40 protein-coding genes and 1 riboswitch (1 of these 41 cut by a window edge) are annotated in these 46,592 nt (G+C 71.7%); of the genes, 17 read left to right on the forward strand and 23 right to left on the reverse strand.

Annotated elements, in window-relative coordinates; genetic code table 11:
- A protein-coding gene (locus ACFYR0_RS32090; protein ID WP_389335978.1) for an N-acetylmuramoyl-L-alanine amidase crosses the window boundary here: on the forward strand, positions 1-530 show its 3' portion. It extends 184 nt beyond the left edge of the window; only the last 530 of its 714 coding nucleotides appear in the window; its start codon lies beyond the left edge, outside the window; its stop codon occupies positions 528-530.
- A gap of 61 nt (positions 531-591) precedes the next feature.
- Here the strand turns inward: ACFYR0_RS32090 and ACFYR0_RS32095 are convergent, their stop codons facing one another.
- The 3 genes from ACFYR0_RS32095 to ACFYR0_RS32105 all read right to left on the reverse strand — a co-directional run bounded on the left by ACFYR0_RS32095 (position 592) and on the right by ACFYR0_RS32105 (position 2,306).
- Positions 592-1,761 (reverse strand): cysteine desulfurase family protein, encoded by a 1,170-nt coding sequence (locus ACFYR0_RS32095; RefSeq protein WP_389335982.1) that lies wholly within the window; start codon positions 1,759-1,761, stop codon positions 592-594.
- 91 nt (positions 1,762-1,852) lie between these two features.
- Entirely contained in the window at positions 1,853-2,119 is a 267-nt protein-coding gene (locus ACFYR0_RS32100; protein ID WP_386383491.1) for a DUF4190 domain-containing protein, read from the reverse strand.
- Between the two features lie 19 nt (positions 2,120-2,138).
- Positions 2,139-2,306: a hypothetical protein gene (locus tag ACFYR0_RS32105; protein ID WP_356695219.1), complete on the reverse strand. Its 168-nt coding sequence runs from the start codon at positions 2,304-2,306 to the stop codon at positions 2,139-2,141.
- A 145-nt stretch (positions 2,307-2,451) separates the two neighbouring features.
- On the opposite strand from ACFYR0_RS32105, the gene ACFYR0_RS32110 reads away from it, so the two are divergent.
- Positions 2,452-3,072 (forward strand): TetR family transcriptional regulator, encoded by a 621-nt coding sequence (locus ACFYR0_RS32110; RefSeq protein WP_389335987.1) that lies wholly within the window; start codon positions 2,452-2,454, stop codon positions 3,070-3,072.
- A gap of 445 nt (positions 3,073-3,517) precedes the next feature.
- Here ACFYR0_RS32110 and ACFYR0_RS32115 read toward each other — a convergent pair whose 3' ends face one another.
- The 10 genes from ACFYR0_RS32115 to ACFYR0_RS32160 form a co-directional block, all read right to left on the reverse strand.
- Positions 3,518-4,363, reverse strand: a complete 846-nt coding sequence (locus ACFYR0_RS32115) for a thioesterase family protein (protein ID WP_389335990.1) — start codon at positions 4,361-4,363, stop codon at positions 3,518-3,520.
- 83 nt (positions 4,364-4,446) lie between these two features.
- Entirely contained in the window at positions 4,447-5,112 is a 666-nt protein-coding gene (locus ACFYR0_RS32120; protein WP_389335993.1) for a trimeric intracellular cation channel family protein, read from the reverse strand.
- A gap of 64 nt (positions 5,113-5,176) precedes the next feature.
- A complete protein-coding gene (locus ACFYR0_RS32125) occupies positions 5,177-6,430 on the reverse strand; it encodes an ABC transporter ATP-binding protein (RefSeq protein ID WP_389335996.1) in 1,254 nt (417 codons plus the stop codon).
- Positions 6,427-7,521 (reverse strand): ABC transporter ATP-binding protein, encoded by a 1,095-nt coding sequence (locus ACFYR0_RS32130; RefSeq protein ID WP_389335999.1) that lies wholly within the window; start codon positions 7,519-7,521, stop codon positions 6,427-6,429. Before ACFYR0_RS32130 ends, ACFYR0_RS32125 begins: the two co-directional genes overlap by 4 nt.
- The gene (locus ACFYR0_RS32135) at positions 7,518-8,516 is read right to left on the reverse strand and encodes an ABC transporter permease (protein WP_389336002.1); all 999 of its coding nucleotides are present in this window, start codon (positions 8,514-8,516) and stop codon (positions 7,518-7,520) included. Before ACFYR0_RS32135 ends, ACFYR0_RS32130 begins: the two co-directional genes overlap by 4 nt.
- 111 nt (positions 8,517-8,627) lie before the next feature.
- Positions 8,628-10,427, reverse strand: a complete 1,800-nt coding sequence (locus ACFYR0_RS32140; RefSeq protein ID WP_389336005.1) for an ABC transporter substrate-binding protein — start codon at positions 10,425-10,427, stop codon at positions 8,628-8,630.
- A 70-nt stretch (positions 10,428-10,497) separates the two neighbouring features.
- Positions 10,498-11,505, reverse strand: coding sequence for an ABC transporter permease (locus tag ACFYR0_RS32145; RefSeq protein WP_389336008.1), 1,008 nt, complete (start codon positions 11,503-11,505; stop codon positions 10,498-10,500).
- Between the two features lie 328 nt (positions 11,506-11,833).
- On the reverse strand, positions 11,834-12,625 hold the full coding sequence (locus tag ACFYR0_RS32150) for an enhanced serine sensitivity protein SseB C-terminal domain-containing protein (protein ID WP_389336011.1): 792 nt from the start codon (positions 12,623-12,625) through the stop codon (positions 11,834-11,836).
- A 96-nt stretch (positions 12,626-12,721) separates the two neighbouring features.
- A complete protein-coding gene (locus tag ACFYR0_RS32155) occupies positions 12,722-13,483 on the reverse strand; it encodes an enhanced serine sensitivity protein SseB (protein ID WP_389336015.1) in 762 nt (253 codons plus the stop codon).
- Positions 13,484-13,598: 115 nt separating this feature from the next.
- Positions 13,599-14,273, reverse strand: coding sequence for an AAA family ATPase (locus tag ACFYR0_RS32160; RefSeq protein WP_389336087.1), 675 nt, complete (start codon positions 14,271-14,273; stop codon positions 13,599-13,601).
- A gap of 172 nt (positions 14,274-14,445) precedes the next feature.
- Positions 14,446-14,539: riboswitch (glycine riboswitch) on the forward strand.
- A 175-nt stretch (positions 14,540-14,714) separates the two neighbouring features.
- On the opposite strand from ACFYR0_RS32160, the gene gcvT reads away from it, so the two are divergent.
- The 4 genes from gcvT (at position 14,715) to ACFYR0_RS32180 (ending at position 19,020) form a co-directional block, all read left to right on the forward strand.
- The gene (gene gcvT / locus ACFYR0_RS32165) at positions 14,715-15,833 is read left to right on the forward strand and encodes a glycine cleavage system aminomethyltransferase GcvT (RefSeq protein WP_389336018.1); all 1,119 of its coding nucleotides are present in this window, start codon (positions 14,715-14,717) and stop codon (positions 15,831-15,833) included.
- A gap of 109 nt (positions 15,834-15,942) precedes the next feature.
- Positions 15,943-16,320, forward strand: a complete 378-nt coding sequence (gcvH, locus tag ACFYR0_RS32170) for a glycine cleavage system protein GcvH (RefSeq protein WP_389336021.1) — start codon at positions 15,943-15,945, stop codon at positions 16,318-16,320.
- Positions 16,321-16,328: 8 nt separating this feature from the next.
- Positions 16,329-17,591 (forward strand): serine hydroxymethyltransferase, encoded by a 1,263-nt coding sequence (gene glyA / locus ACFYR0_RS32175; protein WP_389336024.1) that lies wholly within the window; start codon positions 16,329-16,331, stop codon positions 17,589-17,591.
- Between the two features lie 61 nt (positions 17,592-17,652).
- Positions 17,653-19,020 carry an L-serine ammonia-lyase gene (locus tag ACFYR0_RS32180; RefSeq protein ID WP_389336026.1) on the forward strand — a complete coding sequence of 456 codons (1,368 nt, stop codon included), beginning with the start codon at positions 17,653-17,655 and terminating at the stop codon, positions 19,018-19,020.
- A gap of 46 nt (positions 19,021-19,066) precedes the next feature.
- On the opposite strand, the gene ACFYR0_RS32185 is transcribed toward ACFYR0_RS32180, so the two are convergent.
- The 3 genes from ACFYR0_RS32185 to ACFYR0_RS32195 form a co-directional block, all read right to left on the reverse strand.
- Positions 19,067-19,729, reverse strand: coding sequence for an NADPH-dependent F420 reductase (locus ACFYR0_RS32185; protein ID WP_389336029.1), 663 nt, complete (start codon positions 19,727-19,729; stop codon positions 19,067-19,069).
- A gap of 161 nt (positions 19,730-19,890) precedes the next feature.
- Positions 19,891-20,331: a hypothetical protein gene (locus tag ACFYR0_RS32190; protein ID WP_389336032.1), complete on the reverse strand. Its 441-nt coding sequence runs from the start codon at positions 20,329-20,331 to the stop codon at positions 19,891-19,893.
- A 72-nt stretch (positions 20,332-20,403) separates the two neighbouring features.
- The gene (locus ACFYR0_RS32195) at positions 20,404-20,616 is read right to left on the reverse strand and encodes an EF-hand domain-containing protein (RefSeq protein ID WP_386383552.1); all 213 of its coding nucleotides are present in this window, start codon (positions 20,614-20,616) and stop codon (positions 20,404-20,406) included.
- Positions 20,617-20,784: 168 nt separating this feature from the next.
- Between ACFYR0_RS32195 and ACFYR0_RS32200 the strand changes: the two genes are divergently transcribed.
- The gene (locus ACFYR0_RS32200) at positions 20,785-21,417 is read left to right on the forward strand and encodes a GNAT family N-acetyltransferase (protein WP_389336035.1); all 633 of its coding nucleotides are present in this window, start codon (positions 20,785-20,787) and stop codon (positions 21,415-21,417) included.
- A gap of 28 nt (positions 21,418-21,445) precedes the next feature.
- Here ACFYR0_RS32200 and ACFYR0_RS32205 read toward each other — a convergent pair whose 3' ends face one another.
- The 6 genes from ACFYR0_RS32205 to ACFYR0_RS32230 form a co-directional block, all read right to left on the reverse strand.
- Positions 21,446-22,651 (reverse strand): hypothetical protein, encoded by a 1,206-nt coding sequence (locus tag ACFYR0_RS32205; RefSeq protein WP_389336038.1) that lies wholly within the window; start codon positions 22,649-22,651, stop codon positions 21,446-21,448.
- Positions 22,651-23,445, reverse strand: a complete 795-nt coding sequence (locus ACFYR0_RS32210; protein ID WP_389336041.1) for a polysaccharide deacetylase family protein — start codon at positions 23,443-23,445, stop codon at positions 22,651-22,653. The genes ACFYR0_RS32205 and ACFYR0_RS32210 overlap by 1 nt, the downstream gene beginning before the upstream one ends.
- A gap of 187 nt (positions 23,446-23,632) precedes the next feature.
- The gene (locus ACFYR0_RS32215) at positions 23,633-24,136 is read right to left on the reverse strand and encodes an ATP-binding protein (RefSeq protein WP_386383526.1); all 504 of its coding nucleotides are present in this window, start codon (positions 24,134-24,136) and stop codon (positions 23,633-23,635) included.
- Between the two features lie 285 nt (positions 24,137-24,421).
- On the reverse strand, positions 24,422-25,189 hold the full coding sequence (locus tag ACFYR0_RS32220) for an enoyl-CoA hydratase/isomerase family protein (protein WP_389336045.1): 768 nt from the start codon (positions 25,187-25,189) through the stop codon (positions 24,422-24,424).
- Positions 25,190-25,401: 212 nt separating this feature from the next.
- On the reverse strand, positions 25,402-26,646 hold the full coding sequence (locus ACFYR0_RS32225) for an Ig-like domain-containing protein (RefSeq protein WP_389336048.1): 1,245 nt from the start codon (positions 26,644-26,646) through the stop codon (positions 25,402-25,404).
- A 142-nt stretch (positions 26,647-26,788) separates the two neighbouring features.
- Positions 26,789-28,027, reverse strand: coding sequence for an Ig-like domain-containing protein (locus ACFYR0_RS32230; RefSeq protein WP_389336051.1), 1,239 nt, complete (start codon positions 28,025-28,027; stop codon positions 26,789-26,791).
- Positions 28,028-28,177: 150 nt separating this feature from the next.
- Between ACFYR0_RS32230 and glgX the strand changes: the two genes are divergently transcribed.
- The 8 genes from glgX (at position 28,178) to ACFYR0_RS32270 (ending at position 42,806) form a co-directional block, all read left to right on the forward strand.
- Positions 28,178-30,433 carry a glycogen debranching protein GlgX gene (glgX, locus tag ACFYR0_RS32235; RefSeq protein WP_389336054.1) on the forward strand — a complete coding sequence of 752 codons (2,256 nt, stop codon included), beginning with the start codon at positions 28,178-28,180 and terminating at the stop codon, positions 30,431-30,433.
- An 86-nt stretch (positions 30,434-30,519) separates the two neighbouring features.
- A complete protein-coding gene (locus ACFYR0_RS32240) occupies positions 30,520-32,298 on the forward strand; it encodes an ABC transporter ATP-binding protein (protein WP_389336057.1) in 1,779 nt (592 codons plus the stop codon).
- Positions 32,295-34,151: an ABC transporter ATP-binding protein gene (locus tag ACFYR0_RS32245; protein WP_389336060.1), complete on the forward strand. Its 1,857-nt coding sequence runs from the start codon at positions 32,295-32,297 to the stop codon at positions 34,149-34,151. Before ACFYR0_RS32240 ends, ACFYR0_RS32245 begins: the two co-directional genes overlap by 4 nt.
- Before the next feature lie 11 nt (positions 34,152-34,162).
- Positions 34,163-36,268, forward strand: coding sequence for an ABC transporter transmembrane domain-containing protein (locus tag ACFYR0_RS32250; RefSeq protein ID WP_389336090.1), 2,106 nt, complete (start codon positions 34,163-34,165; stop codon positions 36,266-36,268).
- Positions 36,265-38,052: an ABC transporter ATP-binding protein gene (locus tag ACFYR0_RS32255; RefSeq protein WP_389336063.1), complete on the forward strand. Its 1,788-nt coding sequence runs from the start codon at positions 36,265-36,267 to the stop codon at positions 38,050-38,052. Before ACFYR0_RS32250 ends, ACFYR0_RS32255 begins: the two co-directional genes overlap by 4 nt.
- Positions 38,053-38,315: 263 nt before the next feature.
- Positions 38,316-40,358 carry a M4 family metallopeptidase gene (locus ACFYR0_RS32260; RefSeq protein WP_389336066.1) on the forward strand — a complete coding sequence of 681 codons (2,043 nt, stop codon included), beginning with the start codon at positions 38,316-38,318 and terminating at the stop codon, positions 40,356-40,358.
- 222 nt (positions 40,359-40,580) lie between these two features.
- Entirely contained in the window at positions 40,581-42,242 is a 1,662-nt protein-coding gene (locus ACFYR0_RS32265; RefSeq protein ID WP_389336069.1) for a M4 family metallopeptidase, read from the forward strand.
- A 60-nt stretch (positions 42,243-42,302) separates the two neighbouring features.
- Entirely contained in the window at positions 42,303-42,806 is a 504-nt protein-coding gene (locus tag ACFYR0_RS32270; protein ID WP_389336072.1) for a DUF1990 family protein, read from the forward strand.
- 6 nt (positions 42,807-42,812) lie between these two features.
- Here the strand turns inward: ACFYR0_RS32270 and glgP are convergent, their stop codons facing one another.
- A complete protein-coding gene (glgP, locus tag ACFYR0_RS32275) occupies positions 42,813-45,431 on the reverse strand; it encodes an alpha-glucan family phosphorylase (RefSeq protein ID WP_389336075.1) in 2,619 nt (872 codons plus the stop codon).
- 104 nt (positions 45,432-45,535) lie between these two features.
- Between glgP and ACFYR0_RS32280 the strand changes: the two genes are divergently transcribed.
- Positions 45,536-45,853, forward strand: a complete 318-nt coding sequence (locus tag ACFYR0_RS32280; protein WP_389336078.1) for a S8 family serine peptidase — start codon at positions 45,536-45,538, stop codon at positions 45,851-45,853.
- Positions 45,854-46,078: 225 nt separating this feature from the next.
- Positions 46,079-46,592, forward strand: a 514-nt coding sequence (locus ACFYR0_RS32285; protein WP_389336081.1) for a maltotransferase domain-containing protein, incomplete at its 3' end; no start/stop codon positions are given.

The raw sequence follows: 46,592 nt of genomic DNA on the forward strand, positions 1-46,592 counted from the left end.
GCGCCCGCTGGACGCCCGCGTCCGAGGCCAACTTCCGCTGGGCGGACCGGCCGGAGGACTACGGCGTCGATCTGGTGGTCATCCATGTCACCCAGGGCAGCTTCGCGAGCGCGGTGCGGGTGTTCCAGGACCCGGGCCACGGCGCCGCCGCGCACTACATAGTCCGCGACGACGGCCACATCACGCAGATGATCCGCGAGCTGGACGTGGCGTACCACGCGGGCAACCGCGACTACAACGAACGCAGTGTGGGGATCGAGCACGCCGGTTTCGTCGAGGACCCCGCGTCCTTCACGGACGCGATGTACGCGGCCTCCGCCCGGCTGACGGCCCGTATATGCGCGCGCTACGACATCCCGGTCGACCGCGAGCACATCATCGGCCATGTGGAGGTGCCGGGCACCGACCACACCGATCCGGGGCCGCACTGGGACTGGGACCGGTATCTGAAGCTGGTCCGGCGGGCGCGTACGTCCGCCACCCACACGCCCGGCCCCCGGCCGTCGGGCACCGGGACGGGCAGGGCATAGGGCCAGAAGGGCCCCAGGGTGGGACGCGCCCTGCGGGCAGGGCCGCGTCGCCCGGGCCGGGTCAGCTCAGGCCGGCCGCGCGGGCCCGTTCCACCGCGGGGCCGATGGCCTTGGCTACGGCCTCGACGTCGGCCGCGGTGGAGGTGTGGCCGAGGGAGAAGCGCAGGGTGCCGCGGGCCAGGTCCGGGTCGGTGCCGGTGGCCAGCAGGACGTGGCTGGGCTGGGCGACGCCTGCCGTGCAGGCGGAGCCGGTGGAGCACTCGATGCCCTGGGCGTCGAGCAGCAGGAGCAGGGAGTCGCCCTCGCAGCCGGGGAAGGTGAAGTGGGCGTTGGCGGGCAGCCGGCCCGCCGGGTCCGGGTCGCCCCCGAGGACGGCGTCGGGGACGGCCGTGCGGACGGCGGTGACCAGGTCGTCGCGCAGGGCGCCGATCTCGCGGGCGAACCACTCCCGGTGCTCGGCGGCGAGCCGCCCGGCGACCGCGAAGGAGGCGACGGCGGGGACGTCGAGCGTGCCGGAGCGGACATGGCGCTCCTGGCCGCCGCCGTGCAGCACGGGCACGGGGCTGTACTCCCGGCCGAGGAGCAGCGCGCCGATGCCGTACGGCCCGCCGATCTTGTGGCCGGAGACGGTCATGGCGGCGAGGCCGGAGGCGTCGAAGTCGACCGGGACCTGTCCGAAGGCCTGCACCGCGTCGGCGTGCAGGGGCACGTCGAACTCGGCGGCCGCGTCGGCCAGTTCACGGACCGGCATCAGGGTGCCGATCTCGTTGTTGGCCCACATCACCGTGGCGAGCGCCACGTCGTCGGGGTTGGCGGCGACGGCCTCGCGCAGGGCGTCCGGGTGGACCCGGCCGTGCGCGTCGACGGGGAGGTACTCGATCACGGCGCCCTCGTGGTCGCCGAGCCAGTGCACGGCGTCGAGGACGGCGTGGTGCTCGACGGGGCTGGCCAGCACCCGGACGCGGGCCGGGTCGGCGTCGCGGCGGGCCCAGTACAGGCCCTTGACCGCGAGGTTGTCCGCCTCGGTGCCGCCCGAGGTGAGGACGACCTCGCTGGGCCGGGCGCCGAGCGCCTCCGCGAGGGTCTCGCGGGCTTCCTCGACCGTGCGGCGGGCCCGGCGGCCCGAGGCGTGGAGGGAAGAGGCGTTTCCGGTCACGCCCAGCTGGGCGGTCAGTGCCTCAGCCGCCTCCGGGAGCATCGGCGTCGTCGCGGCGTGGTCGAGGTATGCCATGGTGACGACGATTCTACGGGGCGCCGTTGAGGGCACCGCGTGCGGTGTCGGCCGCGCGCGGTGCCCTGGGGCCTCGGTGACTCCCGGAGCGCTAGAAGCTCCAGGAGATGGTGCTGTCGGCGTGCATGAACGCGGCGAGCACGACCAGGTCGGCCACGCCGAGGCCGAGGCCGAGCAGGGCCCGGCCGCGTCGCCGGGTCCCGCGCCACAGGGCAGCGGCCGCCAGGACGACGGCGATCGGGCCGAGGAAGAAGTTGAAGACGAGCAGGCCGAGAAGGCCGAGGACGAAGGACGCGACGGCCATGCCGTCGGCGTCACGGGCGGTGGTCCGGCCGACGGCCGGTGCGGTGAGATGCATGGCGTTGACTCCCGGCGGTTCAGCGGGTGGGCGTGTGCCGGCGGCGGGCGTGGCGCTCGCGCAGGGCGAAGACGCCGAGCCAGGCGGCGATGACGGCGGCCGCGACGACGGTGAAGGAGAGCGGTGCGTGGGCGACGGTGCCCAGGACGACACCGAGCAGCAGCAGCGCGGCGACGAGGAACAGCATGGGACGGAATCCCCCTCCGGAACGCCTCACGGGTCTGCCCCGTGAAGCTTCGGTGAACGGTTGTAGTAACAGTTGTTCACTGACTTTGCAGTCTAGCGCACCGGGCGACTTTCCAATTCCGGAGAACAGTTGTTAACTGCATGGCATGAGTCACACCCTCGGTGCCCGGCAGGCCCAGAAACTCAAGACCCGTCAGGCACTCCTGGACGCGGCGCTCCAACTGCTGGAGGAGCAGAGCCTGAGCAGTCTGGGGCTGCGCGAGGTCACCCGGGCGGTGGGCGTCGCACCGACGGCCTTCTACCGGCACTTCCGCTCCACGGCGGACCTCGGGGTGGCGCTGGTGGAGGAGGCGCTCGGCAGTCTGCATCCGATGATCCGGACCGTCGTGTCCACGACGGGGGACGGCGAGGAACGCATCGCGCGTGCGGTGGAGTTGATCGCCGGGCATGTGGCGGCGCATCCCGCGCACGTCCGGTTCATCGCTCGGGAGCGGCACGGGGGGGTGCAGTCGGTGAGGGCGGCCATCCGGGAGCAGCTCGATCGGTTCACCGAGGAGGTGAAGACCGAGCTGGCGAAGGATCCGCAGGCGGTGGGGTGGAGCGACGACGACGTCCGGATGCTGGCCGGGCTGTACGTCGATCAGATGCTGGGCACGGCTTCGTTGTTCCTGGAGGCGGGGTCGGAGGAGGAGCGGGGGTGGGTTGCGCGGGTGGCGTCCCGCCGGTTGCGGCTTATCAGTGTGGGGCGGGCGCACTGGCTGGACTGACGTCCGTGGGGTGCCTGCGGCGGGCTTTGCGGCTTCACGTCCGTCGGGGCTTGTCGCGCAGTTCCCCGCGCCCCTTCATGGGCGGTTTGCGGCTTCACGTCCGTCGTGGCTGGTCGCGCAGTTCCCCGCGCCCCTAGGGGTTGCGCTCGGCCGCGTCGAGTCCGGGAGGCGTCCTGCGGAGAGGTGTGCGGCTTTCCCGGCGTCGTGGCCGGGCGCGCCGTCCCCGCGCCCCTAGGGGTTGCGCTCGGCCCCGGCGAGGGCGGGAGGCGCACCTGCGGGAGCCGTGCGGCCTTCCCGGCCCCGTGGTTGATCGCGCAGTTCCCCGCGCCCCTTGAGGGGTCGCACTCCGCCCCGGCGAGGGCGGGAGGCGTCCTTGCGGAAAGCCGCGCGGCCTTCCCGGCGTTGGGGCTGGGCGCGCCGCGGCCCAAGGGGGTGATCGCAGGGGTCAGGGGAGGCGGACTCGGGCCAGTTGGCGGGACTGGGCTACCAGGCGGTCCCGGGCGTCCCAGACTTCCGCGTCCTCCTCCAGGAAGCCGCCCGCGAGGTTGCGGGTGGTGATGGAGACGCGGACCGGGCCCGGGGCCGGACGGCAGCGGATGTGGACGGTGAGTTCGACGGTGGGGACCCAGCCCTTGATGCCGAGTTCGAAGGCCGTCGGCGGGAGGGCGTCGACGGCGAGGAGGAGGGACAGCGGGTCCATGTCGCGGCCGTCGGCGAGGCCGAACCAGGAGCGCATCTCCCCGTTGCCGGAGGGCTGTCCGAGCGCCCAGCCCAGGGTCGACGGGTCCAGCTTGAGCATCAGCCGCTCCGTGATGGCCGAACTGCCGTCGACCGGGGCGGGACCGTCCTCGGGGCCGAAGCACTGGCTCATCGGCGGGATCGCCGGCGGCCGGGCCGTGGTGCGGACGTCGTCGGGCAGGGTGCCCAGATCGCCGTAGGAGGCGAGGACGCGGATCCGCTCGACCTCGGCACCCTGCTCGTCGTACTGGAACAGCGAGGCCTGGCCGGTCGACAGTGTGCGGCCGGTGCGGACGACCTCCGTGCGCACGACCGCCGGACCCGGCTGGGACGCCGTCAGATAGTGGGCGGAGACGGTGAACGGGTCCGGGTGGGGCAGGGCGTCGGCGAGCGCGCGGCCCAGTACGGCCAGCAGATAGCCGCCGTTGACCGCGTTGATGATGGTCCAGCCTGCCGAGAGGTCGATGTCGTAGACGCCCTCGGTGCGGCGGGTGAGCGCGGTGTCTCGGTCGAACTCGCTGTCGCCGATGAGCGCCTGGGATGCCTGAGCCATACAGGTACCGTACAACAGGAAACTACTAAGCGGTAGCTTTTCTCATTCTCACGCCAGACCGTCCCGCGCCAAACCGTCCCGCGCTAGACGTCGTCCGCCTCCCTGGCCGTCGACCTGCGGTTCCACGCCCTGGGCGCCCGCCAGTGGTACTTCATCGCCAGCAGCCGCAGCACGAAGGCCGTCACGACGGCCAGCCCCGAGGTGAAGGCGGTCAGCGCGTCGAAGCGGATGCACAGGACGACGATGCCCGCGCCGACCATCGCCGGCACCGCGTACAGGTCGCGGTCCCAGCGCAGCAGCGAGGGGATCTCGTTGGCGAGCACGTCCCGCAGGACACCGCCGCCGACGGCGGTGGCGAGGCCGAGCGCCGCGGAGGCGGTCAGGTTCAGCCCGTACTCGTACGCCTTTATCGTGCCGGAGACCGCGAACAGGCCGAGGCCGGCCGCGTCGAAGACGTTCACGCCGACCTGGATGCGCTCCACCTCCGGGTGCAGGAAGAACACCAGGAGCGCGGCGAGCAGCGGGGTGGAGAAGTACCCGAGGTCCGTGAACGCCGCCGGGGGCACCGCCCCGATGACCAGGTCGCGGATGAGTCCGCCGCCGAGCGCGGTGACCTCGGCGAGGACGGCGATACCGAAGACGTCGAAGTTCTTGCGGACGGCCAGCAGCGCGCCGGAGATGGCGAAGACGAAGATGCCGATCAGGTCGAGCGTGTGCTGGACGGACGGGCTGAAGAGTTGCTCAAGCACCCTACATTCTTACCTATGACAGAGCCCCTGCCTTGCATTGCAAGGCAGGGGCTGCGTCACAGGGTTACTTCTCGTCGGACTTCGCGGTCTCCGGCTTCGAGACCTCGGCCGGTTCCGGGTCGGCCGCGTCGGCCGAATCGGCGGTGGCCTCGGCCGGCTCCGGCTCGGCGGTCTCCGCCGCCTCCGGCTCGGCGGCCGCCGCGGGCTCCGCCGCCTCCGGCACCAGCTCCGCCGCCTCCTTCGCGACGCTCAGCAGCACCGTGTCCTGCGGCTGCTGGTCCTCGAAGTTCTCCGGGTGGTGGCAGGCGACCTGCTGACCGGGACGCAGCTGGAGCAGCGGCGGCTCGGTCGTCCTGCAGATCTCCGTGGCCTTCCAGCACCGGGTGTGGAAGCGGCAGCCGCTGGGCGGCGAGATCGGCGAGGGCACGTCGCCCTTGAGCAGGATGCGCTCGCTCCTGGCGCCGCGGCGGGCCGGGTCCGGGATCGGCACCGCCGACATCAGCGCCTTGGTGTACGGGTGCATCGGCGACTTGTAGAGCAGGTCGCGGTCGGCCAGCTCCACGATCTTGCCGAGGTACATCACCGCGATCCGGTCCGAGACGTGCCGGACGACCGAGAGGTCGTGCGCGATGATCACGTACGTCAGGCCCAGTTCCTCCTGGAGGTCGTCCAGCAGGTTCACGACCTGGGCCTGGATCGACACGTCCAGCGCGGACACCGGCTCGTCGGCGACGACGAGCTTCGGGTTCAGCGCGAGCGCGCGGGCGATGCCGATGCGCTGGCGCTGGCCGCCGGAGAACTCGTGCGGGTAGCGGTTGTAGTGCTCGGGGTTGAGACCCACGACCGACAGCAGCCGCTGCACCTCCTTCTTGATGCCGCCCTCGGGCGTGACGCCCTGGAGCTTGAAGGGGGCGCCGACGATCGTGCCGATGGTGTGGCGCGGGTTCAGCGAGGAGTACGGGTCCTGGAAGATCATCTGCACGTCGCGGCGCAGCGGGCGCATGCCCGACACCCCGAGGTGCGTGATGTCCTTGCCCTCGAACTCGACCGTGCCGCCGGTCGGCTCCAGCAGCCGGGTGATGAGCCGGCCCATCGTGGACTTGCCGCAGCCGGACTCGCCCACGACGCCGAGCGTTTCGCCCGAGCGCACCTCGAAGTCGATGCCGTCGACGGCGTGCACCGCGCCGACCTGCCGCTTGAGCAGGCCCTTGCGGATCGGGAAGTGCTTCTGCAGGCCGCTGACCTTGAGCAGCACCTCCCGCTCGGTGCGAGGGCCCTGGCTCTGCGCGGGAATCGTCACCGCTTTCTCGTCACTCACAGCTTCGGCGCAATCTCTTCGGTCCAGATCCGCTCCCGCTGCTCCTGGCCCATGTGGCAGGCGGCCCAGTGCTTGCTGCCGACCTCGGTCAGCTCGGGGCGGACCGTGCGGGTGACGTCGTCCTTGGGCACGTCCGCGTACGGGCAGCGCGGGTTGAAGGCGCAGCCGGACGGGACGTTGATGAGGGAGGGCGGCGAGCCCTTGACCGGGATCAGGCGTTCCTGCTGGTCGCGGTCGAGGCGCGGCATCGAGCCGAGCAGGCCCCAGGTGTAGGGGTGGCGGGGCTCGTAGAACACCTTCTCGGCGGGGCCGCGCTCGACGCACCGGCCGCCGTACATCACCAGCAGGTCGTCGGCGAGCTCGGCGACGACGCCCAGGTCGTGGGTGATGATGATGACCGCCGAGCCGAACTCCGTCTGCAGATCCCGGATCAGGTCGAGGATCTGCGCCTGGACGGTGACGTCCAGGGCGGTGGTCGGCTCGTCCGCGATGAGCAGTTCGGGGTTGTTGACCAGCGACATCGCGATCATCGCGCGCTGGCGCATACCGCCGGAGAACTCGTGCGGGTAGTTGTCGACGCGCTTGTCGGGCTGCGGGATGCCGACCCGGTCGAGCATCTCGACGGCCCGGCGGCGGGCGGTCTTCTTGTCGACGTCGTGGTGGATGCGGTACGCCTCCACGATCTGCTGGCCGATCGTGTAGTACGGGTGCAGCGCGGACAGCGGGTCCTGGAAGATCATCGCCATCTCGCGGCCGCGCATCCGGCGCACCTTGTCCGGGTCGGCCGACAGCAGCTCGGTGCCGTTCAGCCAGATCTCGCCGGAGATCCGCGCCTTGCGCTTGCCGTACTGGCCGGCCGTGTGCAGGCCCATGATGCCGAGGCTGGTCACGGACTTGCCGGAACCCGACTCGCCCACGATGCCGAGGGTCTTGCCCTTCTCCAGCGTGAAGCTCAGCCCGTCGACGGACTTGACCAGGCCGTCGTCGGTCGGGAAGTGCACCTTGAGGTCGCGCACTTCGAGGAAGGAAGAGGGGGTCGCGCCGGTGGTGGGCTCGCCGAGAGCGGCACCGGTCTTGCTCAGGTCGCTCATGCGAGCCTCACTCGGGGGTCGATCACGGCGTACATGACGTCCACCACGAGGTTGGCGATGAGCACCGCGAGGGAGGTGATCAGGGTGACGCCCAGGATGATGGGCAGGTCCTGCGTCTTGATGCCGTTGAGCACGGCCTGGCCGAGGCCGGGCAGGCTGAACGCCGTCTCGGTCAGGATCGCGCCGCCGATGAGGGCGCCGAGGTCCATGCCGAGCATGGTCAGGATGGGGGTCATCGTGGAGCGCATGGCGTGCTTGCTGATGACGACCTTCTCCGTGAGGCCCTTGGCGCGCGCGGTGCGGATGTAGTCCTCGCCCATGATCTCCAGCATGGTGGCGCGGGTGATACGGGCGTACATCGCGGCGTACAGGAAGGAGAGGGTGACCCAGGGCAGCAGCATGCTCTGGAACCAGCCGCCGAAGCCGTCCTCCAGTGGCACGTACTCGCCGTCGATCCAGTCGAGACCGAAGTCGAAGACGGCCAGCGAGAGCATGGCGGTGAAGTAGATCGGGAGCGAGACGCCGCCGAGGGCGACGATCATCGCGCCGCGGTCCCACAGGCTGCCCCGCTTGAGAGCGGAGAGCACGCCCGCGGAGACACCGAGCAGCAGCCACAGCACGGCGGCGCCGAGCGCGAGTCCCAGGGTCACCGGGAAGCGGTCGGTGATGACCGGCCAGATGGCCTGCTCGCTGCGGAAGGAGTAGCCGAAGCAGGGCGCGGCGCACTCGGTGACGTCGCCGCCGCCCGAGTAGGTGCGGCCCGCGAAGATGCCCTTGAAGAACTCCCAGACCTGGACGTAGACCGGCTCCGCCAGGCCCAGCTTCGCCCGTACGGCCTCGACGGCGGCAGGGTCGGCCTGCTTGCCCACGAAGCTCGTGGCGATGTCGACGCCCGCCCACTTCGGGACGAGGAAGAAGATGCCGAAGACCACCATGACGATGACCACGAGCATCACTGCGGCGGCGAACAACCGCCTGATGAGGTAAGTGAGCACAGCTCTTGGCCCGCGGCGGACCGCGGGGCACCGGAGGTCGTCCGGTGCCCCGCGGCTCGCGCCTTGCCGGCCTTCACCTGCCTTTCGTGCCGTGCGGCGGGTGTGCCGGGGTTACTTCGCGGACTTCAGGCCGAGGTTGACGAAGTCGTACATGCCGCTGTAGCCGTCGGTGGTGTAGACGTTCGCCAGGCGGTCACCGCGCCAGTTGATGAACTTCTCGAAGACGAAGGGCAGGTAGTAGCCGCCCTCCATGACCTTGTGGTTGATCTCAGTGGAGATCTTGGTCTTCTCGGCGTCGTCGAGGGTGTTGACGTAGTCGTCGAACAGGCCGTCGATCGCCTTGTCCTTGATGAGGGCGTAGTTGTTGTTGCCCGACTCGAGGATGTAGCTGCTGCTCCACAGCGGCAGACCGAAGCCCTGCACGGACGGGAAGTCCGGGCCCCAGCCCATGATGATGATGCCGAACTTCTTCTTGGCCACGTTGGACGGGCTGCCGATGATGCCGGAGGTCTGCGAGCCGTCGTACTGCTCGATGTCGGCGGTGATGCCGACCTTCTTCAGCGACGCCTGGAGCGACTCGGCGGTGGCCACCTCGACCGGCTTGTTGTTGCGGACCGCGATGGTGGTCTTGAAGCCGTTGGGCTGACCGCAGGCCTTCAGCTCTTCCTTGGCCTTGGCGACGTTGCCGCTCTTGTTGGCCGTGGCCAGCTCGAACGGGTCGTAGGACTGGCCCTCGGAGCCCGGGATGGACGGCGGGAGCATGTTGGTGCCGATGTCGCCACCGGCGATCGGGCCACCGCGGGCGTTCTGGAGCGACACGTGGTCGGCACCGTAGATCACGGCCTTGCGGCAGTGCTCGTTGTCGAACGGCTTCACGCTCTGCGGGAAGACCGCGTAACGGATGTAACCGGAGACCGGGTTGTCCAGGTTGGCCTTGTGCTTCTTCAGGGCGGTGGTGCGGCCCTGCGGCGACATGCCGGTCTGGTTGATGTCCAGGTCGTAGGTGCCGTCGATCAGGCGCTGGTCCATCTCGTTGGCGTTGGAGAAGATCTTCAGCGAGATCACGTCCGGGTACGCCTTGCGGACCGGGTCGGAGGACTGCTTCCAGTTCTCGTTGCGGACCAGCTTCAGGCCCTTGCCCGGGTCGTACGACTCGAACTTGTAGGGGCCGGAGGAGAACGGCTTCAGGCCGTACTTGGACTTGGTGTCCATGTCCTGGCGGACCGGGGAGGCGGAGATCAGCGCCAGCATCTCCTCGAAGTCCGAGTTGGCCTTCGGGAGCTTGAAGACGATGGTCTTGTCGTCCGGGGTCTCGATGGCCTTCAGGCCGAGCTTGTCCGCGGACTTGTCCTTGTACGGACCCTGGTAGGTGCCCTTGGGGTCAAGGACCTCCTTCAGGTACGTCGGGCCGCCGGCGAGGACGTCCTGCGCCCACACGCGCTCGATGCCGTACTTGACGTCCTTGGACGTGATCGGCTTGCCGTCCTCCCAGGTGACGTCGTCACGCAGGGTGTACGTGTAGGTCTTGCCGTCGTCCGTGACCTTGGCCAGACCCGTGGCGAGGTCCGGGGTGAGCTCGGCGCCCGCCTTGCCCGGCTCCGTCTTGTTCGTGACGAGCTGGCGGCTGTAGTAGCGGGCGAAGTTCCACATGAAGCCGTAGTAACCGCGGGTGGTGTCCCACGAGTCGGCGTCCTGGGCACCGGCGAACTTCAGCTCGCCGCCCTTCTTGGCCAGGTCGGCCTGGGCGACCTTGTTGTTGGCCGCGTCGAAGCCGGCCGCGCCGGTCTTGGACCCGCCCTTGCCTTCGCTGTCGTCGCCGCCGCCGCACGCCGCCGTGGTCAGCAGCGCGGCGACCACCGCGGCAGCGGCCATGGCCTGCTTGCGCCGCCCTGAGGTGCGTTGGGTAGTCACGATCTCGGATCCTCCGGTTGTGATGAGAGATCCCGTGAGCGGTGCCACGGGTCGCTTGGGGTACGGCAGTTCAGCGCGAGCCCTTCGGGTCGAGCGCGTCACGCACGCCGTCGCCGAAGAGGTTGAAGGCCAGAACCGTGATGAAGATCGCTACACCGGGGACGACCATGTACATGGGGTCCGACTCGTAGTAGTCGATCGCGTTGGAGAGCATCTGCCCCCAGGACGCCGTGGGCGGCTTGACGCCCACGCCGAGGAAGCTGAGTGCCGCTTCGGTGAGGATGTTGGTGGGGATCATCATCGTCGTGTACACGACGATCGGGGCGACCAGGTTGGGCAGCAGTTCCTTGAAGAGGATGTAGAACCGCCCGGCGCCCAGCGATCGGGCGGCCTCGACGTACTCCCGCTCACGCAGGGAGAGGGTCTGGCCGCGCACCACGCGTCCGATGTAGGGCCACCCGAAGAAGCCGATGACCAGGATCATGACGAACAGACGGACGTTCGTGCCTTCCAGGCCCAGCATCTCGCTCGGCATGACGGAGACGAGCGCGATGATGAACAGCAGCTGCGGGAAGGCCAGCAGACCGTCCATCACCCGGCTGATCAGGGAGTCGACCCAGCCGCCGAAGAACCCGGCGAGAATACCCAGGACGGTACCGAGGACGACGGCGACGACCGCGGACAGGAAGCCGACGAGCAGCGAGATCCGGGCGCCGTAGACGATGCGCGCGAAGATGTCGCGGCCGCTCACCGGCTCGACGCCGAGCAGATGGTCGCCGCTGATGCCGCCCAGCGAGCCAGTGGGGGTGCCGAACAGCGGGTCGATCAGGTCCTCGTGGTGGGACTCGGGGTCCTGGCCCACGAGGCTGGTGATCAGGGGCGCGAGAACGGCGACCAGGATGAGCAGCAGGACCAGGGCACCGCCCGCGAGGGCGAGCTTGTCGCGCTTGAGACGCTCCCAGGCGATCCGGCCGAGGGAGCGGCCCTGTACGGCCTTCGCTCCGCCGCCTACTGCCGCGGCCTCTTCGACCGCGCTCGGGGCCGCTTCGGCGGTCGGCTCGTGCAATGGTGCCGTCATCTGGCAGGGACCCCTCTCAACCGGCGGTAGCCGGCCCGCACTTGCCGCTGTAGCGGCGTTGTCAGTCCGTCGTACATACAGGGGCGAACACCCGGGCGAACGCCCCTGGAGCGGGAGTCTTCAACGCTTTGGCGATCTGTTGCCAGACTTGACGATGAATGGATGCCTAAACGTGATGCTGTCCTGGGGAATCCGTTATCCGGACAGACGGTAACGCCCCTCGGACGAGGACGAGTTGGATTCAAACGGACAGATCGGTCGATATCTCTTCCGTCTACGCGCGCAGATGACTCGATGAAGCTTCAACTGGCTTGCACGGTGAGACAGTTCAGAAGATGCCCTGCGCCGGCGGGTATCCGTAGCCCGCGGCGGGCGCCGGAGCCGCGTGTGCCTCGCGGTCGTAGAACGGGCGGGCGTTGGACCGCATCCACATCGCGACGGGGCAGTACTCGTCGGACATCGCCACCGTCGACACGGGCAGCCCGTCGGGCACGGCGCCGATGGACTGGTGCATCATGGCGCGCACCGAGTCCACGGCCGACGGCGAGGTCTCGTACACGTCCAGGCCGATGGCGAGGTACGGTGCGCCCAGCGCCGGCTGCACCCAGGCGCGGCGCAGGGTGCGCACGGCCGGGGTGCGATGCGCGTTCTGCGCGAGGAGGGCGTAGAACTGCGGGATCTCGATACCGGGTTCGGCCAGCCGCAGCGGGCCGGCCGGCTGGCGGTCCAGACCCGTCGCGATCCGGCGCAGATCGAGCCAGGGCACACCGACGCCGCCGCCATGGGCGTGCGGGTTGAGCCAGAGGCCGTAGTGGTCGGGGTACAGGGTGCGGGCCACGTCGAGGGCGTCGACGACCTCGTAGCTGCGGTTCCAGCCGCTGGCCGAAAGCTCCTGGGCGGAGGTCACACAGGGCGCGTAGGAGTGGCCGCCGACGTGCATCGTGCCGTACTGGGCGTCCGGGGAACCCGCCTGGCCGTGCCAGAGCAGCATCCAGACCTGGCCGGAGACGGGCGTCGCGAGGGCACGCAGGAGCGCCTCGTAGGCGTCGTAACGCCCCGGGGTGACCTGGCGCAGCGTGTGCTCGACCGTGCCGGTCGCGGCGGTGCCGCTCGCGCTCACTGTGTTACGCCCCTTCTTCTTCTGACCGGGTTATGAAACCAGGTTATGCCGTCCGGGGGGAGGACCGGGGGAGAGCTCGGTGGGTTCCGTGATCCCCTACTTCTGGAAGAACGGGCGCACCCTCTGCCGCATCCAGTCCCCCACCGGGTCCTGCGCCACGTCCAGCAGGACCAGGTTCACCGGCCACGGGACGGGGGCCTGGGCCAGGGCCCGGCCCAGGGCCGCGGTGGGCGCCGCGAGCGGGTCGCCGTCCAGCTGTGCGAGTTCGACACCGACGAACAGCGCCGGGTCGGCCGTCTCGATCGCGGCCAGACAGCGGCGGGCCGTGCGCACGACCCCGGTGGCGTCGAACTCGGCGGAGGCGGCGGAGAGGAAGGCGACGGGGTCTTCCTGCCAGTCGGGTTCGTACAGGCGGACGCGGCCGCCGCTCGCCGGGCCGTCCAGCGGGGTGCGGCCGGAGCGGCAGAGCTCGGCGACGGCGGCCGGCGGGAGGGGCACGCCGACCACGCCGCCGGGGTTGAGCGCGATGCCGGCCTGCGGGGGCAGACCGCGGGCGAACTCCACGGCGGGGGCGACGGCGTACGACATGTTCGGGCCCGCGCCGAGGCGGAACTGCTCCTCGGAGGTGAAGACCGGGACGTAGGCCTGGCCCTCGATCTCCAGGGTGGGCAGGTCGAGCTCGCCGCTGTCCGGGCCGCCGCCGGACGGCAGCGGCACCCAGACGAAGCTGCGGCCGAGGACCTCGACGAGGCGGGCGCCGGCCGACGGCACGCCGAGGGAGGCGGAGAGCACCTCCTCCAGTTCGTTGCCGGGCCATCCGCCGTGTGGATGGGGGTGCGCCTGCGCCGGGAAGTCCATCTGCTGCCTACCGCCTGCCGTGAACCTGCTGTGGCTGAAAGGCTAACCCGTACGTGCGGCCCGCCCGTCGGCGTGCCCGGCCCATGGGAACGGGCAAGCTCCCACGGCCGGTCCGTCAGCCCGTGAACCCGATCCGGCGCAGGGTGTCCGCGGCGTCCCGGTCGAGCAGGACGGCCGAGCCGCAGCCGCCGGGCAGTGCGCCGCGCTCGACGCGGCGCAGCAGGCGCGCGGCGGCGCCGCGGTGGCGGCGGAAGGCGTAGCGCGAGACCCCGCGGCCGCGCTCGCGCTGGCCGGCCAGGGCCTGCTCGGGGGTGACGTCGAGGAGCAGCAGATGCAGGGTGCCGCCGCGGCGGCGGGCCTCGCGGGTGAGCCAGCCGCGCACCCAGGCCTGGGTGCCGCAGTCGTGCACGACGACGCCCCGGCCGGTACGCAGGGCGCGGCGCAGTCGGGCGTAGTGGGCGAGGCGGACGAGTGGGCGGTAGACGGCGTACGGCAGGAAGCGGGGGGCGCGGGCGTCGAAGCGGTCGCGGGTGTCCTGGGAGTCGATGCGGGTACCGGGCACGGTCCGCCGCATCAGGGTGGACTTGCCGCTGCCGGGCAGTCCGGTGATCACGACGAGGTCGGCGGGGCCGAAGAGCAGGGCGTGCGGGCTGCGGCCGGCGCGCTCGCGCAGGTCGCGGACGACGGGTGCGGAGTGCGCGGGGCAGGCGTCCGTGGCCGGGGCACCGGTCCGTGCGGGCAGCGCGAGGGCCGGGCTCGTGGCGTACGGCGTGGTCCTGTTCACCGTGATCGTCCTCCCCTGGGGCGGGTCACGAGACCCTTGCCCATCGAGTGTAAAGAGACGGTAATCCGGTGCGCCTCCGGATTTCGTGTGCGTAGTGCCACAGCCCGGTTACAGATGCGGCCTGCCCTGCTCGGCGGATGCGTGCAATGATGGGCGCGCCAACTGCATACCGGCCGTTTGAATCCGCGCGGGAGAGTCCCCAGCCCGTCTGGGGCGCCGAAGGAGCAAGTCCCTCCCTTGAATCTCTCAGGCCCCGTTACCGCGCGGGCGAGGCACATCTGAAAAGCGGGCCGCTGCCAGCAGTGGTCCCACCCAAGGTGCAAGCCATGTCCTTCCCCCGCGTCACTGTACGTATGTGTACGGGCGGTCATGGCGAACCTCTCAGGTTCCGATGACAGATGGGGAGGAATGACCTCGCCTGTCGTGTACTTGGGAGACGACCGACCGATGAGCAGTACCGAACTGCGCCTTACCGCGCTCGACGCCCTGCATCGCTCGCTGGGCGCGACGATGACCGACTTCGCCAGCTGGGACATGCCGCTGCGCTACGGCTCCGAGCGCGACGAGCACAACGCCGTGCGGACCAGGGCCGGACTCTTCGACCTCTCGCACATGGGCGAGATCACCGTGACCGGCCCGCAGGCCGGGGCCCTGCTGAACTTCGCGCTCGTCGGCAACATCGCCGCCGTGGGCGTGGGCCGGGCCCGCTACACGATGATCTGCCGGGCCGACGGCGGCATCCTGGACGACCTGATCGTCTACCGGCTGGGCGAGACCGAGTACATGGTCGTCGCCAACGCCTCCAACGCGCAGGTCGTGCTGGACGCGCTGACCGAGCGCGCGGCCGGCTTCGACGCGGAGGTCCGCGACGACCGTGACGCGTACGCGCTGATCGCCGTCCAGGGCCCGGAGTCCCCCGGCATCCTGAAGTCGCTGACGGACGCCGACCTGGACGGCCTGAAGTACTACGCGGGTCTGCCCGGCACGGTCGCGGGCGTCCCGGCGCTGATCGCGCGCACCGGCTACACCGGCGAGGACGGCTTCGAGCTGTTCGTGAAGCCGGAGCACGCCGTGGCGCTGTGGCAGGCGCTGACCGAGGCGGGCGCGGGGGTCGGCCTGATCCCGTGCGGCCTGTCCTGCCGCGACACACTGCGCCTGGAGGCGGGCATGCCGCTGTACGGGCACGAGCTGACCACCTCGCTCACCCCCTTCGACGCCGGGCTCGGCCGTGTGGTCAAGTTCGAGAAGGAGGGCGACTTCGTCGGCCGCGAGGCGCTCACCGAGGCCGCCGCGCGCGCCGAGCAGAACCCGCCGCGGGTGCTGGTCGGTCTGGTCGCCGAGGGCCGCCGGGTGCCGCGCGCCGGTTTCGCCGTGGTCGCGGGCGGTGAGGTGATCGGCGAGGTCACCTCCGGCGCTCCCTCCCCCACGCTGGGCAAGCCGATCGCCATGGCGTACGTCGACGCGGCGCACGCGGCACCGGGCACCGCGGGTGTCGGCGTGGACATCCGGGGCAGCCACGAGCCGTACGAGGTCGTGGCGCTGCCCTTCTACAAGCGTCAGAAGTGACAGTTTCGTAGCACCGCCGCGATGGCGTCGGGCACGTTCGCGCTGCTCACGCACGCCCCGGGCGGTCCCCCTGCATCAGCATCACCTCGCGTACAGGAGAATTCAGGCCATGAGCAACCCCCAGCAGCTGCGCTACAGCAAGGAGCACGAGTGGCTGTCGGCCGCCGAGGACGGCGTGTCGACGGTCGGCATCACGGAGCACGCGGCGAACGCCCTCGGCGACGTCGTCTACGTCCAGCTCCCGGAGGTCGGTGACACGGTGACCGCGGGTGAGAGCTGCGGTGAGCTGGAGTCGACCAAGTCGGTCAGCGAGCTCTACTCGCCGGTCAGCGGTGAGATCACCGCCGTCAACCAGGACGTCGTGGACGACCCGGCGCTGGTGAACTCCGCTCCGTTCGAGGGCGGCTGGCTGTTCAAGGTCCGTGTCGCGGGCGAGCAGGACGACCTGCTCTCCTCCGACGAGTACTCCGCCTACATCGCCGGCTGAGGAGTCGCATGTCCTCCCTGAACACCCCCCTGCACGAGCTCGACCCGGAGGTCGCCGCGGCGATCGACGCCGAGCTGGTGCGTCAGCAGTCCACGCTCGAGATGATCGCGTCGGAGAACTTCGCTCCGCTCGCCGTCATGGAGGCGCAGGGCTCGGTGCTGACGAACAAGTACGCCGAGGGCTACCCGGGCCGCCGCTACTACGGCGGCTGCGAGCACGTCGACGTCACCGAGCAGATCGCGATCGACCGGATCAAGGACCTGTTCGGCGCCGAGTACGCCAACGTCCAGCCGCACTCGGGTGCCTCCGCGAACCAGGCCGCGCTGTTCGCGATGGCCAAGCCGGGCGACACGATCCTCGGTCTGGACCTGGCGCACGGCGGTCACCTGACCCACGGCATGCGCCTGAACTTCTCGGGCAAGCAGTTCGACGTGGTCGCGTACCACGTGGACGACGCGGGTCTCGTGGACATGGCCGAGGTCGAGCGGCTCGCCAAGGAGCACCGCCCGAAGGTGATCATCGCGGGCTGGTCGGCGTACCCGCGCCAGCTGGACTTCGCGGAGTTCCGCCGGATCGCCGACGAGGTCGAGGCGTTCCTCTGGGTCGACATGGCGCACTTCGCGGGCCTGGTGGCCGCGGGCCTGCACCCGAACCCGGTCGAGCACGCGCACGTGGTGACCTCCACGACGCACAAGACGCTCGGCGGCCCGCGCGGCGGCATCATCCTGGCGAAGAAGGAGTTCGCCAAGAAGCTGAACTCCTCGGTGTTCCCGGGCTTCCAGGGCGGTCCCCTGGAGCACGTGATCGCGGCCAAGGCGGTGTCCTTCAAGGTCGCCGCGGGCGAGGAGTTCAAGGAGCGCCAGCGGCGTACGGTGGACGGTGCCCGTATCCTCGCCGAGCGGCTGACGGCCCCCGACGCCCGTGAGGCGGGGGTGAACGTGCTGTCCGGCGGTACGGACGTGCACCTGATCCTGGTCGACCTGCGCGAGTCGGAGCTCGACGGCCAGCAGGCCGAGGACCGGCTCCACGAGGTCGGCATCACGGTCAACCGCAACGCCGTCCCCAACGACCCGCGGCCGCCGATGGTGACCTCCGGTCTGCGGATCGGCACGCCCGCCCTCGCCACCCGCGGCTTCACGGCCGAGGACTTCGCCGAGGTCGCGGACGTGATCGCGCTGGCGCTGAAGCCGTCCTACGACGCGGAGGCGCTCAAGGCCCGGGTGACGGCTCTCGCCGACAAGCACCCGCTGTACCCCGGCCTGAACAAGTAAGTCCCCGGCGGGGGCACCCGGCGATCCCGGGTGCCCTGCCACCCCGTACTGAGGAGTTTCCGTGGCCATCTCGGTCTTCGACCTGTTCTCGATCGGCATCGGCCCGTCCAGCTCCCACACGGTCGGCCCGATGCGCGCCGCGCGGATGTTCGCGCGCCGGCTGCGCAACGAGGACCTGCTGCCCGCGGTCGCCTCCGTCCGCTGCGAGCTGTACGGCTCCCTCGGCGCGACCGGCCACGGCCACGGCACCCCGAAGGCGGTGCTGCTCGGCCTGGAGGGCGACTCCCCGCGCACGGTGGACGTGGAGACCGCCGACGAGCGGGTGGAGTCGATCAGGTCGCGGGGCCGGCTGAACCTGCTCGGCGAGCACGACATCGCCTTCGACTTCGACCGCGACCTGAAGCTCCACCGGCGCAAGGCCCTGCCGTACCACGCCAACGGCATGACGATCTGGGCGTACGACGCCTCGGGCGCCGAGCTGCTCTCCAAGACCTACTACTCGGTCGGCGGCGGCTTCGTCGTGGACGAGGACGCGGTCGGAGCGGACCGGATCAAGCTCGACGACACGGTCCTGAAGTACCCCTTCCGCACGGGTGACGAGCTGCTGCGCCTGACGAAGGAGACCGGTCTGTCGATCTCCGCGCTGATGCTGGAGAACGAGCGGGCCTGGCGGAGCGAGGAGGAGATCCGTGAGGGGCTCCTCGACATCTGGCGCGTGATGCAGGCCTGTGTGTCGCGCGGCATGGCCCGCGAGGGCATCCTGCCGGGCGGTCTGAAGGTGAAGCGCCGGGCCGCGACGACCGCGCGCAAGCTGCGTTCCGAGGGCGACCCGCTGGCGCTGTCGATGGAGTGGATCACGCTCTACGCGATGGCGGTGAACGAGGAGAACGCGGCGGGCGGCCGGGTGGTCACCGCCCCGACGAACGGCGCGGCCGGCATCATCCCCGCCGTCCTGCACTACTACATCAACTTCGTGCCGGGCGCCGACGAGGACGGTGTGGTCCGCTTCCTCCTCGCCGCCGGCGCCATCGGCATGCTCTTCAAGGAGAACGCCTCCATCTCCGGCGCCGAGGTCGGCTGCCAGGGCGAGGTCGGCTCCGCCTGCTCCATGGCCGCGGGCGCCCTCGCCGAGGTCCTCGGCGGCAGCCCCGAGCAGGTCGAGAACGCCGCCGAGATCGGCATGGAGCACAACCTCGGCCTGACCTGCGACCCGGTCGGCGGCCTGGTGCAGATCCCCTGCATCGAGCGCAACGGCATGGCCGCGGTCAAGGCGGTCACCGCCGCCCGCATGGCCATGCGCGGCGACGGCTCCCACAAGGTCTCCCTGGACAAGGTCATCAAGACCATGAAGGACACCGGCGCGGACATGTCGGTGAAGTACAAGGAGACCGCCCGGGGCGGCCTGGCGGTGAACATCATCGAGTGCTGAGAGCGGCCGGTGGCCGGTGCGGGCGCACCGGCCACCGGGACCTCTCTCAGCCCCTGAACTCCGGTGTGCGCTCCGGGGACGCCTCCGTCAGGGCCTTGCGTACGGCCTCCACGCCGGCGCGCAGGCCGTAGACCGGGGTGGCGGGCTGCTGGCGCCAGGAGTCGTCCAGGCCGCCCGCGTCGACGGTGTCGAAGCCGAGTTCCTCGACCAGGGCGCGGACGGTGGCCTTGGCGGCGGCGTCGTCGCCCGCTACGGGTACGGCGATGCGGTCGGGGTCGCCGGCCGGACGCGGGCGGTCGATGAGGTCCTCGGCGTAGGTGCCGTTGAAGACCTTGATCACCGGGTGGCCGAGATGGCGTTCCGTCCAGCGGCTCTCCGTCAGGCCCTCGTCCTCGATGCCGGCGATCCGGCCGTCGCGTTCGCGCGGGTAGTAGTTGCCGGTGTCGATCACGGCGACGCCCTCGGCCGCCTTCGCGAACAGGTTCCGCGGCAGGTCCGGGACCGCCTTCAGCGGGACCGTCACGACGACGACCTCCGCGTCCCGGGCCGCGTCCTCGACGCGGACGGGGGTCGCGCCCGTCTCCTGCGCGAGGGCCGTGAGGCTCTGCGGGCCACGGGAGTTGGCCACCGCGACCTCGTGGCCGAGGGCGGTGAGCCGCCGGGTGAGGTTGCCGCCGATGTTGCCCGCGCCGATGATGCCTATCTTCATGGCTGACCCTTCCAGGATCGATGCACCTGCATATAACCGTCGGTGGCATCAACCCCGGTACCACCGAGGGCTATTCCGGATTCCCCGGATCAGATCCGTACGACGATCCCGCCGGTGCGGTGGGCCGTGCGGCGGCGGAGGCGGGATCCGCCGGAAGCGTCCTAGTCGAACATGACGACGAGGCGGACGTTGTCGTCGCCGTAGAGGCCCGCGAGTGTGCGGATCACGCTCCAGACCGGACGCCACACGTCCTTCTCCAGCACGACCTCGCGCCGGGTCGGCGCGTCCTCGCAGCGGGACCGTTCGTCCCAGTCGACGCGCTGCATCTCGGCCCAGGTGAACCAGGACACGCCGTGCCACTCGCCGGGGTCGCCGACGGCCTCGCGCGTCGGTGTCGAGGCGTCCTCGGGCAGGCCCCGGCCCGGGAACAGCGGCTCGAAGTCGTACACCTCGCGCACGCCGAAGAGACAGCCGAACGAGGCGTAGTCGCGGCCGAGGAAGAGCAGGTCCAGGTTGACGGCGCAGTCCCACTCGTCGTCCTCGTGGTCCCACGCGCCGTTCCCGGTGCGGCATTCGACCCTGCCGTAGATGTCGCTTCCCATGGCGTGATCCTCACGCGCGAAGGGGCGCCCGGCCAGGGAATATCTCCCGGCGGGCGCCCCTCGGAGCACGCGTCACTTGTTCAGGTGGGCCCAGAACTCGTCGAACGACAGCAGCTTGTCGCCGTTCAGGTCGCGGCTGGCGATGATGGCCTCGGCGACGGACTCGGTCACGTTCCAGTCACCCTGCTGAGCCAGGGCGGCCTTGAACTCGGCCGAGGTGATCTGACCGTCACCGTCCGTGTCGATGCGGTCGAACTGCTTGCGTGCTTCTTCGATGTCGGCCACCGATCCGCCCCTCTTCGTCATACCTTGCCGTCGTACCTGTCGTACGGACGCAGGTCAGACTAACGGCCCGCCGGAGCACCCGGTGCGGCGACCACCGGTAGGCACTCGTGTCCGGCGGCCGGGTGTGCGACGGTGATCCTTCCGGGCGGCGGGACACGAGGAGCACAGGTGGAGAGCTTGCGGGACGTACTCGACGCGGCCGCGCGCGGTGAGTTCCCGCCGCCGGACGGCCGTACGACGGTCGTGCCCCAGCCCTCGCACCGGGACGCCGGTGTGATGGCCTTCACGGCCCACTCGGTCGTCTTCACCGACGAGGACCCGCGCTGGGTGCACGACACTCTGCGCGGCCTCGACTGCGACCCCCTCGCCGCGACGATGAACCCGCGGTTCCTGGCCGCGCTGCTGGAACGCACGGGCCGTACGACCGAGTGCGTCGACGCGGTGCTGGTCGCCGCCCCGCTGCAGGGTGAGGCGCCGCTGCCGCTGGAGGAGATCTCCGACCCCTCCCATCCGCGCGTCGCCTACGCCCGCGAGCGCCGCGACGACGTGCGCGCCTGGACGGCGCGGGGCGGCGTGCTGGTGACCGGCCGGGGCGTCGCCGGGCGGCTGGAGGTGTCGGTGGAGATCGACGAGGACGCCCGGCACCGGGGCCTGGGCCGGGCGCTGGTGGCGGCCGCTCGGCACCTCGTCGACGAGCCGCTGTGGGCGCAGGTGGCGCCGGGGAACGCCCGCAGCGCGCGGGCGTTCCGGGCGGCCGGTTTCCGGCAGGTGGGCGCGGAGGCGCTGCTGCGCGTCCGGTAGCACGCGGGGCGGCCGTGCCGAGGGGCGCTCAGCGGAAGACGCCGGTGTGCCCGAGGGAGTAGCGGCCCGGCTGCGGGTACACCGCGAGGCCGTGCGGCCCGCTGCCCACCTTGATCCGGGCGAGCTCGGCGCCGGTGCGGGTGTCGATGGCGTACACCTCGGCGTCGTAACGCCCGGACAGCCACAGGACCTTGCCGTCGGCGGAGACGCCGCCCATGTCGGGGCTGCCGCCGCCCGGCAGCCGCCACTTCCTGGTGACCTCGCGCCGGGCGAAGTCGAACACGGAGATCGTGCCCTCGCCCCGGTTGGAGACGTACATCTCGCGCGAGTCCCGGCTGACGTAGAGGCCGTGGGTGCCCTTGCCGGTGGGCAGGAGCGTCGGCTCGGTGAACCTGTCGCCGTCGAGCACCCACATGCCGTCGGCCATCATGTCGGCGATGTAGAACGTGCTGCCGTCGGGGGAGATCTTCACGTCCTGCGGCATGGCGCCCTCGAAGGGGAGCTTCTGCTGCCCGACCACCTTCATCTTCTCGGTGTCGACCTTGAGCAGTTCCCCGCTGAACTCGCAGGAGACGATGAAGTACTTGCCGTCCATGGAGAAGTCGGCGTGGTTGACGCCGTAGCAGGTGACCGGCTCGGTCCTGACCGTCTTCATGGTGTGCGGGTCGCGGAAGACGAGCTCGCGGTCCAGGGAGGCCATGACGACGGCGTACCTGCCGTTGGGCGTGAAGTAGAGGTTGTAGGGGTCGTGGACCTCGACCGGCTCGCCCGCCCTGCCGGTCCTCGGGTCGATCGGGGTGAGCGTGTGGCCGCGGTTGTTGTTGACCCAGAGGGTCTTCAGGTCCCAGGAGGGCACGACGTGCTGCGGCTGCCGGCCCACGCGGAGGGTCTCGACGATCTTGTACGTCTCCGGGTCGATCACCGAGACGGTGTCGGACTCGGTGTTGGGGACGTAGACCCGGGAGGGGAAGTCCTTGACGACCGGGGAGAGCATGCCCGGCCGGTCGGCCGCGTAGACGTCCTTCGGGTCGAGCACGGGCGGCATCCCCGGCAGCCCCTGGACGACGGGGCGCTGCTTCTTCGCGGGCGCGGGCACGGCCGCGGTCTTGGTCGCGGGGCCGCCGCCGCCCTTGTCCCCGGTGCCGCAGGCTGCGACGGCGGCCAGGGCGAGCAGGGCGGCGGTCGCGAGGCACCCGCGGGTCAGGGCGGAGGCGGGCAGGGTGTTTGGGCGCATCAGCTGAGCAACTCCGTGGTGGTGACCGCGCGCAGACCACGGCGGTCGAGTTCGTCCAGTACGGCGGGGAGGGCGGCGACGGTGTCGGCGTATCCGAAGTGCAGGCTCACCACGGAGCCGCCCCGGACGGAGCCGAGCACGGTACGGGCGACCGCGGGGCCGCCGGACCCGGTGAAGTCGAGCGAGTCGACGTCGTACGACAGCAGGTGCGGGTAGCCGGCGCGGTGGGCCAGCCGCTCCACCAGCGGTGAGGCCCGCGCGGCACGGGAGGGCCGGAACCAGCTCCCGATCGAGCCGGTCAGCCGCTTCAGCCGGCCGGCGCAGCCCGTGATCTCGGCGAGGGCCTCGGCCTCGGGCATCGCGTTGATGTCGAGATGGCGCAGGGTGTGGTTGCCCAGTTCGTGCCCGCCGTCCAGCACGCGCCGGGCCAGCGCGGGGTGTTCGTCCAGCCAGGTTCCGACGGCCAGCACGGTGACGCGGGCGTCGTGCCGTTCGGCCTCGGCCAGCAGGGCCCGCGCGGTGGCGGGGTCGCCGCCGCCGTGGAAGGTGAGGGCGACGCGGGGCCGGTCGCGGGGACCGTGGCCGATCTGCGCGGGCTGCGCGGGGAAGCGGCGGGGGCCCGGGGCGGGCGGGGAGGAACGGGGGCCGCGCGAGGCCTGGGGGTTCTGTGCGTGCCGCGGCTCGGTCGGCGCCGAGGGCTCGGCGGAACAGCCCGAGCCGAACGCGGCGGCGGTGGTGGCGGCGGCGAGCCCGGCGGCGTTACGGAGGGCCGAGCGGCGGTCGGCGGAGGTCACGGGACCATTTAACGGAGGATCGGTCCGGAATCGGGTGATTGGCCCGTTCGCCGCCCCGGCCCGGCGTACGGTCCGATGGTCCGGCCTGCGTTTCGGCGGTGCGGCTCGACCTACGATCCCGGGTCCGGCCCGCCGTGGCGTCCGGGGTCCGGCCCGACTCGGGACGCCGCGGTCCCACCCGTCGCGCTCAGCGGTCGGCGACCCGCATCTCGAACCAGGTGGTCTTGCCGCGCGGCAGCAGATCGACGCCCCAGCGGTCGGACAGCTTGTCGACGAGGAACAGTCCCCGCCCACTGACGTCCATCTCCTGGACCGGCATCAGACACGGCAGCCCCCGGGAGGGATCGCGCACCTCCACACGGATCCAGCCCCGCCTGCGGTGCATCCGGAGCCCGAACACCCGGGCCCCGGTGTGCCGCACGGCGTTGCCCACGAGCTCCGACACGAGTAACACCACGTCCTCGGTGAGCTTCGGACTGAGCCCCCAGTGCCGCAGCACGACCACCTGGGCCAGTCGGCGGGCCGTGGCCGCGGACTCCGGGCGGGAGGGCAGGGGGATCTCCCGCTCCGTCGGGTTGCCGAACAACTCCAGCGCCTTGAGCGCTCGTTCGTCCTCGACCGCAGGCGACCAGCGCGCCGCCGTCGCACGGCTGTGTCCCCGCGGCTGTTCGATGCCCTCCAGCCCCGCCATGCCCCCCATCATGGCCGCCCGCAACCGCTCGCGGGGCCGTTCCTGAGGAATAAGCCCCCCGGAAGCCTTCATTCCGCCGAAATCGATCGACATATGCCGTAGGCAGTTCGAGGGCTGCCGCGGCCCGCTTGACCTGCGAGGACAACCTGTCCGTCGGTGAGGGACGGGCTCCCTCGAGGGGAGCGGCTTAAGGCTGCCTTAAGGCTTCCATAATCCGCCCCATCGAGGGACCCGGATCAGACGCCCCGTCAATTACAAGAGGGCCGAGGGGGATTCACAGGGTTCTCAGAGGAACTTCGCCTTGCCCGGCCCCTCTTCCACGAAGCTGCGCATGCCCCGCTCGCGGTCCTCGGTGGCGAACAGCCCGGCGAACCAGTTGCGCTCCACGGCCAGACCCGTGTCGATGTCGGACTCCAGCCCCACGTCGACCGACTCCTTGGCGGCGCGCAGCGCCAGCGCCGGGCCCTGGGCGAGCTTCGCGGCCCAGGCGTGCGCCTCGGTGTAGACGTCGGCGGCGGGCACGATCCGGTCGACCAGACCCAGCGTCATGGCCTCGTCGGCCTTGACCATACGGCCGGTGAAGATGAGGTCCTTCGCCTTGGAGGGGCCGATCAGCCGGGACAGCCGCTGGGTGCCCCCGGCACCCGGGATCAGGCCGAGCAGGATCTCCGGCTGGCCGAGCTTGGCGTTGTCCGCGGCGATGCGGTAGTCGGCGCACAGCGCGAGCTCGCAGCCGCCGCCGAGGGCGTAGCCGGTGACGGCGGCGACGACCGGCTTGGGGATGCGGGCCACCGCGGTGAAGGAGTCCTGGAGGGCCTTGGCGCGCAGGACCATCGCGGTGTGGTCCATGGCCTGCATCTCCTTGATGTCCGCGCCCGCCGCGAACACCTTCTCACCGCCGTAGATCACGACCGCGCGCACGTCGTCGCGGCGGGTGGCCTCCTCGGCGAGCTCTTTGAGCCGGTCCTGCGTGGCGATGTCCAGCGCGTTCATCGGCGGGCGGTCCAGGCGCAGCGTGCCGACGCCCTCGGCGACTTCGAGATTCACGGTCATGGAGGCAGGTTAACGGGGGCTAACCGGGTGTGCCGCGGTGCGGTCGGTCACACCCGGCCGGGGGACCGGGGGGCGTCCCCGGGCAGACACAGCACGAAGGCTGACCGAGAGCGCTGCGGTGCCGTCGGTCACACCGCCCCCTCGCCACCACCACGACGACGGCGGGCCCGGCGCCGTGGGTCACGGCACCGGGCCCGCCGGACGCGAAAGGGTTACTTCTTCCACTCGTCCCAGGACATGTTCCAGCCGTTGAGGCCGTTGGACGGCTCGACGGTCGGGTCGGTGGAGTTCTTGACGAGCACCACGTCACCGACCATCGACTGCTTGAAGAACCAGGCCGCCTCGACGTCCTTGTCCCAGCCGCCGCGCACGTCGCGCAGCCCGATGCAGCCGTGGCTGGCGTTGTAGTTGCCGAAGGCGTCGCCGCCCCAGTAGTTGCCGTGCACGAAGGTGCCGGAGTCGGTCAGGCGCATGGCGTGCGGCACGTCCTTGATGTCGTACTCGCCGTCGTAGCCGACCGTGTCGCCGTTCATCCGGGTCACGGTGAACTTCTCGCTGATGACCATCGCGCCGTTCCAGGTGGCGTAGCCGGGCTTGCCGGTCGTCACCGGGACGGTCTTGAACAGCTTGCCGTCGCGCATGACCTTCATGGTCTGCTTGGAGGCGTCGACGATCGACACCTGCGAGCGGCCGACGGTGAAGGAGACGGTCTTGGACTGCTCGCCGTAGACACCGTCACGGCCCTCGACGCCGTCGAGGTTCAGCTCGACGGTGACCTTGGTGCCGGCCTTCCAGTACTTCTCGGGCCGGAAGTCGAGGCGGTCGTTGCCGAACCAGTGGCCCTCGACCTCGACGGCCGGCTCGGTCTTGATCCTGACGGCCTTCTCCACGTCGTCGGGGTTGGTGATGCCCCGGGTGAAGCGGACCGAGAACGGCATGCCGACGCCGACCGTGGAACCGTCCTCGGGCGTGAACGTGCCCACGAAGGTGTTGTCCGGGGTCAGCGTCGTGAAGCTGGAGTCCTCGGCGGCCTGGCGCCCCTCGGAGTCCTTGGCGACCGCGTGCACCTGGTACTTGGTGGCGGCGGCCAGATGCGTGGCGGGCGTCCAGGAGGCGCCGTCGGCGGATATCTCGCCGTCGATCCTGGTGCCCTTGCCGTCCTTGACGACCACCTCGGTCAGCTTGCCCCCCGCGGCCGCCACCTTCAGACTGCCGCTGGTGTCGACGTCGGTGGCGCCGTTCTTCGGCGCGATGGTGACGACGGCCTGCGACTGCCCGCTCGCGGCGGGCGCCGCGTTCTTGCCCTTGTCCTTGCCACCCGCCGGGTCGTCCTTCCCGGCGTCCGATCCCCCACCGCCGCAGGCCGTCACGGCCAGCAGCAGCACACCGGCGAACACGGCCCCCAGCCGCCGCCCACCCGCGTCAACCGACGCCCCCGGTATCGGTCGAACCTTCAACGTACTACTCCCCTCCCCCGGGCCTGGTCGGGCCCGCGACAGCGCGGCTCCTGCGCGCATTGGCGCATATTAACCGCCTGTTCAGGAGCACCGAGGTCGCGCGATTGTCACCGTTCGGTCCCAACCGGCCCGGTCCGGGGAGCTACTTCACGGCGCTGCCCGCCTTCCACTCCCGCCAGCCCATGTTCCAGCCGCCGAGGCCGTTGTCGGGAGCGACCTGTCTGTCCTTGCTGCCGACGATCTCGACCACGTCCCCGATCAGGCTCCGGTCGAAGAACCAGCCCGCCGGCGTCTGCGCCCCGCCGCCCTTGACGTCCTGGAGGCCGACACAGCCGTGGCTGACGTTGCTGCTGCCGAAGACGGAGGGGTCCGCCCAGTAGTTGCCGTGCAGGAAGGTGCCGGAGCGGGTCAGCCGCATGGCGTGCGGGACGTCCGGGATGTCGTACTCGCCCTTGCCGTCCTTCTTCTTGAAGCCGACCGTGGCGCCGTTCATCCGGGTCACCTCGTACATCTCGGTGACCACCATCTTCCCGTTGTACGTGGTGGTCTTCGGGGCGCCCGCGGTGACCGGCACGGTCGCGAGCAGCTCGCCGTCGCGCCGCACCTCCATGGTGTGCCGGGCGGCGTCGACGAGGGAGACCTGGCTGCGGCCGACCGTGAAGCCGAAGGTCTTGTGCTGGAGCCCGTACACCCCGGGCGCGCCCTCCACGTCCCGCAGCCGCAGCTCGACGGTCACCTGGGTGCCGGGCTTCCAGTACTGCTCGGGCCGGAAGTCCAGCCGGCCGTCGCCGAACCAGTGCGGGCGGATCTCCACCGCCGGGCGCGAGGTGACCCGTACCGCGCGCTCCACCGCGGCGCGGTCGACGATCTCCCGGTTGAACTCCAGGGAGACGATCATCCCGGTGCCGACCGTGGCGCGGTTCTCCGGGCTGACGTACCCGATGAACCGCTCGCGCGGGACGTACGTCGTGAACGTCGTGTGCCGGGCCGAGCGGCGGCCGTGGCCGTCGAGGGCGACCACGTCGACGCTGTACCGGGCGGCCAGCGCGAGCCGCTCGTCGTCGGGCCGCCAGCTCAGTCCGTCGGCGGAGATCCGGCCGGGGACCTCCGTCTCCTGGGCGTCCTGGGACGCGGTGACCTTCACCGACTCCAGCCGCCCGTCGGGCACCGTGACGGCCAGCGGCCGGCCGGGCCGCACGTCCCTGCTGCCGTCCTGCGGCGTGATCCGGATGACGTCCTCGGGCGCGCGGGGCTTGCCCAGCATGCTGTCCAGCCCCCCGCCGCCCGTGCAGCCGGCCGCGCCGGCCAGCAGTCCTGCCCATGTCAGTACGGCGGCCAGAGCGGCCCCCGCGCGCCGAGCGCGCCCATGTACGTGCCTCACATCAGTGCCCAACGACGGGCGAGCCCTGCGGAAACGTGAGTGCGACCCAAGCTCTGGGCAGAACAGTGGGAAGGGACGACACGAGCCGAGGTGAGGGCGTAGCCGGCGCGCCCTCTCCGTGTCGTGCCACGAGCCGCGGGAGGCCGACAGGTGTCGAGCGCAGCCGAGCAGGAGGCGGTGGCCGTCCAGGACGGGCGTACGGCCGCCGTCGTCGTCGAGGGGGCGCGACGCGGGGCCCCGGTCCCCGCCATGCCCGTGTGGCCGGGTGCGCCGACCCCGCTGGGCGCCCGGTACCGGGTCGGCCCGGACGGCGTGGCGGGCACCAACTTCGCGCTGTGGGCGGGTGGGGCGGAGGCCGTCGAGCTGTGTCTGTTCGACGAGGAGGGCCGTGAGACGCGGGCCCGGCTGACCGAGCTCACCCATGAGATCTGGCACGGCTTCGTGCCCGGTGTGCTGCCCGGCCAGCGTTACGGCTACCGGGTGCACGGCCGCTGGGACCCGTGGACCGGCGCCCGCTGGAACCCGGCGAAGCTGCTGCTCGACCCGTACGCGCGCGCGGTGGACGCCGCCGCGGGGAACGACTACGGCGCGCTGCCGCCGGAGGTCTACGGCCATGTCCGCGACTGGCCGCAGCAGCAGATCGCCGACACGGTCCGCGACGACCGCGACTCGGCGCCGTACGTCCCCAAGGGCGTCGTCGTCCATGACGACGACGACTGGGCGGACGACCGCCGCCCGAAGACCCCGTGGGCGGACTCGGTGATCTACGAGCTGCATGTGCGCGGCTTCACCAAGCTGCACCCGGGCGTTCCCGAGGAACTGCGCGGCACCTACGCCGGGCTGGCGCACCCGGCGGCGATCGAGCACCTGGTGAAGCTGGGCGTGACGGCCGTGGAGCTGCTGCCGGTCCATCAGTTCGCGCACGAGGACCATCTGCTGCGCCGGGGCCTGCGCAACTACTGGGGCTACAACTCCGTCGGCTACTTCGCCCCGCACGCGGCCTACGCGGCCTCCGGTACGGCGGGCCAGCAGGTCGGCGAGTTCAAGCGGATGGTGCGGGCGCTGCACGCGGCCGGGATCGAGGTCGTCCTCGACGTGGTCTACAACCACACGGCCGAGGCGGGCGAGCTGGGCCCGACGCTGTCGCTGAAGGGCATCGACAACCGGGGCTACTACCGCCTCCAGGCCGACGCCCGCCGCTACGCCGACTACACGGGCTGCGGGAACACCCTGCACGTGGTCCAGCCCCAGGTGCTGCGGCTGATCACCGACTCGCTGCGCTACTGGGTGACGGAGATGGGGGTGGACGGCTTCCGGTTCGACCTGGCGGCCGCGCTGGCCCGCTCGATGCACGACGTCGACATGCTCTCCCCGTTCCTCGCGGTCATCGCCCAGGACCCGGTGCTGCGCCGGGTCAAGCTGATCGCGGAGCCGTGGGACGTGGGCTCGGGCGGCTACCAGGTGGGCGCCTTCCCCCCGCTGTGGACGGAGTGGAACGACCGCTACCGGGGCGCCGTGCGCGACTTCTGGCGGGGCGCGCTGCCCGACGTGCGGGACCTGGGCTACCGCCTGTCGGGGTCGAGCGACCTGTACGCCTGGGGCGGCCGGCGGCCCTACGCCTCGGTCAACTTCGTCACCGCGCACGACGGCTTCACGCTGCGCGACCTCGTCTCGTACGGCCACAAGCACAACGAGGACAACGGGGAGAACAACCGGGACGGCACCGACGACAACCGCTCCTGGAACTGCGGCGCCGAGGGCGAGAGCGACGACGAGGGGGTGCGCGCGCTGCGGCGGCGGCAGCTGCGCAACCTGCTGACCACCCTGCTGCTGTCGACGGGGGTGCCGATGCTGGTCGCGGGCGACGAGCTCGGGCGCACCCAGCACGGCAACAACAACGCCTACTGCCAGGACAACGAGATCAGCTGGGTGGACTGGTCGCTGCTTGGGGACCCCGGCTGGAAGGCCCTGTTCGAGCTGACGTCCCGGCTGATCGCGCTGCGCCACCGGCACCCGGTGCTGCGCCGCCGGGCGTTCTTCTCGGGGCGGCCGCACTCGGCGGACGGGCTGCGGGACCTGGCCTGGTTCACCGCGCGGGGCACGGAGATGACCGAGGGCGACTGGTACGCGCCCGCCGCCACGCTCGGCATGTATCTGTCCGGGCGGGACATCCCCGGCCGGGACGGCCGCGGTGCCCCCGTGCTCGACGAGAGCTTCCTGGCCGTCCTGCACGCCGCCGACCGTCCGGCGGAGTTCGTGCTGCCGGGGCCGCCGTGGGCGGAGAGCTACGAGCTGGTCGTCGACACCTCCCGCGAGGAGCAGGGCGAGGCACCGGCGGTCGTGCACCGGGCGGGGGCGGTGATCACGGTGCCGGCACGGTCGGTGCTGCTGTTCGAGGTGGGCTGAGGGGCGGGTCCTAGGACCAGGAGCGGAGGGCGGCCGGGCCGAAACTCGGTGGGCAGTGTCAGTGGTGAACCGTAGGCTCGCTGCTGATGCCCACGACACGTGCAACCCCCGAGGACCACTCCGCCGTCCGCAGTCTGCTGCGCCTGTGGCCGTTTGTCCGGCCCGTCCGGGCGCGGCTGTTCACCGCCGCGTTCGTCGCGGTCGTCGCCTCCTGTGTGGGGCTGGTGATCCCGCTCGTCCTGAAGTGGGTCGTGGACGGGCCGGTGGCCGGCCGCGACCCGGCCGGGGTGTGGCTGGGCGCGCTGTTCCTGCTGCTGCTCGGCTTCGCCGAGGCCCTGCTGTTCGGGTTCCGGCGCTGGCTGGTGGCGCGGCCGCTGGCGGCGGTCGAGGCGTCGATGCGGGACGCCCTCTACCGGCGTCTCCAGCGGCTCCCGATGGCCTTCCACGACCGCTGGGCCTCCGGCCAGCTGCTGTCGCGCGCGACGACCGACCTCATGCTCCTGCGCATGTTCCTGGCCTTCCCGCTGACCTTCCTCCTCGTCAACGGGGTGACGATCCTCGCCGGCATCGTGATCATGCTCGCCCAGGACGTCGTCCTCGGCCTGGTGATCCTGATCCCGACGGTCCCGGTCGTCGTCACCTGCGTGCTCTTCGAGAAGCGCTACGCCGAGGTGGCCCGGCTGGCCCAGGACCAGGTCGGCGACCTGACGACGGTGGTCGAGGAGAGCGTCCTCGGCATCCGTATCGTCAAGGGCTTCGGCCGGCACCGCAGCCAGGCCCGCGCCTTCCGCGAGCTGTCCCGCACCCTGCGGGGCACCGAGCTGCGCAAGGCCCGTCTGCTGGCCGCGATCTGGGCCGTCATCGTGACCCTCCCGGAGCTCGCGATCGGCGCCGCGCTGGTGCTCGGCACCGTACGGGTGGCCGACGGCGTGCTGTCCGCGGGCACCCTCGTCGCCTTCCTCTCCACCGCCCTCGCGCTGCGCTGGCCCGTCGACTCCATCGGCTTCCTGCTGGCCATGAGCCAGGAGGCGGCGACGGCGACGGAGCGCTACTACGAGGTGATGGACGAGGAGCCGGAGGACCCGGGCGCGCCCGCCGCCGTGACGCACCCCGGCCACGACGGACTGCGGTTCGAGGGCGTCACCTTCCGCTATCCCGACGCCTCCGCCGACAGCGCGCCCGTCCTCGACCGTCTGGACCTGCACGTCAGACCCGGCGAGTCGATGGCCCTGGTGGGAGCGACCGGCAGCGGCAAGACCACCCTGACCGCCCTGGTCCCCCGGCTGCACGAGGCGACCGGCGGCCGGATCACCGTCGACGGCGTGGACATCACCACCGTCCCGCGCGAGGAACTGCGCGCCCTGGTCGCCGTCGCCTTCGAGGAACCCACCCTCTTCTCGGCGAGCGTCGGGGAGAACGTCCTGATGGGAGCGGGCGCCGACGCGGGCCCCGAGGACCTCGACCGGGCCCTCGACATCGCCCAGGCCGCCTTCGCCCACAGCCTGCCCCAGGGCACCGGCACCCAGGTCGGCGAACAGGGCCTCAGCCTCTCCGGCGGGCAGCGGCAGCGGCTGGCGCTGGCCCGCGCCGTCGTCGGCAGACCCCGTTACCTGGTGCTGGACGACCCGCTGTCCGCGCTGGACGTGCACACGGAGGCCGCCGTGGAGGCCGCCCTGCGCCGCGTGCTGGCCGACACCACGGCCCTGATCGTGGCGCACCGGCCCTCCACCGTGCTGCTCGCCGACCGGGTCGCCCTGCTCTCCGAGGGCCGTATCGCGGCCGTCGGCACCCACCACGAACTGCTGCGCACCAACGCCGAGTACGCGCACCTGATGTCCGGAGCGGACGAGGAGGCCCCGGTATGACGGCGACAGCCGCCGGCGCGACGACCCAGGACCCGGCCGACGACGAACCGGCGCGCCGCGGCGACGACCCGTTCGACAACGACACCCTGCCCACACCGCCGGGGGCCGTGGGCGCCCTGCTGCGCTCCCTGCTCGCCCCCATGAGGGCGAGGGTCGCGCTCACCACGCTCGTGCTGCTGCTCCAGCAGGCGGCGGTCCAGGCGGGCCCGCTGCTCGTCGCGTACGCCATCGACCGGGCGGTCCCCGCCTTCCGCGAGGACGACCTGGGCCCGCTGTGGGCGGTGGCGGCCGGCTATCTGCTGAGCGCGCTCGCCGCGGGCGCCCTCCAGTACGCGTTCATCGTGACCTCCGCCCGGGTCAGCCAGGACGTGCTGCTCGACCTGCGCGGCAGGATCTTCCGGCACGCGCAGGCGCTCAGCGTCGACTTCCACGAGCGCTACACCTCGGGCCGGCTGATCTCCCGGTCCACCACCGACGTGGAGTCGCTGCGCGAGCTGCTGGAGGAGGGCCTCCAGGAACTCGTCACGGTGGTGCTGTCCTTCGTCTACATCTCGGCGCTGCTGCTCTGGCTGGACCTCGGCCTCGGCGCGGTCGCGGTGGCCTCGTTCGTGCCGCTGTACGGGCTCGTCCGGCTGTACCAGCGGCGGGCGGCCCGGGTGTACGAGGAGCGCTCCACGGCGATCGCCCGGGTGATCGTGAAGTTCGTGGAGACGATGAACGGCATCCGCCCGGTGCGCGCGTTCCGCCGCGAGACGGTCAACGACGCCGAGTTCGGCGCGCTCAACCACCGCCACGAGCGCACCAACGGCGACGCCCTGCTGGAGATGGCCCGCTACGTGGTCGGCTCCCGGCTGGTCGCCAACACCGCCGTCGCGCTGATCGTGCTGTGGGGGGCCTACCGGGTCGCCGGCGGCACCCTGGAACTGGGTGTGCTGGCCGCGGCCGTGCTGTACCTGCGGCGGCTGTACGACCCGATCGACCGGCTGGGCATGTTCCTCAACTCCTACCAGTCGGCGGCCGCCTCGCTGTCGAAGATCGCCGGGCTGCTGGCGCAGACGCCGACGGTCCCCGAGCCCGCCGCTCCCCGGCAGCTTCCCCCGGCGCCCGGCGAACTGCCCGGCCGCGAGGTCGTCTTCGACGGCGTCCGGTTCGCCTACCGCACCGGCGGCGAGGTGCTGCCCCGCTTCGACCTGACCCTGCCGGCCGGGCAGACGGTCGCCGTGGTCGGCTCGACCGGCGCGGGCAAGTCCACGCTGGCCAAGCTGCTCGCCCGGTTCTACGACCCGACCGAGGGCCAGGTGCTGCTGGACGGCGTCGACCTGCGCGAGCTGGCCGTGTCCGAACTGCGGCGCGGGGTGGTGATGGTGACCCAGGAGGCGTTCCTGTTCTCCGGCACGGTCGCCGAGAACATCGCCATCGGCCGCCCCGACGCCACCCGCGAGGAGATCGAGCGGGCCGCGAAGGCGATCGGCGCGCACGACTTCATCAGCGCCCTGCCCGACGGCTACGACACCGACGTGCGCAAGCGGGGCGGCCGCGTCTCCGCGGGGCAGCGCCAGCTCATCTCGTTCGCGCGGGCGCTGCTGGCCGACCCGGCGGTGCTGATCCTGGACGAGGCGACCAGCTCGCTGGACATCCCGGGCGAGCGCGCGGTGCAGCGGGCGATGACGACCGTGCTCAAGGGCCGTACCGCGGTGGTGATCGCGCACCGGCTCTCCACGGTCGAGATCGCCGACCGGGTACTGGTGATGGAGCACGGCCGCGTCGTGGAGGACGGCACCCCCGCCGAACTCGTGGGCGGCACGGGCCGGTTCGCGGACCTGCACCGGGCGTGGCGGGACAGCCTCGCATGAGGCGACGGCCGGTGATCGACGCGTACGAGGACCCCGGCACGCCCGACCACCGCGGCGGCTGGCGGTATCTGTGGTGGCTGGTGCTGCGCCAGCCGGGCCGGTCGGTGGCGGGGGCGGTGCTGGGCAGTGCCTGGATGGTGCTGCTGTCGGCGACGCCGTATCTGATGGCCCGGGCCGTCGACGAGGGCCTGGTCCCGGGCGACCTGGGCGCGCTGGCCGTGTGGACGGGCGCGCTGGTGGCGGCCGGGGCGTTCAACGCCTGGCTCGGCATCATGCGCCACCGCACGATGACCCGGGTGCGGATGGACGCCAACTTCCGCACGGTGAAGGTCGTCGTGGGGCACGCGGTTCGGCTCGGTGCCGCGCTGCCCCGGCGGATCGGGACCGGCGAGGTCATGACGATCGGCGTCGGTGACGTGGCGCAGATCAGCGGCTCGCTCACCGTGGTCGGGCCCGGGTTCGGCGCGGTGGTCGCCTACGGCGTCGTCGCCGGGCTGCTGCTTTCGGTGTCCGGGCAGCTCGCGGCGGTGGTGCTGCTCGGCGTGCCGGTCCTCGTGGTGCTCGTCGGTCCGCTGATGGGCCGGCTCCAGGGCACCGAGACGGAGTACCGGGAACGGCAGGGTGTGCTCACCGCCCGGATCGGCGACCTCGCGGGCGGGCTGCGCGTGCTCAACGGCCTGGGCGGCAAGGACCTGTTCGCGCGGGCCTTCCGCGCGGACTCGGCCCGGCTGCGCGAGCAGGGCTACCGGGTGGGGGCCGTGACCAGCTGGATGCAGGCGCTGGGCATCGGGCTGCCGACGCTGTTCCTGGCGGTGGTGACCTGGCTAGCCGCCCGGCTGGCCGCCCAGGGCGCCATCACCGTCGGCGAGCTGGTCGCCGTGTACGGCTACGTGGCGGTGCTGGTGCGCCCGGTGGCGTTCCTCCTGGAGTGCGGCTACCAGCTCGGACGCGGTGTGGTGGCCGCCCGGCACGTCGTACGGCTGCTGCGTCTGGAGCCCGATCCCGACACGGGCACGACCCCGGCGCCCGCGGAACCCTCCGTACTGCACGACCCCGACTCCGGTGTCCGGGTACGCCCCGGCCGCCTCACCGCCCTCGCGGCGGAACACCCCGCGGACGCCGTGGCCGTCACCGACCGCCTCGCCCGCTACGAGCCCTCCGCGGCCACCTGGGGCGACATCCTCCTCTCCGACATCCCCCTCGCCCAGATCAGATCCAGAATCCTCCTGGCCACCCCGGACGCGGACCTGTTCGCGGGCCCGCTGAGGGACGTGATCGACGCCCGGACACCGCCCTCAAGGAGCGCGGGACCGTACCGACCAGCGGCTCCGCCGCAGGGCGCAGCACCGACCCCACCCCACCCGGGCAGAACACCGCCCAGCACCCCCAACCCCCAAAGGGGCGCGGGACCGTACCGACCAGCGGCTCCGCCGCAGGGCGCGGACTCGGCCGCAGGACGCCAGAACGACACACCGCCCAGCAGCCCAACCCCCCAAAGGGGCGCGGGGAACTGCGCGACCAGCCACGACGCACGGTCAGCCGCGAACCCACAGCAAGAGGCACCCCCAACCGCGCACCCACGCCCACAGCAAGAGGCACCCCCAACCGCGCACCCACGCCCACAGCAAGACGCACTCCCGGACGCGAGACTCCACACCGCCCTGAACACCGCCGCCGCCGAGGACATCCTCCACGCCCTCCCCGCCGGCCTCGACTCACCGATCGACGCCCAGGCGACCAACCTCTCCGGCGGCCAGCGCCAACGCGTCCGCCTGGCCAGGGCCCTCCTCCACGACCCGGAGGTCCTCATCGCCGTGGAACCCACCTCCGCCCTGGACGCCCACACGGAAGCCCAGGTCGCCGACCGCCTCCGCACCGGCCGCGCAGGCCGCACCACCGTGGTGACCACGACCTCCCCCCTGGTCCTGGACCGGGCGGACACAGTCCACTACCTCGTCGACGGCAAGGTCGCGGCGAGCGGCACCCACGCCCGGCTGCTCGCCGAGGAACCGGGCTACCGGGCCCTGGTGTCCCGCGACGCCACCGAGGAGACCGCCGAGGAGGCCGCCGCGAACCCCGTCGAGGAGACCGCCGCCACCGAGGAGGCCGTGCGATGAGCCGGGCCCAACTGCCCGTCGCCGAACCCGCCGAGGTCCGCCGCGCCTCACTGCGGCTGATCCGGGCCGACACCCGGGCGTTCACGGTCGTCGTCGCCCTCAACGCCGCCGCGGCCGCCGCGGGCCTGGCCGGCCCCTGGCTGCTGGGCCGGATCGTCGACGAGGTCCGGGCCGGCTCCGGGACCGGCGCGGTGGACCGCCTCGCGCTCGCCATCGTGGTCTGCTCGGTGGCCCAGCTGCTGCTCGCCCGCTGGGCCCGCTACGTGGGCCACCGCTTCGGGGAGCGGACCCTCGCACGGGTGCGCGAGGAGTTCGTGGACCGCGTCCTCGCCCTGCCCGCCTCCGCGGTGGAACGCGCGGGCACCGGCGATCTGACGGCCCGCGGCACGGCGGACGTGACCGCGGTCGGCACCACCCTGCGCGACGCGGGCCCCGACCTGCTGATCAACCTCGTACAGGCGCTGTTCCTGCTCGGCGCGACGTTCGCCGTCGACCCGCTGCTCGGCGCGGTGGGCGTGTTCGGACTCCTCCCGGTCTGGCTGGTGCTGCGCTGGTACCTGCGCCGGGCCCGGGACGGCTATCTCGCCGAGGGCGCGGCCGGTTCCGAGGTCGCCGAGATCCTCGCGGCCACCGCGGCCGGGGCCCGCACGGTGGAGGCGTTCCGGCTCCAGCGGCGGCGGATCACGGCGAGCCGGGAGGCGCTCGCGGAGTCCCGGCGCCGCCGCTTCCACACGCTGTGGCTGCGCACGGTGTTCTTCCCGGTGGTGGAGGTGTCCTACGTCCTCCCGGTCGCCGGCGTCCTGCTGATCGGCGGTGTGCTGCACACGCACGGGATGCTGAGCCTGGGCTCGGTGGTGGCGGCGGCCGTGTACCTCCAGCAGTTCAGCGCGCCGCTCGACGAGATCCTGATGCGGGTCGAGCAGCTGCAGAGCAGCGGCGCGTCGTTCGCCCGGGTCGAGGGCCTGGCCGGGGCGCCGCGTACGGCCGAGGCGCGGGCGGCGGCTCCTGCGGACGACCGTATCGACGTCTCCGGCGTGCGGTTCTCCTACGGCCGCGGTGAGGAGGTCCTGCGCGGGGTGGATCTGACGATCCGCCCGGGCGAGCGGCTCGCGATGGTGGGCCCGTCGGGGGCGGGCAAGACGACGCTGAGCCGGCTGCTGGCGGGGGTGGACGCGCCGACCGAGGGATCGGTGACGGTCGGCGGGGTGCCGGTGGCGGCCCTGGACCCCGAGCAGCTGCGGCGGCAGGTGGTGCTGGTGACCCAGGACCACCATGTCTTCCTGGGTACGATTCGGGACAATCTGCGGATCGCCGCGCCGGACGCGGAGGACGGCCCGCTGTGGCGGGCTCTGGCCACGGTCGGCGCCGAGACCTGGGTGCGCGAGTGCGGCGGACTGGACGCCGAGGTGGGCGATTCGGGTATCCGGGTCGACGGCCCGCGGGCCCAGCAGTTGGCCCTCGCCCGGGTCGTGCTGGCCGACCCGCACACGCTGATCCTGGACGAGGCCACGGCCCTGCTGGACCCGGCGACCGCCCGGCACGCCGAACGCGCCCTGGCGGCCGTACTGCACGGTCGTACCGTCGTCGCGGTCGCGCACCGGCTGCACACCGCGCACGACGCGGACCGGGTGGCGGTGATGGAGGACGGCCGGATCGCCGAACTCGGCACGCACGAGGAGCTGGTGGCGGCGGACGGGCCGTACGCGCGGCTGTGGCGGACCTGGCACGGGGAACCGGGCACCGCGGGGGCCGTCGGCGACGGCGCCTTCAAGTCAGGTGAATAGTCCGCATATCGAACGCGAACCTCCGGTCAACGAACGATTTCCGGCCAATCTCTTGACGCGCTCCTGACAGGCGATGCGATCTCCTGCCACTCTTCCCACGGCCACCCCACAGCAACCCCACAGTCAGCCGAACGCACGCTGGGGGGCCGGTCACTGCTCTTCACGCACGTGGTTTCACGCACCACCCCGTTCTGCCCGGAGGGCCCACCCGCCATCCGGTCTCCCCTGGCCGCGCGACCCGCGGCCCGCAGAAGGAGTCAGTGTTGAGAAGCAGTTCCTCCCACAGACGCACCTCCCACACCCGCAAGGCCGCGGCCGTCGCCCTCGTCGGCGTCTCCGCGCTTCTGGCCGCCGCCGTCCAGGCGGGTGCCGCCTCCGCTGCGCCGCAGACGGCCCGCCCGGCCGCCGGCAAGGTGAACCCCGGCGCCCTTCCGGCCAAGCTCAGCCCGGCCGCGCGCGCCGAGCTGCTGAGCGAGGCGAACGCCGGCAAGGCGGACACCGCCCGCGGCCTGGGCCTCGGCGCCAAGGAGAAGCTGGTCGTCCGTGACGTGGTCCAGGACCGCGACGGCACGGTGCACACCCGCTACGAGCGCACCTACGCCGGCCTGCCCGTCCTCGGCGGCGACCTGATCGTCGCGACCGCGAAGGACGGCTCGCGCGAGGGTGTCGTGAAGGCGACCCGGGCGGCCATCGAGGTCGCCTCCCTCACGCCGTCCGTCGCCGCGGAGCGCGCCGAGAAGCAGGCGCTGGGCGCCGCGAAGGCCGAGCGCGCCAAGGGCGCGGACGTCAACCGCGCCCCGCGCAAGGTGATCTGGGCCGCGACCGGCAAGCCGGCCCTGGCCTACGAGACGGTCGTCGGCGGCCTCCAGCACGACGGCACCCCGCAGGAACTGCACGTCGTCACCGACGCCACCTCCGGCGCCAAGCTGTACGAGTGGCAGGGCATCGAGACCGGCACCGGCAACACGGTCTACAGCGGCACGGTGACGCTCGGCACGACCCAGTCGGGCTCGACGTACAACCTCACCGACGGGGCGCGCGGCGGCCACAAGACGTACAACCTCAACCGCGGCACGTCCGGCACCGGAACGCTGTTCTCCGGGCCCGACGACGTCTGGGGCAACGGCACCCCGTCGAACCTGGAGTCGGCCGGCGCCGACGCCCACTACGGCGCGGCGCTGACCTGGGACTACTACAAGAACGTGCACGGCCGCAGCGGTATCCGCGGCGACGGTGTCGGCGCGTACTCCCGGGTCCACTACGGCAACAACTACGTCAACGCGTTCTGGTCGGACAGCTGCTTCTGCATGACCTACGGCGACGGGTCGGGCAACGCCAACCCGCTCACCTCCATCGACGTGGCCGCGCACGAGATGAGCCACGGTCTGACCTCGGTGACCGCGAAGCTGGTCTACAGCGGCGAGTCGGGCGGTCTCAACGAGGCCACCTCCGACATCTTCGGCTCCACGGTGGAGTTCTACGCCAACAACTCCTCCGACGTCGGTGACTACCTCATCGGCGAGGAGATCAACATCAACGGCGACGGCACGCCGCTGCGTTACATGGACAAGCCGAGCAAGGACGGCGCGTCCAAGGACAGCTGGTACTCCGGCATCGGCTCGATCGACGTGCACTACTCGTCGGGCCCGGCGAACCACTTCTTCTACCTGCTGAGCGAGGGCAGCGGCACCAAGACGATCAACGGTGTCACCTACGACTCGCCGACCTCGGACGGCCTTCCGGTGACGGGCATCGGCCGCGCCAAGGCGGAGCAGATCTGGTTCAAGGCGCTCACCACCAAGTTCAGCTCCAACACCAACTACGCGGGCGCCCGTACCGGCACCCTCGCGGTGGCCAGCGAGCTGTACGGCGGCACCACCAGCGCCGAGTACAAGGCGGTCCAGGACGCGTGGGCGGCCGTCGCGGTCGGCTCCCGCTCCGGTGGCGGCGGCGGTGGCACCACGTTCGAGAACACGGCCGACGTGTCGATCCCGGACCGCGGTGCCGCGGTCACCTCGCCGATCACCGTCACCGGCCGTACCGGCAACGCGCCGAGCAACCTCCAGGTCCCGGTGAACATCGTGCACACCTACATCGGTGACCTCCAGGTGCAGCTGGTCGCGCCCGACGGCACGGCCTACACGCTGAAGGCGTACGGCACCGGCGGCAGCGCCGACAACATCAACACCACGTACACGGTGAACGCCTCGTCCGAGGTCGCCAACGGGACCTGGCTGCTGCGGGTCCAGGACAACGCGGCCGTCGACACCGGCTACATCAACAGCTGGGGACTGACGTTCCCGTAACCCGGAACGCGTCAACCCCCTTCGCCGCCCCGGTGGTTCGTCCACCGGGGCGGCGCCCCGTCTCCGGACACGAGAGGCGTTCGTTTACATTCCGGAAACGTTTACCGGACAGTAAGTTTTAGGTCAAGATCGAGCCGGGGTCATGACATGTACGCACCATGAGTGCCAGGCTTCCCCCACCGCCGCACAAGCACCAACTCCCCCACGAAACAAGGAGCCTGTGTGACCCCCCGCTACGCGCGTCACAAGCGCACCACCCTGGCCGTCGCGACCGCAGTCGCCTCCGGGGCGCTGCTGACCACCGCACTCACCGGCGGCCAGGCCGCCGCCGAGCCCGCCGCCGACTCCGGCCGCGCGGCCGTCACCGCCGCGCCGCTCGCACTCTCCCCCGCGAGCCGCACCGCGCTGATCCGCGAGGCCGACGCCGAGAAGGCCGAGACCGCCGGGGCGATAGGCCTCGGCGCCCGGGAGAAGCTGGTCGTCCGCGACGTCGTCAAGGACGCCGACGGCAGCCTGCACACCCGCTACGAGCGCACCTACGCCGGACTCCCCGTCCTCGGCGGCGACCTGGTCGTCCACGAGGACGCGGCCGGCAGAACCGAAGGCGTCACCAAGGCGGTCAGGGCCGCCATCGAGGTCGCCGACCTCACCCCCGAGATCGCCTCGACGGCCGCCGAGAAGCAGGCGGTCGGCCGCGCCAAGGCCCTCGGCGGCAGCCGCGCCGACGCCTCCGGCGCGCCCCGCAAGGTGATCTGGGCCGCGACCGGCAGGCCGGCCCTCGCCTACGAGACCGTCGTCGGCGGCCTCCAGGACGACGGCACCCCCAACGAACTGCACGTCGTCACCGACGCCGCCACCGGCAAGAAGCTCTACGAGTACCAGGGCGTCGAGACCGGCACCGGCAAGAGCCAGTACTCCGGCACGGTCACCCTCGGCACGTCCCTGTCGGGCTCGACGTACCAGCTCACCGACACCTCCCGCGGCGGCCACAAGACGTACAACAAGGCCCGCTCCACGTCCTCCTCGGCCGGCACGCTGTTCACCGACGCGGACGACACCTGGGGCACCGGCACCGCGTCCAGCTCCTCCACCAGCCAGACCGCGGCCGTCGACGCCGCCTACGGCGCCCAGGTCACCTGGGACTTCTACAAGAACTCCTTCGGCCGCAACGGCATCAAGAACAACGGTGTCGCGGCCTACTCCCGGGTCCACTACGGCAACGCCTACGTCAACGCCTTCTGGTCGGACAGCTGCTTCTGCATGACCTACGGCGACGGCACGGGCAACCTCAAGCCGCTCACCTCCATCGACGTGGCCGGCCACGAGATGACCCACGGCGTCACCGCCAACACCGCGCGCCTCAACTACAGCGGTGAGTCCGGCGGGTTGAACGAGGCGACCTCCGACATCTTCGGCACCGCCGTGGAGTTCTACGCCGCGAACTCCTCCGACCAGGGCGACTACCTCATCGGCGAGGAGATCGACATCAACGGCGACGGCACGCCGCTGCGTTACATGGACAAGCCCAGCAAGGACGGCTCCTCGGCCGACTACTGGTCCTCGTCGCTGGGCGGCCTCGACGTGCACTACTCCTCCGGCCCGGCGAACCACTTCTTCTACCTGCTCAGCGAGGGCAGCGGCACGAAGACGGTCAACGGCGTGACCTACAGCTCGCCGACGTACAACGGCTCCACGGTCACCGGGATCGGGCGCTCCAAGGCCGCCGCGATCTGGTACAAGGCCCTGACGACCTACATGACGTCGACGACCAACTACAAGGGCGCCCGCACGGCGACCCTGAGCGCGGCCTCCGCCCTGTACGGGTCCTCCAGCACGGAGTACTCCACGGTGGCGGCGGCCTGGGCGGCGGTCAACGTCAGCTGACCCGCCGACGGGCGTGGGCGGCTGTCGGCGCCGGCCGCCCCCGCTCTAGGGTAGGGCGGCATGTCCTTCACCTATGACGAGGTCGGCGCGACGCGTCGTGACGGCTACTGCCCGCCCGGCTTCCATCCGCTGCACGTCCGTACCCGGATCGGGGAGGGCGAGGCGGTGTTCCGGCGGGCCGCGGAGGCGGTCCGCACCTGGGAGATGCACAGGGCGCTCGGCGTCGGCGTACAGGCCGACGCCGAGCGCGCTGTCGAGGGCGGTGACGTGACCATCACCCTCGCCGGGGTGATCAAGGCGCCCTGCCGCGTGGTGTGGACCGTCGACGAGCCCCGCCGGGCCGGCTGGGCCTACGGCACCCTGCCGGGCCACCCCGAGTGCGGCGAGGAGTCCTTCGTCGTCGACCGCACCGGCGACGGCACCGTGTGGCTCACGGTGTCCGCCTTCAGCCGGCCGGCCAGGTGGTACTCCCGCGCGGGCGGTCCCGCCGCACGAGGATTCCAGCACGCCTACGCCCGCAGGTGCGGAAAGGTGCTGCGCGCGCTGTGCTCCGAGTCCGAGTAGGGCACGTCACCGCAGCAGTACGCCCGCTCCTTCCACCACGTCCTCCGAGGGCGTCGCCATCAGGCCCGGTTCCGCGCTGGACGCCAGCAGCCGGTGGGACGGCAGGATGCGGACCGTGTAGCCGAACGGACCGGTGCGGTCGAGGGCGAGCGGGCCCTCGTAGCACCAGTTGCCCTCCAGGTCCGGGCCGCCGCCCGGCTTGAGGGGCACCGCCGAGGCGTCGGTGAGCCGGTCCTCGGCGTCCACCCGGCCCGAGACGGCCTGCACCTCGACGTCGTCCGGACCGAGGTCGCCGAGCCGCAGCCGCACCCTGAGGGTGAGGGTGGAGCCCAGCTCGGCGGTCGTCACGGACGTGGAGGTCTCCACGTGGTCGACCGCCACCGCGTGCCAGGAGGCGCGCAACCTGGCCTTCCAGGAGGCCAGTTCACGGGCCGAGTCGGGGTCCATCGCGCGGTGGGCGTGGGCGGCCGGGGCGTACAGCCGCTCCACGTACTCCCGGACCATCCGGCCGGCCAGCACCTTCGGGCCGAGCAGGGTGAGGGTCTGGCGGACCATCTCGATCCAGCGCTCGGGCAGCCCGCCGCGGCCGCGCTCGTAGAAGCGCGGGGTGACGCGCTGCTCCAGCAGGTCGTAGAGGGCGGCGGCCTCGATGTCGTCGCGGTGGTCCACGTCGGTCCCGGCGCCGTCCGCGGTGGGGATCGCCCAGCCGAAGTCGGGCTGGAACCACTCGTCCCACCAGCCGTCCAGGACCGAGAGGTTGAGACAGCCGTTGAGGGCGGCCTTCATCCCGCTGGTGCCGCAGGCCTCCAGCGGGCGCAGCGGGTTGTTCAGCCAGATGTCGCAGCCGGGGTAGAGCTTCTGCGCCATCGCCATGCCGTAGTCGGGCAGGAAGACGATGCGGTGGCGCACCCGCGGGTCGTCGGCGAACCGGACCAGTTCCTGGATCAGCCGCTTGCCTCCGTCGTCCGCCGGGTGCGCCTTGCCCGCGACGACGATCTGCACCGGCCGCTCGGGGTGCAGCAGCAGATCCATCAGCCGGTCGCGGTCCCGCAGCATCAGCGTGAGGCGCTTGTACGACGGGACGCGGCGGGCGAACCCGATGGTGAGGACGTCCGGGTCGAGGACCTGGTCGATCCAGCCCAGCTCCGCCGTGCCCGCCCCGCGCTGCCGCCAGGACGCCCGCAGCCGGGAGCGCACCTCGGTGACGAGCTGTTCGCGCAGGGAGCGCCGCAGCTCCCAGACGTCCTGGTCGGAGGCGTCGGTGACGGCGTCCCAGCGGTCCATGTCGCCGACGGCGAGCGCGTCCTCGGTGCGCTGGGCGCCGGCCTTGCGGGCGCCGAGGCGCAGCACCTCGGGGGCGACCCAGGTCGGGGCGTGCACGCCGTTGGTGACGGAGGTGATGGGCACCTCGTCGGCGTCGAAGCCGGGCCACAGGCCGGAGAACATCTCCCGGCTGACGTTGCCGTGGAGCAGGGAGACGCCGTTGGCGCGCTGGGCCAGTCGCAGGCCCATCACGGCCATGTTGAACAGGTTCGGCTCGCCGCCCGGATAGGTCTCCATGCCGAGGCGCAGGACGCGCTCGACGTCGATGCGGGGGAGTTCGGCGTCCGGGCCGAAGTGCCGGGCGACCAGCTCCCGGTCGAAGCGGTCGATGCCCGCCGGCACGGGTGTGTGCGTGGTGAAGACCGTGCCGGCCCGCGCCGCCTCCAGGGCGGAGTCGAAGTCCAGCCCCCGGTCGCAGAGTTCGGCGATGCGCTCCAGACCGAGGAACCCGGCGTGCCCCTCGTTGGTGTGGAACACCTCCGGCTCGGCGTGCCCGGTGAGCCGGCAGTAGGTGCGCACGGCCCGGACTCCTCCTATGCCGAGGAGCATCTCCTGGAGCAGCCGGTGCTCGCTGCCGCCGCCGTAGAGCCGGTCGGTGACGCCGCGTTCGCCGAGGTCGTTCTCCTCCACGTCGGAGTCGAGCAGCAGCAGCGGGATACGGCCGACCTGGGCGAGCCAGATCCGGGCGTGCAGCGCGCGGCCGCCGGGCAGGGCCAGGGAGAGCTGCGCGGGGGTGCCGTCGGGCTCCTCCAGCAGGGCGAGCGGGAGCTCGTTGGGGTCGAGGACGGGGTAGTGCTCCTGCTGCCAGCCGTCGCGGGAGAGGGTCTGGCGGAAGTAGCCGTGCCGGTAGAGCAGGCCGACCCCGATCAGCGGGAGGCCGAGGTCGCTGGCCGCCTTCAGATGGTCGCCGGCCAGGATGCCCAGCCCGCCGGAGTACTGCGGCAGGGCGGCCGTGATTCCGAACTCGGGTGAGAAGTAGGCCACGGCGGCGGGCAGTCCCGGGGGCTGCGCCTGGTACCAGCGGTCGCCGCGGACGTAGTCGCCCAGTTCGTCGACGGCCGCTCTCAGGCGGCGCAGGAACCGGCGGTCCTGGGCGAGTTCGGCCAGCCGCCGCGGCGGCACCCCGCCGAGCAGCCGCACGGGGTCGCCGTCCGAAGCGGCCCACCGCTCGGGGTCCACCGACTGGAACAGCTCACGGGTCTCGGCGTGCCAGGACCAGCGCAGATTGCGTGCCAGATCGCTCAGGGGGCGGAGGGGTTCGGGGAGAACGGGACGGACGGTGAATCGACGGATCGCCTTCACATTCCACCTCGGCGCGTTGTGAATGGGCCCGCACGGCGAAGTGCGTCCCAACGTTCCGTACGACGGTACCGGCGCCGGTGCCGACCTCGCTGGACCTCTCGCCCATGACCTCTTCCGCCGATTTGGCCGATTCCATCCCCCGGGCCGTCCGCTCGAACTACGGTCCACGCCCCCACCTGTTCGCGCCCGGCGTGTCGATCACGTCCGCGCGGCGCAGCGACGACACTGGGCGGGTGACTTTCTCCGGTACGTCCACGGCCGCGTCGCAAGCGGCCGGGACAGCGGCGGTGTTCCTTTCCGGACATCCGAAAGCCTCACCCGCTCCGGCCGCGAAGGCTTTGGCCGGCGGGGTGGCTTCCGGCAGGGTGTCCGGAGGGGCACCCGGCTCGCCGAACAAAATTCTGCGCCTTCCGCGCCGGTAGCGGCGGACACATGGGACCGGCCCCGTTCATCCGGAACGGGGCCGGACTTGTGCGCAGACATACGCGTGAGTAGTTAACAAAGTGCCGGATTGCCCACCCGAATAGGGTGGGAAGGCTCCTGCGGTACACCTCACCGGTTCCGTCGCAGGGACACCAGCAGGTACACCCGCAGGACCCACTCCCCCAGCCATCCGCCCACCCACGTTGACGCGGACAGGAGCGGTGATGCCCGCCAAGCACCACACGTCGGCACTCCCGACGCCCAGTACCGAACCGACCCCCGTACGCCCGCGGGCCGCACGCGCCCCCGCGGGCCCGAAGGTCCCGGAACCACCCGCACCGGGACACACGCAGACCCCGGCGGCACCCACAGGCGCCGCCACGGCCGTCGGACGCATCCCCGTCCTCGACGTCCGGCCGGTCGTGCAGCAGGGCCGCCGGCCCGCGAAGGCCGTGACCGGTGAGGCCTTCGAGGTCTCCGCGACGGTCTTCCGTGAGGGACATGACGCCGTTTCGGCCAATGTCGTGCTCACCGGTCCGGACGGCCGGACCGGCGCGTTCACTCCTCTGAGTGAACTCGCCCCCGGTACCGACCGCTGGGGCGCCACCGTCGTCGCGGACCGGCCCGGCGCGTGGACGTTCACCGTGGAGGCCTGGAGCGACCCGGTCGCCACCTGGCGGCACCACGCGCGGATCAAGATCCCGGCGGGCATCGACACCGGCCTCGTCCTGGAGGAGG

Origin of the sequence: Streptomyces sp. NPDC005017 (assembly GCF_042873115.1) — a bacterium.
Lineage (GTDB): Bacteria > Actinomycetota > Actinomycetes > Streptomycetales > Streptomycetaceae > Streptomyces.

Excerpts from the sequence above, each read along its gene's own strand:
- ACFYR0_RS32095 (WP_389335982.1), bottom strand. The coding sequence starts at position 1,761 with ATGGCATACCTCGACCACGCCGCGACGACGCCGATGCTCCCGGAGGCG.
- ACFYR0_RS32100 (WP_386383491.1), bottom strand. The coding sequence starts at position 2,119 with ATGCATCTCACCGCACCGGCCGTCGGCCGGACCACCGCCCGTGACGCC.
- ACFYR0_RS32105 (WP_356695219.1), bottom strand. The coding sequence starts at position 2,306 with ATGCTGTTCCTCGTCGCCGCGCTGCTGCTGCTCGGTGTCGTCCTGGGC.
- ACFYR0_RS32110 (WP_389335987.1), top strand. The coding sequence starts at position 2,452 with ATGAGTCACACCCTCGGTGCCCGGCAGGCCCAGAAACTCAAGACCCGT.
- ACFYR0_RS32115 (WP_389335990.1), bottom strand. The coding sequence starts at position 4,363 with ATGGCTCAGGCATCCCAGGCGCTCATCGGCGACAGCGAGTTCGACCGA.
- ACFYR0_RS32130 (WP_389335999.1), bottom strand. The coding sequence starts at position 7,521 with ATGAGCGACCTGAGCAAGACCGGTGCCGCTCTCGGCGAGCCCACCACC.
- ACFYR0_RS32145 (WP_389336008.1), bottom strand. The coding sequence starts at position 11,505 with ATGACGGCACCATTGCACGAGCCGACCGCCGAAGCGGCCCCGAGCGCG.
- ACFYR0_RS32155 (WP_389336015.1), bottom strand. The coding sequence starts at position 13,483 with ATGGACTTCCCGGCGCAGGCGCACCCCCATCCACACGGCGGATGGCCC.
- gcvT (WP_389336018.1), top strand. The coding sequence starts at position 14,715 with ATGAGCAGTACCGAACTGCGCCTTACCGCGCTCGACGCCCTGCATCGC.
- gcvH (WP_389336021.1), top strand. The coding sequence starts at position 15,943 with ATGAGCAACCCCCAGCAGCTGCGCTACAGCAAGGAGCACGAGTGGCTG.
- glyA (WP_389336024.1), top strand. The coding sequence starts at position 16,329 with ATGTCCTCCCTGAACACCCCCCTGCACGAGCTCGACCCGGAGGTCGCC.
- ACFYR0_RS32185 (WP_389336029.1), bottom strand. The coding sequence starts at position 19,729 with ATGAAGATAGGCATCATCGGCGCGGGCAACATCGGCGGCAACCTCACC.
- ACFYR0_RS32190 (WP_389336032.1), bottom strand. The coding sequence starts at position 20,331 with ATGGGAAGCGACATCTACGGCAGGGTCGAATGCCGCACCGGGAACGGC.
- ACFYR0_RS32205 (WP_389336038.1), bottom strand. The coding sequence starts at position 22,651 with ATGCGCCCAAACACCCTGCCCGCCTCCGCCCTGACCCGCGGGTGCCTC.
- ACFYR0_RS32215 (WP_386383526.1), bottom strand. The coding sequence starts at position 24,136 with ATGGCGGGGCTGGAGGGCATCGAACAGCCGCGGGGACACAGCCGTGCG.
- ACFYR0_RS32220 (WP_389336045.1), bottom strand. The coding sequence starts at position 25,189 with ATGACCGTGAATCTCGAAGTCGCCGAGGGCGTCGGCACGCTGCGCCTG.
- ACFYR0_RS32240 (WP_389336057.1), top strand. The coding sequence starts at position 30,520 with ATGCCCACGACACGTGCAACCCCCGAGGACCACTCCGCCGTCCGCAGT.
- ACFYR0_RS32245 (WP_389336060.1), top strand. The coding sequence starts at position 32,295 with ATGACGGCGACAGCCGCCGGCGCGACGACCCAGGACCCGGCCGACGAC.
- ACFYR0_RS32255 (WP_389336063.1), top strand. The coding sequence starts at position 36,265 with ATGAGCCGGGCCCAACTGCCCGTCGCCGAACCCGCCGAGGTCCGCCGC.
- ACFYR0_RS32270 (WP_389336072.1), top strand. The coding sequence starts at position 42,303 with ATGTCCTTCACCTATGACGAGGTCGGCGCGACGCGTCGTGACGGCTAC.
- ACFYR0_RS32280 (WP_389336078.1), top strand. The coding sequence starts at position 45,536 with ATGACCTCTTCCGCCGATTTGGCCGATTCCATCCCCCGGGCCGTCCGC.